The following is a 55,944-nucleotide window of genomic DNA, read 5'->3' as shown; positions in this document are numbered from 1 at the left end:
ATTCCCCAGAGGAAATCCCGATGTCCCTGTCCGCCCTCGAATCCACCATCAACAGCGCCTTCGACGCGCGTGACGGCATCTCGACCTCGACCAAGGGCGAGGTGCGCGAGGCCGTGGACCAGGTGCTGGAGACGCTGGACAAGGGCGAGGCGCGCGTCGCCGAGCGCGGCGCCGACGGCAAGTGGAAGGTCAATCAGTGGCTGAAGAAGGCCGTGCTGCTGTCCTTCCGCCTCAACGACATGGGCGTCATTGGCGGCGGTCCCGGCAAGGCGACCTGGTGGGACAAGGTGCCCTCGAAGTTCGAAGGCTGGGGCGAGAACCGTTTTCGCGACGCCGGCTTTCGCGCGGTGCCGGGCGCCGTCGTCCGCCGCTCGGCCTTCATCGCCAAGAACGTCGTGCTGATGCCGTCCTTCGTCAATCTCGGCGCCTATGTCGACGAGAGCACCATGGTCGACACCTGGGCCACGGTCGGGTCCTGCGCGCAGATCGGCAAGCGCGTGCACATTTCCGGCGGCGCCGGCATCGGCGGCGTGCTCGAGCCGCTGCAGGCCGAGCCCGTGATCATCGAGGACGATTGCTTCATCGGCGCGCGCTCCGAGGTCGCCGAAGGCGTGATCGTGCGCAAGGGCGCGGTGCTGGCGATGGGCGTGTTCCTGGGCGCCTCGACCAAGATCGTCGATCGCGACACCGGCGAGATCTTCATCGGCGAAGTGCCTGAATATTCGGTGGTGGTGCCCGGCGCACTGCCCGGCAAGCCGATGAAGAACGGCCAGATCGGCCCGAGCACCGCCTGCGCCGTGATCGTCAAGCGCGTCGACGAGCGCACGCGGTCCAAGACCAGCATCAACGAGCTGCTGCGGGACTAATCCGCAATCGCAATTCCATCACCGTCACCCTGAGGTGGCCGCCTCTTCGGCAGCCCTCGAAGGACGACGGCCCGGCTGGCGGCAACATCCCGGCCGTCCATCCTTCGAGGCTCCCGGCGCGATGCTTTGCATCGCGCCACTCGCACCTCAGGATGACGGGTTCGACAGCGTTTCGAACCCAGCCTCCCTCCAGCGCGACCAATTTCCGGGCGGTCCCCCGCCCGGAGCCGCTCGCATGGACTGGACCTGGTATCTCTTCCGCTTCAACGGCCGCATCAACCGCGCCCTGCTGTGGCAGGCGCTGCTGATCGTCGCGGTGCTCGCGGCCTTGCTCGGCGTGATCGGTCAGGTCATCCGCCTCATCGACGCCGAGGGGGCGTTGAAGCTGTCCCTGAAACTCGATTTCGACTTCGGCCTCGACGACCTGTTCAAGCTGGCCGACCCGCGGGCCTACCGCTCGCTGGAGCCGCTTGACCGCACCAACCTGATCCTCAAGGCGTTCGGCTTGTCGCTGTCCCTCTGGATCTACCTCGCGACCGCGATCAAGCGGCTGCATGATCGCGACAAGCGCGGCTGGTGGATCGTTCCGTTCGTCGTCGTGCCCGGCCTGTTCGACCAATTCTCGGACCTGCTGCCCGACTCCAACTGGGTTCTTCCGTTCATCCTGGCCGCCTCCATCCTGTGGCTATGGGGCCTCGTCGAAATGTTCTGTCTGCGCGGCAGCATGGGCGATAACCGGTTCGGCCCTGATCCGTTGGACGAGACCGCAGACGACTCGTCCCCTGCGCAAGGCTGGGACCAGAGCCGCGAGATCGAATTTGTCCCGCCCAGCGCTAGCCCACCCGGCGGCATGCATGTTAAGCGGGGCGCATGACCGATGCTCTTTCCATTGCCCGCGATCTCATCCGCTGTCCCTCGGTAACCCCGGCCGACGCCGGCGCACTGGGGGTGCTTGAAAACGCCCTGAACGCGGCAGGCTTCACCTGCCACCGCGTGACGTTCAGCGAGCCCGGCATCGCCGACGTCGACAATCTCTATGCGCGGATCGGCACCGAAGGGCCGCACATCACCTTTGCCGGCCACACGGACGTGGTGCCGCCGGGCGACGAGAGCGCCTGGAGCGTCGGCGCGTTCTCAGGCGAGGTGAAGGACGGTTTTCTGCACGGCCGCGGCGCGGTCGACATGAAGGGCGGCATCGCCTGCTCGGTCGCCGCGGTGCTGGAGCATCTCGCCGCCAATGGCGGCAAGCCGCGTGCAGACGGAAACGGCTCGATCTCGTTCCTGATCACCGGCGACGAGGAAGACGTCTCCATCAACGGCACCATCAAGCTCTTGAAATGGGCCGCCGAGCGCGGCGAGAAATTCGACCATTGCGTGCTCGGCGAGCCCTCCAATGTCGAGACGCTCGGCGACACCATCAAGGTCGGCCGCCGCGGCTCGCAATCCGGCACGCTCTATGTCGACGGCGCGCAGGGGCATGTTGCCTATCCGCACCGCGCCTCAAATCCGGTGCCGGACATTTCGCGTCTGATCGTTGCGATCTCCGACGAGCCGCTCGACCACGGCAGCGCGCAATTCCAGGCCTCCAACCTCGAATTCACTTCGGTCGACGTCGGCAACAAGGCGAGCAACGTCATCCCCGGCGAGGCCCGCGCCAAGTTCAACATCCGCTATAACGACAACCACACCCAGGCATCCCTCCGCGAGCTGGTCGAGACGCGGCTGGCAAAAGCCTGCGGCAACCGCATCAAGGCCCGCATCGTCTGGGAGCCGTCGAACTCGAATGTGTTCGTGACCAAGCCCGGCCCGTTCACCGATCTCGCGGTGTCGGCGATCGAGGAGATCACGGGCCGCAAGCCGGAGCTGTCGACCTCAGGCGGCACGTCGGATGCGCGCTTCATCTCCAGCTATTGCCCGGTGATCGAGTTCGGGCTGGTCGGCCAGACCATGCATCAGGTCAACGAGCGCGTGCCGGTGGTGGATCTGGAAAAGCTGACGAAGGTCTATCGCGGGATTCTGACGCGGTATTTTGGGTAGAGCGCTAATGCTCGCCAAACCCTCCGCCGTCATGCCCGGGCTTGTCCCGGGCATCCACGTTCTTTGCGAGCCGAGAAGAAGGTCGTGGATGGCCGGGACAAGCCCGGCCATGACGCCTGGGGGGCAGCGACGTCCCTAGCTAATAATCCACCTTCACCAGATACAGCCCGTCCGGCGGCGCGACGATGCCGCAGGCTGCGCGGTTGCGGGCTGCGAGCGCGGCGGAGAGGTCGTCCGCGGTCCAGCGGCCCTCGCCGACCCACACCAGCGATCCCACCATCGAGCGAACCTGGCTGTGCAGGAACGAGCGCGCCGAGGTGATGATGGTGATCTCGCGCCCGTCGCGCAGCACGTCGAGCTGGTCGAGCGTCTTCTCCGGCGACTTGGCCTGGCACTCGGTGTCGCGAAAGGTCGTGAAATCGTGCTTGCCGAGCAGGCGCTGCGCGGCCGCATGCATAGCGTCAGCATCGAGCCGGCGCGGCACGCGCCAGGCGTGGCCGACGTCGAGCGCGAGATTGGCGCGGGTGTTGACGATGCGATAGCGGTAGTGGCGCTTGATGGCCGAGAAGCGCGCCTCGAAGCTATCAGGCACGATCTCGGCCTCCAGCACCGCGATCGGATGTGGGCGCAGATGCGCGTTGAGCCCGTCGCGAAACCGGCCCGGCGGAAACTGCTTCTCGATGTCGACATGCGCGACCTGGCCGCGCGCATGCACGCCGGCATCGGTGCGGCCGGCGCCATGGACGCGCAGATCCGCGCCGGTCATCGCCTTCACCGCCGCTTCCAATGCGCCCTGCACCGACGGCAGCGTGTCCTGCACCTGCCAGCCGAAGAACGGCGCGCCGTCATATTCGATGGTGAGCTTGTAGCGGGGCATCAGGCCAGCCGCATCGGCGGCTTCACAGGCACGCCGCGCAGGAAGTCCAGGGCCTGCATTCGGGCCTTGCCCTCGCGCTGGAGCTCGAGGATGCGGATCGCGCCGTCGCCGCAAGCGATGGTGAGCTGGTCGTCAAGCACAGCGCCCGGTGCGCCCGAGCCTTTCGCCAGCTCGCAGCGCAGGATCTTCAGGCGCGCGTTCTCGAGCTCGGCCCAGGCGCCGGGGAACGGCGACAGGCCATGGATGTGGCGCAGCACGGCGTGCGCGGGCCTGGTCCAGTCGATCCGCGCCTCGGCCTTGTCGATCTTGGCGGCATAGGTGACGCCGTCCTCGCTCTGCTTCTTGAGCTGGAGCCCGCCGCGGTCGAGCGCGGCCATCGCGCGCACCATCAGGTCGGCGCCGAGCCGGGACAGGCGATCGTGCAGATCGACGGCGGTCATGGTGTCCGATATGGCAAGACGTTCGGCCATGGCGACATCGCCGGTGTCGAGGCCGACATCCATCTTCATCACCATCACGCCGCTCTCGGCGTCGCCCGCCATGATCGCGCGGTTGATCGGCGCGGCGCCGCGCCAGCGCGGCAAGAGCGAAGCATGCAGATTGTAGCAGCCGAGCTTCGGTGCATCGAGGATCGCCTGCGGCAGGATCATGCCGTAGGCGACGACGACGGCCGCATCGGCATCAAAGGCGCGAAACGCGTCGAGCGCTTCCTCTGTCTTCAGCGTCTTCGGCGTCAGCACGGGCACGCCGAGTCTTCGCGCGGCTTCCTCCACCGGCGTCGGCTGCAATTGCAGGCCGCGCCGCCCGCCCGGCTTCGGCGCGCGGGTGTAGACGGCCACGATCTCGTGGCCATGCGCGACGAGCTCGAGCAGCGTCGGCACGGAGAAATCGGGCGTGCCCATGAAGATCAGGCGGAGGGGCATGTGGCTGCGTTCGGTGAGAGTTCTTGTTCTCCGTCATGCCCGGGCTTGTCCCGGGCATCCACGGTCTTGGCAACAAAGCAAGCAAGGCGTGGATGGCCGGGTCAAGCCCGGCCATGACGACGTGAGAGAGAGATGAGCCCTGCTTACTCCGCGCGCTTGGCGGCTTTCTCGAACTTCTTGATCACGCGGTCGCGCTTGAGCTTCGACAGGTAGTCGACGAACAGCACGCCATTGAGATGGTCGATCTCGTGCTGGATGCAGGTGGCGTAGAGGCCTTCGGCGTCCTCCTCGTGCACCTTGCCGTCGAGATCGGTGAAGCGCACGCGCACCTTCGCGGGGCGCTCGACCTCCTCGTAATATTCGGGAATCGACAGGCAGCCTTCCTCATAGACCGACAATTCCTCGGACGAGGCGATGACTTCCGGATTGATGAAGACGCGCGGCTCCGGCTTGGTCTCGCCGTTCTCGTCGCGCTTGGCGAGGTCCATGGTGATCAGCCGCAGCGGCTGCGCGATCTGGATCGCCGCAAGCCCGATGCCGGGTGCGTCATACATGGTCTCGAACATGTCGTCGGCAAGCTTGCGGATCTCCGTCGTGACCTTCTCGATCGGCTTGGAGACCAGACGCAGCTGCTTGTCGGGCAGGATGATGATTTCTCTGAGGGCCATGGCCGCGATTTAAGCCGCATGCCGGATGCGGTCAATGCGGCCGGGAACTCCGTTAACCCTCCGCTAACCATAAAACTTCAGGTTTCGTTAACCATAAAAATTAACGGGGCATTTACCGGAAATGTTCGCTATTCGTTCGTGCGGCCAGCCGAATCGGATAGAAGGACGGGCATGAACGAGATCATTTTCGTGGCTGGCGACTGGCCGGTGCGCACGATCGATGCACTCATCGGCTTCGGCGTCCTGGTCCTCATCCTGCTGCTGGTCATCGCCGTGGTGATTGCACGCTCGGGGCGGCGCGGGGCGGAACTCGCGATGGCGAACGCCATCCGCGCCGACGAGCTCGAAGAGCGCATCAGCCAGATGCTGCACGCCCAGAGCGAGGCTTCCGGCCGGGTCGACGCCATGACCCAGGCGCTGGCCGGCCGCCAGGCGGAGATGGCACGGGCGGTCAACGAGCGGCTGGATTCGGTGACCCATCGCGTCGGCCAGTCCATGGAGCACTCGACCCGCAACACCATGGAGAGCCTGCACGCCCTGCACGAGCGGCTCGGCATCATCGACAACGCGCACAAGAATCTCACCGACCTCACGACGCAGGTCACCACCTTGCGCGACGTGCTCGCCAACAAGCAGTCGCGCGGTGCCTTCGGCCAGGCGCGGATGGAGGCGATCGTCCAGGACGGACTGCCGAAGGGCGCCTACGAGTTCCAGTTCACGCTTTCGACCGGCAAGCGGCCGGACTGCGTGGTGTTCCTGCCCGACCAGCGCCCGCTCTGCATCGACGCGAAGTTTCCGCTGGAGGCGATGACCGCGCTGCACGACGCCCGCACCGACGAGGAGAAGCGCATCGCCACGCAGCGGCTGCGCGGCGACGTGATGAAGCATGTCAGCGACATCGCCGAAAAATATCTCGTCGCCGGCGAGACCCAGGAGATGGCGCTGATGTTCGTGCCGTCGGAATCGGTCTACGCCGAGATCCATGACGGTTTCGACGACGTGATCCAGAAGGCCTATCGCGCCCGCGTCGTGCTGGTGTCGCCCTCGCTCCTGATGCTGGCGATCCAGGTGATGCAGCAGATCATGAAGGACGCGCGCATGCGCGACGCCGCCGACCAGATCCGCACCGAGGTCATCAAGCTCGGCGACGACCTCGGCCGCCTGCGCGACCGCGTGCTGAAATTGCAGAAGCATTTTGCCGACGTGAACGAGGACGTCCGCCAGGTGCTGATTTCCGCCGACAAGATCGAGAAGCGTGCGGGCCGGATCGAAGAGCTCGATTTCAGCAAGGCCGATGCGCCGGAGGGCCCGCATCTGGTGGCAACAGGTGCGCCCGAGCTGTTCCCGCGGAAGCTCCAGGCGGGGGAGTGAGATGTTCACCTCGCCCCGCTTGCGGGGAGAGGAGGACGAGGCATCACGGCCAGAATCTGCTAACAAGCCCCCATGACCGCACCCGACGCAACCTCTGGAGCCACCCCGGCAACAACCAAGACGTCCAGCCGCTCCTCCTGGAGCGACGTGCTGACCGTCTATCTACAGCGACGCGTGCTCGTCGTGCTGTTGCTCGGATTTTCGGCCGGACTCCCCTTCTCCCTGGCTGGGCAGACCTTGCAGGCCTGGATGACGGAAAGCGGCGTCGATATCAAAACTATCGGCCTGTTCGCCTTTGTCGGCACGCCCTATTGGACCAAGGTGTTCTGGTCGCCACTGGTCGATGCGCTGGACATCCCGGTTCTCACGCGCTTGCTCGGACGGCGCCGCGCCTGGCTGATCCTGACGCAACTGATGCTGATGGCCGCCATCGTCCTGCTCGCGGGCTGCGACCCTGCACACGCTCCCGGCATCGTGGCCGCGGCAGCACTGTTGGTCACGACGGCTTCCGCCACGCAGGATATCGTGATTGATGCCTTTCGCGTCGAGAGTCTCGACGAAAGCGAGCAGGCAGCCGGTATGGCCTCCTATGTTGCGGCCTATCGGATAGCGGCCCTGGTGTCCGGCGCCGGGGCGCTGCTTCTGGTTAGCGGTTTTGTCGGCTGGGGCTTTGATCAACAACGCGCCTACAGCGTGACCTACGTGGTCATGGCAATCCTTGTCGTCATCGGAATCCTCGCGACGATTTTGGCGGTGGAGCCGGAGGGCTCGCGCCTTGCTCGAGCCGCGCATGCAGACCCACGCCAGCGCGCTCCCACGCAACGCATCGTTGAGGTTGCGGTTGCGAGCCTAAAGGACTTCCTGTCGCGCGACGCGGCCATCGCCATCCTTCTGTTCGTTGTGCTATTCAAGCTCGCCGACGCGTTGGCGACCGCGATGAACACGACATTTGCGCTGAAGATCGGATTTTCGCGCGTGGAGCTTGCCGCCATCCTCAAGGGCGTCGGCTTTGCCGCTGCGTTGCTCGGGGGCTTTGCCGGCGGCTTTGTCGCCCGCTCCTTTTCCTTGAGTACAAGCCTCTGGATCGGCGGCATTCTGCAAACAGTCGCTATTCTCGCCTTCTCATGGCAGGCCATGATCGGCCACGATGTTGCATGGCTGACGTTCGCCATCATTGCGGAGCAATTCACCGCCGGTGTCGGAACCGTAACGCTCGTCGCCTATTTATCGGCGCTTTGCGCCAATCCACTTCACACGGCGACCCAATATGCACTTCTGACGGCTCTGACGGCGCTCGGGCGTACAGTGTTTGCCGGCGGCAGCGGCTATCTGCAGGATGCGACGGGTTGGGTCGGTTATTTCCTGGTCTGCACCGCATCGGCCATACCGAGCTTCATATTGCTCGCCTATCTGCAGCGGCGCGGCCATTTTGAATCGCTGGAGCGTGCGAAGACGCAAGCGCCGCAATAGCGGAAGGTCTCGTAGGGTGGGCAAAGCGAAGCGTGCCCACCACTTCAATCACGGATCGGAAATGGTGGGCACGGCGCTTTGCGCCTTTGCCCGCCCTACGACAGCTCGTCGTGAGGCGTCATCGCCCCCTACTGCTTCTTGATGATGCTCCACTTCGTGATCACGGCTTCGCTCATCTGGCCAGGATCGCTTGCGCAGGCGACTTCGTCGACCTTGACCGAGATCGCCTTGCCGACGAAGGATTTCAGCTGCGCGGCCTGTGCGTCGCTGGAGGTGACGAGCTGGAAGGTCTCCGGCCCCGTCTCGAGATTGCACAGCCCGTTCGGCGCCGGCAGTCGGCGCGGCTCGGAGGTGATCTGGTACATCGCGATCCGCTTGCCGGCGTTCTTGACGTCGCGCACCTTCATCGCGTTCAACTCGCCCGAGAGCACCTCGCCGGTGTTGATCGGCTTGCCGGGCTTGGGCGCCGGCGGCGCCTCGCTGTCCTGCTGCGCGGAGATGGCCGGCGTCACCAGCAGCATCATCGTCGCGACCAAAGCCGATCGTGTGGCGAATCGTTTCGTCATGTCGTCCGTTCCGTAGAGTCTGGATTGCTAGAACAGGGTCCGCTGCCGCATCGCAGCCGATAGCGTACCTTCATCGAGATAATCAAGCTCGCCGCCGACAGGCACGCCATGGGCGAGACGCGTTACTTTGACGTTGGCGTCCTGGAGCAGGTCGGTGATGTAATGCGCCGTGGTCTGGCCGTCCACCGTCGCGTTCAGCGCCAGGATGATCTCGTGCACCTCGGCGGCATGCGCTCGGGCGACCAGCGCGTCGATGGTGAGGTCCTGCGGGCCGACGCCGTCGAGCGGCGACAATGTCGCACCGAGCACGTGATAACGCCCTTGAGTCGCATTGGCGCGCTCCAGCGCCCAGAGATCGGCGACATCGGCGACGACGACGATGATCGACGGATCGCGCTTCGGATCGGTGCAGACGGTGCAAGGATTTTGCGTGTCGATGTTGCCGCAGGTCTTGCAGACCTGGACCTTGTCGAGCGCGACCTGCATCGCCGAGGACAGCGGCATCATCAGCGCTTCGCGCTTCTTGATCAGATGCAGCGCGGCGCGCCGCGCCGAGCGCGGGCCGAGGCCCGGCAGCCGCGCGAGAAGCTGCACCAGCCGCTCGATTTCAGGACCTGCAACGGCGCCCATGCTACTGGCCGAACAGCCCCGGCGGCAGGCTGAGACCTCCGGTGAGCGCCTGCATCTTCTCCTGCACGGCGGCCTCCGCCTTGCGGCGGGCATCACCGAGCGCGGTGACGAGCAGGTCTTCCAGCACCTCGCGTTCTTCCGCCTTCATCAGCGAAGGATCGATCTTGATGCCCTTGACGTCCATCTTGGCGGTCATGCGCACCGCGACGAGGCCGCCGCCGGAGATGCCTTCGACCTCCACATTGCCGAGCGCGTCCTGCATTTCCTGCATCTTGGATTGCAGCTGCGCCGCCTGCTTCATCATGCCGAGAAAATCAGCCATAGGTCGGGTGTCCTTGGAAAGAAGGGCCTAAGGCGCGATATGTCATCATCGCGCCTTAGCATGTTATTTACGCATGATCTTATCGGAAAACCGCTTCGCACTTTTCCGGATCATGCTCAGAGATCGTCGTCGGCGTCGGAACCGTCGGGCGGATCGTCACTGCCATAGTCGGCGTTAATATCGGATTCCGGCGTCTCGGGGGCAAGCCTGCGGACCTCGACGACCTTCGTGCCGGGAAAGCGCGACAGCACCTCCTGCACGCGCGGATCGGCCTCGGCGGAGCGCGCATGCTCCTGCTTGGCGGCCTGGTTCACCGAGCGCAGCGTCGGCTGGCCCTGCTCGTTGGAGACGATCACGGTCCAGCGGCGGCCGGTCCAGAGCTCGAACTTGCGCGCGAGCTCGGTGATCATGGTCTTGGAGGCGTTCGGCTCGAGCGCGACCTCGAGCCGCCCCTCCTCGAAACGGACGAGGCGCATGTCGGCTTCGAGCGCGCCTTTGGTCATGAGGTCCCGCTTCTGCCCCGCGAGCGCAACGAGCTGGGTGAAGCTGGTGATGCGCAGCTGGGGCGCTGCGCCTTGCGTATCCGGCGCGGGCGCGGCCATCTGCGGCCGGGCCGCGCCGCCACCGAACGCGGTCGGCGATGAGGTGGGTGCACGCATGGGCGCCGCCGAGGCGACAGGTGCAGCGGAAGCAACCGGCGCGACCGGCGCGCCGCGCGCCGCACTGCCGCCGCTCACGACCGGCGAGCCGCCGCCGTTCTGCTCCAGCATCCGGATCGCTTCGTCCGGCGTCGGCAGATCAGCGACATAGGCGATGCGCACCAGCACCATCTCGGCGGCAGCAGCCGGCCGCGTCGCGGCCTGCACCTCGGTGATGCCCTTGAGCAGCATCTGCCACATCCGCGACAGCACGCGCATCGAGATCTTCGAGGCGAACTCCCGCGCGCGCACGCGCTCGGTCTCGCCATAGGCGACGTTGTCGGCGGTCGCCGGCACGATCTTCACGCGGGTGACGAAATTGACGAACTCGGCGAGGTCCGAGAGCACGACGATCGGATCGGCGCCGACGTCGTACTGGTCGCGGAACTCCTTGAAGGCGCTCGCGATGTCGCCGCGCGCCAGCGAATCAAAGAGATCGATGACGCGGGTGCGGTCGGCGAGCCCCAGCATCTGCCTGACCGCATCGGCCTTCACGGTGCCCGCCGCATGCGCGATCGCCTGGTCGAGCAGCGACAGCGAATCGCGCACGGAGCCTTCGGCGGCGCGCGCGATGATGCCGAGCGCCTCGGGTTCGATCTCGACATTTTCCTTGGCCGCGATGCTGGCGAGGTGCTTCATCAGCACGTCGGCCTCGACGCGGCGCAGGTCGAAGCGCTGACAGCGCGACAGCACCGTGACCGGAACCTTGCGGATCTCCGTCGTCGCGAACACGAACTTGGCGTGCTCCGGCGGTTCCTCCAGCGTCTTCAGGAAGGCGTTGAACGCCGCCGTCGACAGCATGTGGACTTCGTCGATGATGTAGACCTTGTAGCGGGCGCTGGCCGGCGCGTAGCGCACGCTGTCATTGATCTGGCGGACGTCGTCGACGCCGGTATGCGAGGCCGCGTCCATCTCCAGCACGTCCATGTGCCGGCTTTCCATGATCGCCTGGCAATGCACGCCCAAGGTCGGCATGTGGATGGTCGGGCCCTTCACCGAGCCGTCCGGCATCTCGTAGTTGAGCGCACGGGCAAGGATTCGCGCCGTGGTGGTCTTGCCGACCCCGCGGACGCCGGTGAGAATCCAGGCCTGCGGAATGCGCCCGGTCTCGAAGGCATTGGAGACGGTGCGAACCACGGCCTCCTGGCCGATCAGATCGTCGAATGAGGAGGGGCGGTATTTGCGCGCCAGCACCCGGTAAGGAGTGTTGCCAGCCTGGCCGGCGCTGTCAGGATTTGGAGGGGCGCCAGCGTCAGTCATCGGTCGATCCGCAATGAAATCTCTCTCGGCCGGCTCTTGCGGAAAGGAGCGCGCTGGCGGCAGGGCCGCCGGCGCAATTCGCTCGGAAAAACAGGTAGGAGACTGACGAGCGACCCGATCCGGACCTCGTTAGGGCTGCTTCCTTCCGGACCTGACCCGGTTGGCGAGTGGCTCGTCCACCGCCAATCTCCCGATCCCTATTTGGGGCCAAAAGGTCGGGAAAGCAAGCGGGTATCGGTTCGCACGGGTTGGGTTTGCCCAGCATCCGGGCAATTTCCGGTCTGCCCAGCCGATAGGCTGTGCTTTCGCTGGTGGGACCTCCTTGCTAAGAACGCTGCCGGAACTCCATCCAACCAGAAAAGCGATTGATCCCAATGGTTACACGTCGTGATGTTGCATCGATTGTCGGACTTGGCGCGGTAGCCGCAGCTGCGCTGGCCTCCCCGGCCGTGGCCCAGACGGCCGATCCCAACGAATCGACCTTCGCCCGCATCCGCCGCACCAAGAAGATGCGAATCGGCGCAGTCGGCGGCGGCGCGCCCTATTACATGAAGGATCTCGCCAGCGGCCAGTGGAAGGGCTTCTACATCGACATCGCCAAAGGGCTCGCCGACGACATGGAGGCCGAGCTCGAGATCACCGAGACCACCTGGGGCAATTCGGTGCTCGATCTTCAGTCCAACAAGATCGACATCTTCTTCGGGCTCAACCCGACCCCGAAGCGCGCGCTGGTGGTCGATTTCTCGGTGCCGGTCTTCAACAACGCCTTCGGCATCCTCTGCAAGAAGGACTTCAAGCCGAAGAGCTGGGCCGAGCTGAACTCGCCGGACGTCAAGATCTCCGTCGACCAGGGCTCCTCGCACGACCAGGTCGTCAGCCGCCTGACGCCGAAGGCGCAGATTACGCGGCTGAAGACCGCGGACGATGCCACCGCCGCGCTCCAGACCGGCCGTGTCGATGCGCAGTGTCTGGTCACCATGCTGTCGCTGACGGTGCTGAAGAAGAACCCTTCGCTCGGCCAGCTCGTGCTGCCGACGCCGATCTTCGCGACCACGTCGAACGCCGGCTTCCGCCGCGAGGCCGACAAGACCTGGCGCGACTACGTCAACACCTGGATCGACTTCAACAAGGGCCTCGGCTTCATCCGCAACGCGATCGTCACCAACATGGAGCTGGTGGGCGTGACCGAGGCGGACATTCCGCCGGGCGTTTCGCTGTAAGTGATGATGGGATTCGGGCTGGCCCGCTCCGCGCACTCCCCTCCGCCCCCTCTCCCGCTTGCGGGAGAGGTGCACCGAGAACGACGCGACACCGTTCCAAGTTTTCCGCCGGCTGAGTAAACCGCACGCATGTATCAGTGGGACTTTGGCATCCTCTGGAGCTATCGCTGGCTCTTTCTCAACGGGCTCGGCGTCACCGTCGGCTTCACCGTGGTCATCGTCGTGCTCGGACTGGTGTTCGGCCTGTTCGGCGCGTTCGGCAGCCTGTCGCGCTTCAAGGCGGTGCGCCTCATCGCGCTCACCTTCATCGAGGCGTTCCGCTGCACGCCGATCCTGGTGCAGCTGATCTGGTTCTATTACGCGCTGCCGATTCTCGCCGGCGTCGAGATGACGCCGATCACGGCTTCGGCGCTGGCGCTGTCGCTCTATGGCGGCTCGTTCTATTCGGAGATCATCCGTGGCGGCATCATCTCGATCGACAAGGGCCAGTCGGAAGCGGGCGCCGCGCTCGGCATGACTCCTGGCCAGAGCATGCGGCGCATCGTGCTGCCGCAGGCAATCAAGCGCATGATCCCGGCGCTGATGAACCAGTCGATCATCCAGTTCAAGAACACCTCGCTGGTCTCGGTGCTGGCGGTGCCTGACCTCGTCTATCAAAGCCAGGTCGCGGCTCATGACAGCTACCGGCCGCTGGAGACCTACACGGCGGTCGCGGTCGCCTATGCGGCGATCCTGATTCCACTCACCATCATCGTCCGGCGCGGCGAGAAGCGACTGGCGGTCAGCGAATGAGCGACACGTCAAAAATCGAGATCCGCAGCCTTCGCAAGAGCTTCGGCAGCAACGAAGTCCTCAAGAACATCAGCCTCGATGTCCCCAAGGGCGGCGTCGTGGCGCTGATCGGGCCATCAGGCTCCGGCAAGTCGACGCTGCTCCGCTGCATCAATCTGCTGGTCGCGCCCGACGGCGGCAGCGTCCGCGTCGGCGACACGCGCTTTGCGTTCGGCGACGGCTCGAAGCTCCCCGATGTGAAGACGCTGGCAAAATTCCGCGCCACCACCGGCATGGTGTTCCAGCATTTCAACCTGTTCCCGCACATGACGACGCTCCAGAACGTGATGGAGGGACCGGTCACGGTACGGCGCATGGCCAAGGCGGATGCCGAGAAGCTCGCGCGGGCGCAACTCGCCAAGGTGGGCCTTGCCGAGAAGGCGGACCAATATCCGGCAACGCTGTCAGGCGGACAGAAGCAGCGTGTCGCCATCGCGCGGGCGCTGGCGATGGAGCCCGATGTCATGCTGTTCGACGAAGCAACCTCCGCGCTCGACCCCGAACTGGTCGGCGAGGTGCTGAACGTGATCCAGCAGCTGGCATCCGAGGGCATGACCATGGTGATCGTGACGCATGAGATCGCCTTCGCCCGCGAAGTCGCCGACCGCCTCATCTTCATGCGCGACGGCGTCGTCGTCGAGGAAGGCCCCGCGCGGCAGGTGATCGACCATCCGCAGGAGACGGCGACGCGCGCCTTCCTCAGCCATTTCCACCGCACCGGCGCGTTGCCGCCGGCCAACGCAGCAACCTGATGCCTGATATCGACCGCGTCTATCTCGTCACCGGTGCCGCCAGCGGCATTGGCCGCGCCACCGCAAAACTGCTCGCAGCGCCTGGCACCGCGCTGCTGCTGCACACGCGCTCGAATGCAGAAGGTCTCGACGCCACCGCGGCGGAGGCCGAAGCGAAAGGTGCGGTCATCGCAAAATGCCTCGGCGATCTTGCCGAGGAGCTCGCGGCCACCGATGCCGTCGCCGCCGCGCAAACCGCCTTCGGCCGGCTCGATGGATTGGTTCTCGTCGGCGGCCACGCCCGCCGCGGCAGCGCCATCGGCACGCCGGCGGACGAGTTCCGCAAGGCGATGGACGAATCGGCGCTGGCCTTCACGCGCATGGTCGAGGCCGCGCTGCCGCTGCTGCGCGCCAGCCAGGATGCGCGCATCGTCGCGGTGTCGTCCTTCGTAGCCCATGCGATCCGACCCGAATTCGCGCCGTTCGCCGCGACCGCCGCGAGCCGAGCCGCGCTGGAAGCGCTGGTGCGGCTGGCCGCGGTCGAACTTGCGAAAGACGCCATCACCGTCAACGCAGTCGCGCCCGGCCTCATCATCAAGGACAAGCCCGGCGAGAGCCGGCTCTCGCCGGAGCAGATCGCCGCGACCGAGGCGCTGATCCCGATGCGCCGCCGCGGGCGGCCCGAAGAGGTGGCCGAGATCATCGCCTTCCTGGCGTCGCCGAAAGCATCCTACGTCACCGGCCAGGTCTGGCACGTCAATGGAGGCCTGACATGACCGAAGCAACCGTCGCACGCATCAGGCTGTTCCTGATCGAGAGCCCGATCAAGATGGCGCGCCTCCAGGGCGTCGGCAACGTCAAGGGCACGGTGAAGCGCGTGCTGATCGAACTCACCGCGAGCGACGGCGTGATCGGCTGGGGCGAGGCGGCGCCGTGGGAGGTCTTTACCGGAACGCCGGAAGCCGCCTTCTCCGCGCTCGACATCTATTTGCGGCCGATCGTGCTCGGCAAGCCGGTGCGCCGCATCCGCGCGCTGATGGCCGAGCTCGACCGCGCGCTGGTCGGACATGCCGAGGCAAAAGTCGGAATCGAGATGGCACTGCTCGACATCGTCGGCAAGTCGTCGGGGCTCTCGGTCGCCGACCTGCTCGGCGGCCGCGTGCGCGACACCATCCCGCTGTCGTTCTCGATCGCCGATCCGGATTTCGCCGCCGATCTCGAACGCATGCGGAAAATGGTTCCCGACGGCAACGTCATCTACAAGGTCAAGACCGGCGTGAAGCCGCATCGCGAAGACCTCGATCATCTCGAAGCGATCCGCAAGGAATTCGGCGACAAGGTGGACTTGCGCGTCGACTACAACCAGGCGCTGGCGCCGTTCGGCGCGATCAAGATCCTGCGCGACGTCGAGCAGTTTGCGCCGACCTTCATCGAGCAGCCGGTGCCGCGCAAGTTTCTCGACGTGATGGCGCAGCTCTCCGCTGCGCTGGAAACGCCTGTGCTCGCCGACGAAAGCTGCTTCGACCGCCGCGACATGATGGAGGTGGTGCGCCGCGAGGCCGCCGACGCCGTCTCGATCAAGCTGATGAAGGCCGGCGGCCTGTTCGAGGCGCAGGCGATCATGGCGATCGCCGATATTGCCGGCCTGCCCGGCTATGGCGGCACGCTGTGGGAGGGCGGCATCGGCCTTGCCGCCGGCACGCAGCTGATCGCGGCGACGCCGGGCATCTCGCTCGGCTGCGAGTTCTACATGCCGCACCACGTGCTGACCGAGGACGTGCTGGAAGAGCGCGTCGCCAACCGCGCTGGCCATGTGGTGGTGCCGGACGGCCCCGGCCTCGGCATCCGCGTCAGCGAAGCCTCGGTCCGCGCCAATGCGCGGGTGCTCGCGGAGGCGTAGCCCGCTGTCGTCCTGGCGAAAGCCAGGACCCATTACCCCAGGGCGAACTTGTGACACCAAGCTGGTCACCACGAATCCTCGCCAAATTGCTCCCTGGGGTAATGGGTCCTGGATCTGCGCTACGCTTGTCCAGGACGACGATCGCGTATGCAGAAGCCGCGGAGCCCTAACCTTCCCCTGGCTAACTCCGTATCGTATGGTCGGGCCAAACAAGCCCGCCCCCATCGGGCCATCCGGAAACCTTCATGCCCGAGCCCGCCTGGTCGCTGCACTCCCGCCTGAAAGAGGACACCATCGACATCGGCGATCTGCCGCTGTCGAAGGTGCTGGTCATCAAGGACGCGCATTATCCCTGGCTGCTGCTGGTGCCGCGGCGCGCTGACACGGTCGAGATCATCGATCTCGACGAGGTGCAGCAGGCGCAGTTGATGACCGAGATCTCCCGCGTCTCGCGCGCGCTGAAGGAGATCACCAAATGCGACAAGCTCAACATCGCCGCGCTCGGCAATCTCGTGCCGCAGCTTCACGTCCATATCATCGCGCGCCGCACCAGCGACGCCGCCTGGCCGCGGCCGGTCTGGGGCGTGATGCAGCCCTTGGCGCATGACGCCACCGAGGTGCAGAATTTCATCAGCGCGCTTCGCCGAAAAATCTGGTTGGGTTGAAAGAACAAGACATGTCAGCATTCGACGCGTTTCCACTGGGGCAGCCGGCCTTCGTCACCAACGTCCTCGACCGCGCCGCGCATCTGCGCCGCGATGACGAAAAACTGTTCGCGCTGGAGCAGAAGCCGACCTCGCGCGCCTATGTCGTCCACCGCGACTCGCTGCTGGTGAAGCGCGAGGGCGAAAAGGTGCGCGCGCTGCTGGGAATCGACGAGGCGCTGAAATGCGGCGCCAATCCCGGCACGATCTTCCTGGGGCTGCGCGACGGCGCCGCGGTGTTCGGTATGGGCCTGTCGCAGGCCGCTGCCGAGAAGCTGGTCGGCCGTGAGGACTACACCGTCACCGAGCTGCGCGGCATGGCGATGCAGGGCGCGATTCCGCCTGACGAGCTCTCGGCGGTCGCGATGGCGAAGTCGATGGTGAGCTGGCACCAGCGCCACGGCTATTGCGCCAATTGCGGCACCCGCAGCGCGATGAAGGAAGGCGGCTGGAAGCGCGACTGCCCCAGCTGCAAGGCCGAGCATTTTCCGCGCACCGACCCCGTCGTGATCATGCTGGTGGCATCAGGCGAAAAATGCCTGCTCGGCCGTCAGAAGCAATTTCCGCCGGGCATGTTTTCCTGCCTCGCCGGCTTCGTCGAGGCGGCAGAAACGATCGAGGACGCAGTACGCCGCGAGATCCTCGAAGAGTCCGGCATAAGCTGCACCGACGTGCAGTATTACATGACGCAGCCGTGGCCCTACCCGTCGTCGCTGATGATCGGTTGCAGCGCGCGGGCCGTGAGCGAGGACATCGTCGTCGATCACTCCGAGCTGGAGGATGCGCGCTGGTTCACGCGCGAAGAGGCCGCCCTGATGCTGACGCGGACGCATCCCGACGGGCTCGCGGGCCCGCATCCCTTCGCGATCGCGCATCACCTGCTCGGCCGCTGGGTGCACGACAAGAGCGGCGCTTGAGCTGAGGCCGTCGATGGCCGGGATCGCGCCGCGCATCCTCTGCATCGGCATCCCCGTGCGCGATCTGACGTTTCGCGTGGAGGCCGTGCCCGCGCGCGGCAGCAAGGCCAACGCCACGCACCTCGCCGAGATCTGCGGCGGCAACGCGCTCAATGCCGCGATCGCGATGGCGCGGCTTGGCGGCCGCGTGGCGTTCGCAGGCCCCATGGGCGACGTGCGCGAGACATCGAGCGGATTCATTCTCGCGCAGATCGCGCAGGAGGGCATCGACACCAGCCCTATCGTGCGCATGGCTGATGTGACCACGCCCGTCTCCGCGATCATGATCGAGCCCTCCGGCGAACGGACACTGACGATCTATCGCGATCCCGGCCTGTGGAACGTGAAGCTGCCCGACGCCGCCGACCTGCTCGCCGATTGTCGGGCGGTTCTGGTCGAGAGCCGCTGTGGTCCGTTTTGCATCGACCTCTGCGCCGAGGCACGCCGGCGCGGCATTCCCGTCATCGTCGGCGTCGACCGCGCGATGTCGTTGCAGGATGGCCTGCTCACGACCGCCTCGCACCTGCTGTTCGCCAGCGAGCAGGTGCAGGAGACGGCCGGCATCGCCGACGACGGCGGGGCCCTGAAGCGCCTGGCGGGGCTGACGCCGGCCTTCCTCGCCGCCACCCGCGGCCCGCATGGCTCGATCTGGCTGAACGAAAGAGGCGAACTGCAGGAGACACCGGCCTACCGGGTTCGGGCAGTCGATACGCTCGGCGCCGGCGATGTCTTCCATGGCGCCTTCACGCTCCGCCTCGCCGAGGGTGCGGGGGTACAGGAGGCGCTGCGATTCGCCGCGGCCGCCGCAGCGCTGAAATGCACCCGCCATGGCGGCGGTCTCGCCGCCCCGCAACGCATTGAAGTTGAAGAGTTTTTACGAGGCGAGCCGTAGAGCGATTCCACTGTTGCGCCGAGAATATGGGCTTGCCGTGGAAGGATTTTCTCTATATCAGGAAAATCCGCCCCCGAAATGGAACAAAGTTCTTCAAATGACTGACCTCGCTGTCCAGATCCCCGAGACCAGCCGCCGCCTCGACGCCATCGACCGCAAGATCCTGATGGTGCTGCAGGACGATGCCTCCCTGTCCGTCGCTGAGATCGGCGACCGCGTCGGGCTGTCCTCGACCCCCTGCTGGAAGCGCATCCAGCGGCTGGAGGCCGACGGCGTGATCATCAAGCGGGTGGCTCTGGTCGACCAGAACAAGATCGGGCTCGGCATCTCCGTGTTCGTCTCGGTGGAGAGCGCCGACCATTCCGACGCCTGGCTGAAGAGGTTCGCTGAAGCCGTCAGCGCCATGCCCGAGGTGATGGAGTTCTACCGGATGGCCGGCGACGTCGACTACATGCTGCGCGTCGTGGTCGCGGACATGCAGGCGTATGACGTGTTCTACAAAAAGCTGATCAGCGCCGTGCCGCTGAAGAACGTCACCTCGCGCTTCGCGATGGAGAAGATCAAGTCGGTCACCGCGCTGCCGATTCCGGCAGTGGTGGCGGCCTGACGCCGGAGTCTTGTTCGACGCGTTTTCTTTGCGCGAACCGGTATACACCTCGCTCGAAAATGCTTTAAGCCGGTTGAAACACCGGCAGCGCGACATGGACCCGCGTGCCCCCGCCGGAGGCTGCGGTAATCTCGATCGTTCCACCATGCGCCTCGACCAGGCTGCGCACGACCGCGAGGCCGAGGCCAGCCCCACCCGTCGCGCGATTGCGTGACTTCTCCAGCCGGTGGAACGGCTCCAGTACGGTCTGGCGCTGATCTTCGGGAATGCCCGCTCCCTCGTCGTCGATCGACACGACGAAGGCGCCGTCCTTCAAGGCCGTCCGCACATGCGCTGCATGACCATACGCAAGCGCGTTGTCGATGATGTTGGCGAGGATACGCCGCAGCGCCAGCCGGTCGCCGAGCACGACGGCATTGCGCGCGCGCTCGTCCGTCACCAGATCGACCGGCTTGCCCTGCACGCGCCGGTCGTGCACCTCGACGGCGATCAGCGCGGCCAGCTCAACCATTTCCTGCGACAGGCCGCCGGCGCCCGCCCGCGTCGACAGCAGCGCGTCGTCGAGCAGCCGGATCATGTCGTCGATATCGGCAACCGCCCGCTGCCGCTCGGCATCGTCGGGGATGTGCTCGACGCGCAGCCGCAGCCGTGTCGCGAAGGTCCGGACGTCATGGGCGATGCCGCCGACCAGCGTCATGCGGGCGCGCAGCATCTCGGCAAGCCGCCCCTGCAGGCGGTTGAACGCGGCGATGACGGCGCGGATCTCCGGCGCGCTGCGCCGCGCGTCCGCCAGCTTCGGCGGATCGGCCGACAGGTCGACGCGATCGACCGCTGCGGCAAGCTGCGCCAATGGCCGCGTCTCGCGCTGCATGACCAGCAGCGCGAGCAGCGCCACGATCGATCCGAACAGGCCCGCGCCGAAGCCGACCGGCAGGCCGAGTGGCGTCACCGGAAGTCGCGTATAGGCATCGACGATCAGCAACTCGCCGCCGCGCAGTCCGATGCGGAATTCGATCGCATTGGCCATCAGCCGCGCGATGCGGGGAAACAGGCGCGCGACGCGGTGATCGGGCGGCGACACGATCTCGACCGGGCGACCGGCAAGACCGGCCGCATAGGTCTCGCGCAATTGTCGCTGCTGCTCCGGCGTCTCGCCGCTGACCGGCGCGCCCGACGGCACGATCCGCACCATGAACTGCGGCGAGGACACCGCATCGAGCACGGCCTGGCGTGACCCTGCGGCCGTCCGCTCGACGAGTGTTGCCAGCGCATCGAGGCGCGCCGGCGACGGCCGCGTCAGCTCGTTCTCGTGCACACTGGTCCGGTAGAAGATCGCGACGACCACGGTGAGCACCACCGTGAATCCGATCAGCCCGATCAGCGCCAGCCGGGCCGCAAGCGTCACGCGCAACATCACGACACCTGCTTGACGGCAGCGGTGAACAGGTAGCCGCCGTTGCGCACCGTCGTGATCAGGCCGGAGCCGGGGCTTGCGCCATCGAGCTTCTTGCGCAGCCGCGAGATCAGCATGTCCACGGTGCGGTCGAACGGCTCGGCCGAGCGCCCGCGGGTCCAGTCGAGGATCTGGTCGCGCGTCAGCACCCGGCGCGGGCGCTGCACGAAGCAGCCGAGCAGGTCGAACTCGGCGCTGGTCAATTGCAGCGCCGGCGTCTCGGCGTCGACCATCTCGACGCTGCGCGCATCGAGATCGATCACGAAGCGGTCGAACGCAAAGCGCCGGACCAGCGGCTTGGCCGGCGCCCCGTTGGCACGGCGCAGGATGGCGCGGACGCGCGCCAGCAGCTCGCGCGGCCCGAACGGTTTCGTCAGATAGTCGTCGGCCCCCATCTCGAGGCCGACCACCCGATCGATCTCATCGCTCTTGGCGGTCAACATCAGGATCGGGAGGGTGTCGTCGGCGCGCAGCCGGCGGCAGATCGAAAGCCCGTCCTCGCCCGGCAGCATCAGGTCGAGGATGATCAGATCGGGCCGCAGGCGCTGGAGCATCGCGTCCATCGCCTTGCCGTCGGCGACGCAGGCGACCTCGAACCCCTCGCGCCGCATGAAGTCGGCGACGAGGCGGCTGATCTCGGGATCGTCCTCCACCATGAGAATCGTGGCTGGGTGCGCATTCATCGCCGCATTTTTGGACGACGGCACGCGCCGCGCAAGGGCGCGGGCGCCGTTGTTACATAGTGTTACACGGGGCCGACAAAGCCATAACAATCGTTTCGTCCCTGCAATGCCGCGCAGACGTCTCCGCCCCAGTCTCCTCCGCATGGCTCCCGTTCACGGCAGCCCCACAAGGAGACGATCATGAACAAGTTCTTCCTCACCTCCCTCGTCATCGGCGTCCTGTCGGTTGCCGCCGCGGCCGACGCCAATGCCTGGACCCGGACGGCGACCGGCTCCGGTCCGCGCGGCACCTCCAGCGTCACCGCGACCGGCAGTTGCGCCAATGGCAGCTGCACGCGCAACGTCACGCGCACCGGCCCCGCCGGCAACACCTACACCCGCACCGGCACGATCTCGCGCTGAGAAGCGGGCAAGGCCGTCGCCGCGTTCGCCCCACGCGGCGGCGGCCTGTTTCACCAGATCAGAAAGGACGAACACCATGCCATCGGCTTTCCGTCGCCTCTCATTTCCGCGGGCCGCAATCATCGTCGCGCTCGACGTCGCGGCCTCGACATCCGCATTCGCCCAGAGCCAGTTGCAGACGCAGATCACGCCGCAAATGCGCAGCGAAGCGAGGGCGGTCATGCAGGCCTGCCGCGCCGATTACGACCGGCTTTGCAGCGACGTCGCGCCGGGAGGCGGACGTATCCTCGCCTGCCTGCAATCCCATGCCGGCCAGCTCACCGCGACCTGCGCGCAAACGCTGCCCCGCGCGCAGGCGCTGCGAGACGGTGCCGTCAGCGCTGGCGTCGCGCCGAAATAGGAGAGTGCCGTGGGCTACGCTTCATTCCTGCTCGATCCGACGCTCAGGCGCGTGATCCTGGCAACGGCGATCGGCCTGATGCTGCTGGAATACGGCATCGGCCGGCTTGCAGACCGCGAGACCCACGACTGGCGCGAAAGCGTGGCGTCGTTCGGCGTCGCATTGGGACAGAACGTGCTGCGCGCGATCGAGGCCGGCCTTCTCGCGGTGCCGTTCGCCTTTCTCTACGAGCACCGTCTGTTCGACTTCGCGCAAACGAGCCCGCTCGCGCTTGCAGGATTGTTCATCGGCAGCGAGTTCCTCTACTACTGGCAGCACCGCGCCTCGCATCGCATTCGCTGGATGTGGGCGACGCATGCGGTGCATCACTCGACGACGCGGCTGAACCTGACGGCGGCGATCCGGCTCGGCTGGACCGGCAACATCTCCGGCAACTTTCTCTTCTTCCTGCCGCTGGCGCTGATCGGCTTTCATCCCGTCGCGATCGTCGCGATGCTGGGGATCAACCTGCTCTACCAGTTCTTCATCCACAGCGACTTCGCACCGAACCTCGGCGTGCTCGAATGGCTCCTCAACACGCCGAGCCATCATCACGTGCACCACGCCTGCAACGAGCCCTGCCTCGACAAGAACTACGGCGGCATCCTGATCGTGTTCGACCGCCTGTTCGGCACCTTCGCCGAGCGGCCCTCGGACCAGCAGCTCCGGTTCGGACTCGTCGGCGGCACGCCTTCGTTCAACCCGGTCCGGATCGCGCTCGGCGAATGGATCGCGATGCTGGACGACGCCTGGAAGGCCCGGGGGCCAGGCGCGAAGCTCCGCGCCCTGTTCGGCCCGCCGGGAGGCTGACCGCGCGCAGACGCTCAGATCTTCTGATTGTACTCGCCGACTTCGGGATGGGTGCGCAGCACGCTGTTCACCATCTCGAACATGTCGTGCATGCGCTGCTCGGAGACCGGGCTCTCGACCACGACGACGAGCTCGGGCTTGTTGGAGGAGGCCCGCACCAGGCCCCAGCTGCCGTCCTCGACCGTGACGCGCACGCCATTGACGGTGACGAGATCGCGGATCGCCTGTCCCCCGATCCTGGCGCCCTTCGCCTGCAGGCCTTCGAAGTGCTTCACCACCTTGTCGATGACGCCGTATTTGACCTCGTCGGCGCAATGCGGCGACATGGTCGGCGACGACCAGGTCTTCGGCAGCGCGTTCTTCAGATCCGCCATCGACTTGCCGGGCGCGCGGTCGAGCATGTCGCAGATCGCGAGCGCCGAGACGAGGCCGTCGTCGTAGCCGCGGCCATACGGCTTGTTGAAGAAGAAGTGGCCGGACTTCTCGAAGCCCGCGAGCGCGCCGGTCTCGTTGGTGCGGCGCTTCATGTAGGAATGGCCGGTCTTCCAATAGGTGGTCTTGGCGCCCTGCTTCTGCAGAACCGGATCGGTGATGAAGAGGCCGGTCGATTTCACGTCGACGATGAAATGCGCGTCCTTGTGGATCGCCGACATGTCGCGCGCCAGCATCACGCCGACCTTGTCGGCAAAGATCTCCTCGCCCGTGTTGTCGACGACGCCGCAGCGATCGCCGTCGCCGTCGAAGCCGAGGCCGACATCGGCCTTGTGCTGCAGCACCGCGTCGCGGATCGCGTGCAGCATCTCCATGTCTTCGGGATTCGGATTGTATTTCGGGAAGGTGTGGTCGAGCTCGGTGTCGAGCGGGATCACCTCGCAGCCGATCGCCTCCAGCACCTGCGGCGCGAACGCGCCGGCGGTGCCGTTGCCGCAGGCCGCGACCACCTTGAGCTTGCGCTTCAGCTTCGGACGGCTGGTGAGATCGGCGATGTAGCGCGCCGGATAGTTCTCGTGGAACTGGTAGGAGCCGCCGGCCTTGTTCTTGAACTCGGCGCCCAGCACGATCTCCTTCAGCCGCGTCATCTCGTCGGGGCCGAAGGTCAAGGGACGGTTGGCGCCCATCTTCACGCCGGTCCAGCCATTGTCGTTGTGCGAGGCCGTGACCATGGCGCAGCAGGGCACGTCGAGGTCGAACTGGGCGAAATAGGCCATCGGCGTCACCGCAAGGCCGATGTCGTGCACCTTGCAGCCCGCCGCCATCAGGCCGGAGATCAGCGCGTATTTGATCGAGGCCGAATAGCCGCGGAAATCATGGCCGGTGACGATCTCTTGGCTGACGCCGAGCTCGGCGATCAGCGCGCCCAGCCCCATGCCGAGCGCCTGCACACCCATCAGGTTGATTTCCTTCTGAAACAGCCAGCGCGCGTCGTACTCACGAAAACCAGTCGCCTTCACCATCGGCTCGGACTCGAAGGCATATGTGTTGGGCAGCAATACGGATTTCGGCTTGGGGAACATTGAGACGGTCTCGTGAAAATGACGGGAATTGATGCAGCCTTAGCGAATGCCGGGCCGCAGCGGAAGGCGGGATTGGCGCCTTATGGATGATAATTGCGGCAGTTTGGTAACGGGGAAATCTGGCCGCGAGAACGATCGCAACGGAGACGCTTTTTGAAATATACGGTCGCAGGGGCCCTTGGGAGACCCTTACTGCTCCAGCACCATCTGGCCGTTGGCGTACTCGAAGCGCTTCAAGCGGGACAGGAAGGAGAGGCCGAGCAGGTTTTCGGACAGCGCCTCGTCCGGCAGCACCATGGCATCGACGTCGCGCACGATGAGGCCGCCGACCTCCAGCATGGCGATGCGGGTGCGGGCGGCCTTGATGGTGCCGTTGGCGGTGGAGACGGTGGCGTTGTACTCGCTGCGCGAGGGACGCAGGCCAAAGCGGGCGGCCGAGGTCTCGTTCAGCGCAACCACGGAGGCGCCGGTGTCGACCATGAAGCCGATGCGCTGGCCTTCGATGCGGCCCTCGGTCTGGAAATGACCGCGGCCGTCGCGGCCAATGGCGAGGCTGCGGCCACCGGCCGGCGCCGCCGTCGCGACTGCGACCGTCGTGCGCGGCGCTGACGTGGCGGACGCGGAGCTCATCCTGTCCGCCATCTGCGCCATGAAGGTGCCGAGACCGATCATGATGGCCGCGAAGATCATTATGTTACGCATCACACCACTTCCGAGCCGGAAAGCTCGATTTCACCACGCGACACGACCGTCCGCGAGCGCCGCCGCGGCTGAGCCATTGCCATTTTGACGAAAAGAATGAGCGGACGGTTAATACGGGTTCGTGATTTCTCAGGTGCCGCGCGGTTTGACCCGCCGGGTCGGCAGGGCATTCGCCGGATCTTCCGGCCAGGGGTGGCGCGGGTAGCGGCCACGCAGGTCGGAGCGTACCGCACTGTAGCTGCCGCGCCAGAAGCCCGGGAGATCGCGCGTCACCTGCACCGGACGCTGCGCCGGCGACAGCAGCTCCAGCACCAGCGGCACCTTGCCGGCTGCGATCGACGGATGGGTGTTGAGGCCAAACAATTCCTGGAGCCGCACCGCGATGGTCGGGCCCTGCTCGGCCTCGTAATCGATCGCGAGAACGGTGCCGGTCGGCGCTTCGAAATGCGTCGGCGCCTCGCGCTCGAGCCGCGCGCGCATCTCCCACGGCAGCAGCGCCATCAGCGCGTCGGAGAGATCGCCGGGCGAGATGTCCTTGAGCGCGATCTTGTCGTAGAGCGCGGGCACCAGCCAGTCGTCGCGCCGCGCGATCAACCCGTCGTCGGACAGATCAGGCCAACTATCGCCCTCGGCCTTACGCAAGAACATCACGCGGTCGCGCCATTGTTTGGCGGCCTTCGACCAGGGCAGCCGGTCGAGGCCCGCGGCGATCAACCCATCGGCAAAGATGCGCGCGGTCTCCTCCGAGGGCGACACAGCCAATGTCGCCTCAGACAGTGTGATCGCATGCAGGGCGCGCTTGCGCCGTGCACGCAGCGCCATGGCGCCGCGATCAAAGGTGATCTCGTCGACACTTTCGATATGCTCGGCGAAATGCCGCTCGATCTCGTCCTGCGTGATTTGCGCGGCGAGCAGAATGCGGCCGCTCGCCGCCGTGCCCGTCATCTCGCCGATCGCGATATAGGGTGCGCGGGCGAGCGAGGAGGTCTGCTCGACGGCGGCGCCGCGGCCGTTGGCGAGCACGAAACTGCCATTGCCGCGATTGCGCGCGACGCGGTCCGGGAAGGCATAGGCGAGCATCAGGCCGGTCGAGAGATCATCCGGCTCGCCCGCCTTCTCCGAGGCCGCCACCTGCGAGGCCCAGCGTCGGGCGAGGTCGCGCGCACTCGACGCGCGCGGCGAACGATCGCGGCGGAACTGGTCGCGCCGGTGTTCGAGATCGGCGCTGTCGCCCCCCAACCCGCGCTCGGTGAGGATGGCCGCGATCTCGGCGGCGGCTTCGCCGCTGCCTGCGCGATGCGAATCCACGATCATGCGCGCCAGCCGTGGCGGCAGCGCCAAAGCGCGCAGGCTCTTGCCTTCGGCGGTGATGCGGCCATCGTCGTCCAGCGCGTTGAGCTCGGACAGAAGGCTCTTGGCTTCCTTCCAGGCCGGCTGCGGCGGCGGGTCGAGGAACGACAGCGCCGCAGGGTCAGCAACGCCCCATTGCGCGAGATCGAGCACCAGCGAGGACAGGTCGGCACTTAAAATTTCCGGCTGGGTGTAGGGCGCGAGCGAAGCGGTCTGCGGCTCGTCCCAGAGCCGGTAGCAGATGCCGGGCTCGGTGCGGCCGGCGCGGCCACGGCGCTGGTCCGCCGCCGCGCGCGAGACGCGCACGGTCTCAAGCCGGGTCAGGCCGATATCGGGCTCGTAACGCGGCACACGGGCAAGGCCGGAATCGACCACGATGCGCACACCTTCGATGGTGAGCGAGGTCTCCGCGATCGAGGTCGCCAGCACCACCTTGCGCGTGCCCCTCGGCGCCGGCGCGATGGCGCGATCCTGCACGGCGGCGTCGAGCGCGCCGAACAGCGGCACGATCTCGATGCTGGCATCCTGCACGCGCTCGCTGAGAAAGTTCTGGGTGCGGCGGATTTCGGCGGCGCCGGGCAGGAACGCCAGCACCGAACCACTGTCGGCGCGAAGGGCAGACGCGATCGCTTCCGCCATCTGCCGCTCCACCGGCGCATCCACCTTGCGGCCGAGATAGCGCGTCTCGACCGGAAAGGCACGGCCCTCGCTTGCGACGACCGGCGCCTCCCCGAGCAGCTTTGCGACGCGGGCGCCGTCGAGCGTGGCCGACATCACGAGGATGCGGAGATCCTCGCGCAAACCCAGTTGCGCGTCCCGCGCCAGCGCCAGGCCCATGTCGGCGTCAAGCGAGCGCTCGTGGAATTCGTCGAACAGGACGGCGGCAATGCCGGAGAGTTCGGGATCGTCCATGATCTGGCGGGTGAAGATGCCTTCGGTCACGACCTCGATGCGGGTCGCGCGCGATATTTTCGAGCCGAACCGGACGCGATAGCCGACGGTCTCGCCGGCGCGCTCGCCGAGCGATTTGGCCATGCGATCGGCGCTGGCCCGCGCCGCGATGCGCCGCGGCTCCAGCACGATGATCTTCTTAGCCTTGGCCCAGGGCGCATCGAGCAATGCCAGCGGCACGCGCGTGGTCTTGCCGGCGCCGGGCGGGGCCACCAGCACGGCGGCATTGTGCGCCTCCAGCGTGCGCGAGAGGTCGTCGAGCACGGCATCGATCGGGAGGGGCGTGTCGAAGCTGCGGGGCAAGAAATGATCCGGTCGTCATGCCCGGGCTTGTCCCGGGCATCCACGTTCTTTCATCTGGCAGTGAACAAGACGTGGATGGCCGGGACAAGCCCGGCCATGACGGTTTTAGGTCGACAACAACGTGTGGCGATCAGCCCTGTGCCGACGGGCGGCCGATACTCTCATAGGTGAAGCCGGCCGCACGCATGTCTTCGGGGCGAAAAATGTTGCGGAGATCGACGACGACGGGCTGGGCCATGGTCGCCTTCAGCCGGTCGAGATCCAGCCCGCGGAACTGCACCCATTCGGTGACGACGACCAGCGCATCGGCACCTTGCGCGCAGGAATAGGCGTCCTCGCAATAAATGATGCTCGGCAACTCGCTCTTGGCCTGCTCCATGCCGACGGGATCGAAGGCTTTCACCTTCGCGCCCATGTCGATCAGGCCGGTGACGAGCGGAATCGACGGCGCATCGCGCATGTCGTCGGTGTCGGGCTTGAAGGTGAGGCCGAGCACGGCGATGGTCTTGCCGCGCAGCGAACCACCGAGCGCCTGGCTGACCTTTCGCGCCATCGCACGCTTGCGGTTCTCATTGACCGCCAGCACGGATTCGACGATGCGCAAGCTCACGTCATAATCCTGCGCGATCTTGATCAGCGCCTTGGTGTCCTTCGGGAAGCACGAGCCGCCGAAGCCGGGACCGGCGTGCAGGAACTTGGTGCCGATGCGGTTGTCCAGGCCAATGCCGCGCGCGACCTCCTGCACGTTGGCGCCGACCTTTTCGGAGAGGTCCGCGATCTCGTTGATGAAGGTGATCTTGGTCGCGAGGAACGCGTTGGCGGCGTACTTGATCATCTCGGCGGTGCGGCGTTCCGTGAACATCAGCGGCGCCTGGTTCAGCGACAGCGGACGATAGATGTCGCCCATCACCTTGCGGCCGCGCTCGTCGGAGGTGCCGACCACGACGCGATCGGGGAACTTGAAATCGCGGATCGCCGCGCCCTCGCGCAGGAATTCGGGATTGGAGGCGACGACGACGTCGGCCTTGGGGTTGGCCTCACGGATGATGCGCTCGACCTCGTCGCCGGTGCCGACAGGCACGGTGGACTTGGTCACCACGACGGTGAAGCCGGACAGCGACTGCGCGATCTCTTTCGCGGCGGCGTAGACGTAGGACAGATCGGCGTGACCGTCGCCGCGGCGCGACGGCGTTCCGACCGCGATGAAGACGGCGTCGGCATCCGCCACCGGCTTCGACAGGTCGGTGGTGAAGTCGAGCCGCTTGGCCTTGACGTTGCTTGCGACCAGCTCGTCGAGGCCCGGCTCATAGATCGGGATCTCGCCGCGATGAAGGGCCGCGATCTTCTTCTCGTCCTTGTCGACGCAGGTGACGTCGTGACCGAAATCCGCAAAGCAGGCCCCGGACACCAGTCCCACATAGCCCGTTCCGATCATCGCGATGCGCATGAAAAACCCTGTCTTGGCTTGGTTAACGAAACCTCAATTCGAGGCGGTTTAGCACTTTCCTGGGGCGAGGGAACAGTCCGCATGCAAAAATCCGGCACGCGACTTGAACCGGTAAAGAAATCGTAAACCGCAAGGCCCCACACTGCATCACGCCCGCACAGAGCCGGGCGGAACACGCCTCGAAACGGGACACCATGGCACCATCAGGCACCATCGCGGCACAGGGAGGCGTTAACGCCTCGGCCGCCGCGCGTGTCGACTGGGTCGATTATGCCAAGGGCATCTGCATCATCATGGTCGTGATGATGCATTCGGTGCTGGGGGTCGAGCTCGCTGCCGGCGAAACTGGTTTCATGCATGTTCTGGTGGCCTTTGCAAAGCCGTTCCGGATGCCGGATTTCTTCCTGATTTCGGGCCTGTTCCTGCCATTGGTGATCGATCGATACTGGCGAACCTATCTCGACCGCAAGGTCGTGCATTTCGCCTATTTCTATGTCCTCTGGGTGACAATCCAGTTCGGCTTCAAGGCCCCCGCCCTCGCGGCTGAATCCAGCTGGCGCGACGCGGGCCTCTTGTACCTGGAATCCTTCATCGAGCCATTCGGCACGCTGTGGTTCATCTATCTGCTGCCGATCTTCTTCGTCGTCACAAAACTGACACGGCGAATCCCGCCGCTGGCGATCTGGCTGGTGGCCGCCGCACTGGAGACCGCGCGCATCACGACCGGCTGGACCGCGATCGACGAGTTCTGCGCGCGCTTCGTCTATTTTTATTCCGGCTATCTGTTCGCGCCGTACGTGTTCATGCTGTCGGATCGCGCGCGCAATCGACCTGCGCTGGCGGTTGCGGCGCTCGGGACCTGGGCACTGGTCAATGCCGGCCTCGTTGCGGTTGGCGCGAGCGAATGGAAGATGGTGTCGCTCGTGCTCGGCTTTGCCGGTGCCTGCGCCATCATCACCATGGGCACGCTGCTTGCGAACGCGCATCGCCTCAACTTCCTGCGCTTCTGCGGCGAGCATTCGATCGTGATCTATCTCGCCTTCTTCCTGCCGATGGCGGCGACACGGACGCTGCTGCTGCGCACGGGCATCATTCCAGACATCGGTGCGGTGTCGCTGATCGTGACCGTCGCCGGCGTGCTCGGATCGCTCGCGATCTGGCAGGCCGCGTTGCGGCTCGGCGCCAATTTCCTGTTCGAGCGGCCGGATGCATTCTGGATCGCGCCGAAGAAGGCGGGGGCGGTGCTGCAGGCAGCGGAGTAGCCACGCTGTCGGTGTCGTCGCCCGGCTTGACCGGGCGACCCAGTACGCCGAGACGCCAGTGATTGAGCCGAGAAGCCGCGGCGTACTGGATTCCCCGCTTTCGCGGGGAATGACAGCGGGGGATAGCTGCGCCAGCGCCCTAAAAACTCCCCACCCCAGGCTGTCAAACCTCGCAAAAATTCATACATTGCGGCCATGCCCAAAACATCGCCGAAGACCTCCGCCAAAGCCGACACCAAGCCCGTTGCTGCGACAGCTGCTGCCAAACCCGTCGCGGCGAAAGCCGCCGGCAAGGGCGACCACATCTTCCTGGTCGATGGTTCCGGCTACATTTTCCGCGCCTATCACGCGCTGCCGCCGCTGAACCGCAAGTCGGACGGCTTGCAGGTCAATGCCGTGCTCGGCTTCTGCAACATGCTGTGGAAGCTGCTGCGCGACATGCCGGCCGACAACCGGCCGACGCATCTCGCCATCGTGTTCGACAAGTCGGAAGTGACGTTCCGCAACAAGATCTATCCCGAGTACAAGGCGCACCGGCCGCCGGCGCCTGACGATCTGATCCCGCAATTCGCGCTGATCCGCGAGGCCGTGCGCGCCTTCGACCTGCCCTGCCTGGAACAGGGCGGCTTCGAGGCCGACGATCTCATTGCGACCTATGCGCGCGAGGCCAGCGAGCGCGGCGCCACCACGACCATCGTGTCCTCAGACAAGGATTTGATGCAGCTCGTGAACGACAAGATCACGATGTACGACACCATGAAGGATCGCCGCATCGGCGTCCCCGAGGTGATCGAGAAGTTCGGCGTGCCGCCGGAGAAGGTGGTCGAGGTGCAGGCGCTGGCCGGCGATTCCACCGACAACGTGCCGGGCGTACCGGGCATCGGCATCAAGACCGCGGCGCAGCTGATCGTCGAATATGGCGACCTCGAGCAGCTCCTGTTCCGCGCGACCGAAATCAAGCAGCCGAAACGGCGCGAGGCGCTGATCGAGAACGCCGAGAAGGCGCGGATCTCGCGCCAGCTCGTGCTGCTCGACGACAAGGTGAAGCTGGAGGTGCCGCTGGACGATCTCGCGGTCCACGAGCCCGATGCACGCAAGCTGATCGCCTTCCTGAAGGCGATGGAATTTTCCACGCTGACACGCCGCGTCGCCGATTATTCGCAGATCGATCCTGCCAATGTCGATGCGGATGCGGCGAACAGCAGCGAGGCACGCGGCAAGACCGCCGACGGCGCCACGAAGGCCAAATCGTCCGATACATCAGGCGATCTCTTCGGTACCCCCGCCGCGACGGCAATGGGCGGCGACAAGGGCGACAAATCGGCCAGCATCAAGGGCGCGCCGATCTCGCTCGCAGCCGCGCGCGAAGAGGCGCTGCGCAAGCTTCCGGTCGACCGCGACAAGTACCAGGCGATCAAGGCGCTCGCCGAGTTGAACGCATTCATCGCCCGCATCCATGATAGCGGCCATGTCGCGATCGAGCTTCGGGGAAATTCGATCGATCCGATGCAGGCCGACCTCTGCGGCGTTGCGCTGGCGCTCGCGCCGAACGATGCCTGTTACGTGCCGCTGGCGCACAAGCAGTCCGGCGGCGGCGCCGGCCTGTTCGATGCCGGCCTCGCACCGGACCAGGTCAAGCACGCGGATGCGATCGAGGCGCTGCGGCCGGTGCTGGAATCATCTGGCATCCTCAAGATCGGCTTCGACGTCAAATTCACCGCCGTGATGCTGGCGCAGCACGGCATCACGCTGCGCAACATCGACGATGCCAAGCTGATCTCCTACGTGCTCGATGCCGGGCGGGGTTCGAATGAACTTGCCTCACTCGCCGAGCACTGGTTCGGCCACGCCATGCTGAAGGAGGGTGAGCTGCTCGGCAGCGGCAAGGGCAAGATCACATTTGACCAGGTGCCAATCGACAAGGCCGCGCCGCTGTCGGCAGAAGGCGCCGACGTGGCCCTGCGGGTCTGGCGCGTGCTGAAGCCGCGCCTCGTCGCCGAGCACATGACCACGGTCTACGAGACGCTGGAGCGGCCGCTGGTCTCTGTGCTCGCGCGCATGGAGCGACGCGGCATCTCGATCGACCGCCAGGTGCTGTCGCGTCTGTCCGGCGACTTCGCCCAGACCGCGGCCCGCGTCGAGGCCGAGATCCAGGAGATCGCGGGCGAGCCGGTCAATGTCGGCAGCCCCAAGCAGATCGGCGACATCCTGTTCGGCAAGATGGGACTCTCCGGCGGCACCAAGACCAAGACCGGCGCGTGGTCCACCACCGCGCAGGTGCTCGACGAGCTCGCCGAGCAGGGCCACGATCTTCCGAAGAAGATTCTGGAATGGCGCCAGGTCTCGAAGCTGAAATCGACTTACACCGACGCGCTGCCTGAATACGTCAATCCGCAGACCCATCGCGTCCACACCACCTACGCGCTGGCCGCGACCACCACGGGCCGGCTGTCGTCGAACGAGCCGAACCTTCAGAACATCCCTGTTCGTACCGAGGACGGCCGGAAAATCCGCCGCGCCTTCATCGCGACATCAGGGCACAAGCTGGTCTCCGCCGACTATTCGCAGATCGAGCTGCGATTGCTGGCGGAGATCGCCGACATTCCGGTGCTGAAGCAGGCGTTCAAGGACGGGCTCGACATTCACGCCATGACGGCGTCCGAAATGTTCGGCGTGCCGATCAAGGGCATGCCGAGCGAAATCCGCCGCCGCGCCAAGGCGATCAATTTCGGCATCATCTACGGCATCTCGGCGTTCGGCCTCGCCAACCAGCTCGGCATCGCGCGCGAGGAAGCATCGGCCTACATCAAGAAATACTTCGAGCGCTTCCCCGGCATCCGCGCCTACATGGACGAGACGCGCGACTTCTGCCGGCAACATGGCTATGTCACCACGCTGTTCGGCCGCAAGTGCCACTACCCCGACATCAAGGCCTCGAACGCCTCGGTGCGTGCCTTCAACGAGCGCGCCGCGATCAACGCGCGGCTCCAGGGCACCGCCGCCGACATCATCCGCCGCGCCATGACGCGCGTGGAGGACGCACTCGCCGAGAAGAAGCTCTCCGCGCAGATGCTGCTCCAGGTGCACGACGAGCTGATCTTCGAGGTGCCGGACGCCGAGGTCGAGAAGACGCTGCCCGTCGTGCAGCACGTCATGCAGGACGCGCCGTTCCCGGCGGTGAGCCTGTCGGTGCCGCTGCATGTGGACGCGCGCGCGGCGAACAACTGGGACGAGGCGCATTGATGCTTTCGTCGTCCCGGCGAAGGCCGGGACCCATAACCACAGGACCGCGTTAGGCGAAGATTGCCCACTACGATCTCGCGTCCCCACTTCTCCCTGGGGGTATGGGTCCCGGCCTTCGCCGGGACGACACTGAGGTGGGACGCGGGCATCGAATTGTCCTCCGAGCAATTGTGCGATGGCCCGGCGGCGGGGCGCATATTAGAACCGGGTCATCCTCCGCACCGGTTCACCCATGCCCCACACATCCGCCCTGCTCGGCTTCGCCCTCGTCTCTCTCGGCCTCGTGCTTACGCCCGGGCCGAACATGATCTACCTGATCTCGCGCTCGATCACGCAGGGGCCGGCGGCGGGCATCGTTTCGCTCGGCGGCGTGGCGCTGGGCTTCGTGTTCTACATGCTGTGCGCGGCGTTCGGCATCACCGCGCTGTTGCTCGCCATTCCCTTTGCCTATGACGCGCTGCGCTTTGCCGGCGCCGGCTATCTGCTGTGGCTGGCCTGGCAGGCGGTGAAGCCGGGCGGACGCTCGCCGTTCCAGGTGAAGCAGCTTGCGATCGACAGCCCGCGCAAATTGTTCGCGATGGGCTTCGTCACCAACCTGCTCAATCCGAAGATCGCGATGCTGTACCTCGCGCTGCTGCCGCAGTTCATCGATCCCGCCGCCGGCAGCGTGCTGACGCAGTCGGTGGTGCTGGGCGCGATCCAGATCGCGATCAGCGTCAGCGTCAACGCCATGATCGCGCTCGCCGCCGGATCGATCGCGCTGTTCCTGGCGAACCGGCCGAGCTGGATGCTGATACAGCGCTGGCTGATGGGCACGGTGCTGGCCGGGCTTGCGGTCAGGATGGCGGTGGAAGCGAAGAAGGTGTGAGTTTTTCTCTTACCCTCCCCTGGAGGGGGAGGGTCGCTGGGCATGCAGCAACGCGGAATGCACAGCGGGGTGGGGTGATCTCTCCCCACGGGCACTGTTCGACGCGGAAAGACCTTCACCCCACCCCGCTCGCGCTTCGCGCGATCGACCCTCCCCCTCCAGGGGAGGGTAAGAGCGCCCCTCAATCCAGCTTCGCCTCCATCCCCCGCTTCACGGCCGGGCGCGCCATCAGGGCCTCGTACCAGCGCTTGACGTTGGGGAAATCAGCCAGATCAACCTTGTGGCGAGGGTGGCGCCAGGCCCAGCCCAGGATGGCAAAATCGGCAACCGAGAGGTCCCCGGCGACGAAGTCGTGGTCCGCCAGCCGGCGGTCCAGCACGCCGTAGAGCCGGCGGGTCTCGGCCATGTAGCGCTTCAGGCCGTAGGCGCGGTCCTGCTCGTTCTCGAGCGCGATGAAATGGTGCACCTGGCCGGGCATCGGGCCGAAGCCGCCCATCTGCCACATCAGCCATTCGTAGACGGGAATGCGCGCCGAAAGCGATTTCGGCAGGAATTTGCCGGTCTTTTCACCGAGATAGAGCAGGATCGCGCCGGACTCGAAGATGCTGACCGGCTTGCCGTCGGGGCCCTCGGGGTCGACGATCGCAGGGATCTTGTTGTTGGGCGAGAGCTTGAGGAACTCCGGCGCCATCTGCTCGCCCTTGGTGATGTTCACCGGGATCACCTTGTAGGGCAGCCCCATTTCCTCCAGCGCGACCGAGATCTTGCGGCCATTCGGCGTATTCCAGGTGTGCAGCTCGATGGTCATGCGTCGTTTCCTTCCCCAAGAGGCTCGAGCCCTCACCTACTCCAGAAGGTTGCGACCCCACAACCGGCGGTCCGGGATGGCCGATCCCTGTTGACGGGGGACGCTCCCTCTGGAATGTCGCGGCCGTCGCGGATAAATTCCGCCACTTCCAAAAACGCTCCCGAGGGACCGCCGTGTCGAAATCAGCCTCCCGCGCCCGCCTGTTCGAAATCATCCGCCGGCGCTCCTTCGGCCGCGGCGAGGTGACGCTCGCGTCGGGCCGCAAGAGCGATTTCTACTTCAACCTCAAGCCGACCATGCTCGACCCCGAGGGCGCGACCCTGCTCGCCGAGCTGACCTACGAGGCGCTGAAGGACGACAATCTCGATTTCATCGGCGGGCTCGAGATGGGGGCGGTGCCGCTCGCCGGTGCGCTGGCGCAGATCTCCTGGATCAAGGGCCATCCGATCGCGGCCTTCTTCGTGCGCAAGAAGCCGAAGGAGCATGGTGCCAAGCTCGCGATCGAAGGCCTGCCCAAAGGCGAGACGCTTGCCGGCAAGCGCGTCGTGATCGTCGAGGACGTCACCACGACGGGCGGCTCGGCGATGAAAGCGGTGGAATCCGTGCGCGAGACCGGCGCCGAGGTGGTGCTGGTGCTGACCATGGTCGACCGCGAGGAAGGCGCGACCGACACCTTCGGTGCGGCCGGCCTGCCGTTCCGCGCGCTGTACAAGGCGTCGGAATTCTTGAAGGCGTGAGACAGCTCTCGTGTCCCGGACGCGGCGCGGCACGAAGTGACGCGACGCTGAACCGGGACCCAGACTGTCGCGAGCATGGGCCCCGGCTCTGCAGCGCATCACGCCGCGAAGGGCGGCGCGCTGCGCAGCGTCCGGGGCACGAGAGTTCGCCAGGAACTGCTCCCTCAACCGCTCATTTACCATCCCGCTCTATGGTGAATCATGTGCCAAGACCTCGCTGGTCGCGGCCCGGTTCAGTAGCGTCGGGTGGAGTAAGCGTTGCGTACAGTCATGTCCCATGCGCGCCAGCGGCGTCGCGCGATGCTTGTGGCCGCCACCCTGGCAGCACCGCTGCTTGCAGCGCCCGCCCCGGTTTCCGCCGAAGGCCTGTTCGACTTCTTCTTCGGCGGCATGCAGCAGCAGCGGCCGCAGCGCGAAGTGCCGCAGCAGGCGAACTCCTACGCCGATCCCTTCACCGGCCAGCAGAATGCCGCAACCCCGCAATATGTGCCGCCGACACGCCCGGCGGCGGCCGGCGGCTCGGGCCCGGCGTTCTGCGTGCGCAGCTGCGACGGCAAATATTTTCCGCTGATGCGCGGCCTCGCCTCGCCCGCCCAGATGTGTCAGGCGTTCTGTCCTGCCAGCACGACAAAGGTCTATTTCGGCTCCTCGATCGACGGCGCCGCGTCGCAGACCGGCGAGCGCTACGCCGACAGCGAGAACGCGTTCGCCTATCGCAAGGCGCTGCGTTCGGACTGCACCTGCAACGGCCGCGAGCCGGTCGGCCTCGCCCCGGTCGATCTCGCGCTGGATTCGTCGCTGAAAGCCGGTGACGTGATCGCCACCACCGACGGCCTCGTCGCCTATACCGGCGTGCGCCTCGGCATGGACCAGACCGCGGAGTTCACGCCGGTCGCCTCCTATCCCGGCCTCACCGCGCAGGTTCGCGCCCGCCTCGGCGAGATGAAGGTGGCCCCGGTGCGCGCGGAGACGGTGTCGGCGGATGCTCCGGCGGCCGAGATCGTGCGTGAGGCGCTGCCTGACGTGACGGTGCCCAAGACGCAGGGGAAGTCCGCGAAGCGGGCTGGGCTGGATTAGTTCAGTCTCGTGTCCCGGACGCGGCGCGGCATGCAATGACGCGACGCTGAGCCAGGACCCAGAATGCCTCGCCAGTGGGCCCCGGCTCTGCAGCGCACCTCTGACTGGACGATGCTTCGCATCGCCAGGGAAGCGCTGCGCTGCGTCCGGGGCACGAGACTACCTCCCGATAATCACCCCGATCACATTCGGCGCCGCCAGATATTTCTCCTCGATCGCCGCGCGGGCGGCGGCACGATTTTCTGCCGTGAGCAAGCCGCGCTTCTCGGCTAAAATCATCCAGCAAAAACCCCACCAGTCGGTCAGCATGCCCTGATCGCCAACGAGGTCATAACCCTGCTCGGCCGCGAAGATGCGCGCATGCGCTTCGTCCAGCGTGTCGAGAAACAGGTGATCCTCGACCGAGAACAGGTCGTCGCTGATGTCGTCGATGGTGTAGCCCCAGATCGACTGGCACACCGCGTTGAACTCGCGGTCGAACTGGTCGTCATCAACCGCGTGGCGCCGCGCCGCCTGATGCAGCCGCGACAGCGAGCGCGCGAAATCGGCGATCCGGGTGAGGGCAAACTGGTCAAAGGCAATGGTGGACATGTAGTCCTCGTGAAGTCGGACAGACCCTAGATATTGTGTCGGCAACGCGCCGAATCACAATGATATATCAAAGACTTGCTAAAGTGTTCTTAATTTGTTCTGATGCTTCTGCAGTGTCGTCCCGGCGAAGGCCGGGACCCATAACCACCGCCGTCGGACATCATCGGAAATGGGTGCCCAGCAATGAATGCACCAGCCGTGTATTACGTCTACATCCTCGCGAGCCGGCGCTACGGCACGCTATACATCGGCGTCTGCAACGACATCAGTAACCGACTTACATTGCACCGCTCGGGTCGCGGTTCGAAGTTTGTCAAAAAGTATGGTGTTACGCGGCTCGTCTATGCCGAAACCTACGCCTCGCCATCCGAAGCCATTACGCGCGAGAAGGCGCTGAAGGAGTGGCAACGTGATTGGAAGATTCGTTTGATCGAGCAAGAAAATCCTGATTGGCGCTATCTCTCGCATCTGCTCTGACAGCGGTGGTTATGGGTCCCGGCCTTCGCCGGGACGACACTGTTTTTGTGGCAGGCGATCGTCCTCACACCGCCGACATCAACCTGTCCCCGCACGCATTCGCGTAAAACTTGCCGCCGCATTGGCGCTTGATCGCGGCGCAGCGGGCGGCTGGCGTTGCGTTTTGCGGGACGGTGAAGCCGCAGCTCAAGCCGTCGGCGCTGCGGCCGGATTTGCCAGCGGCAAACGCAGCGCTCGAGGCGGTGATGCAGACGACGAGCAGCGCCGCAGCGGCAATTTCGATCAGCAGTCGCATCAGCAGTCCCATGGGGTGTCTCCTCCACACTGATGGCTGAATTGGCCGCCATTCTAGCACCAAATCCGCGTTTCTCCGTGCTCGTCCGGGTTCCCAAATCGGCCCGTTCCTTGCATAAATTTGCGCCAGCGCAGTGCACGGCCGCACCGGCGACAGTTCCGGTGCAGGGGCAAGGCGCGTAGAGTTAGTGGTGTTTCTGTCGACCAGGAAGTGACGGCTTTGCAAGATCAATCGTTCCAGCCCAGTTTGCCCGCGTCCGGTCAGCCCATCGACGAACTCGCGCTGGCTGAGATCAAAGGCGCGATCCTGGCGAAGCTGCGCCTTGCCATCGGCAAGGACGCGGGCATGGCGACCAGGCACGACTGGTACCAGGCCGCGGCGCTGGCGCTGCGCGACCGCATCGTGCATCGCTGGCTCACGGCCGAGAAGCACAGCTACGATGCGGGACGCAAGCGCGTCTATTATCTCTCGCTCGAATTCCTGATCGGCCGTCTCTTCACCGACGCGCTGAACAATATGGGGCTCTTGAAGATCTTCGAGGTCGCACTCGGCGATCTCGGGGTTTCACTTCCCGAGTTGCGCAAATGCGAGCCGGATGCGGCGCTCGGCAATGGCGGCCTGGGGCGGCTCGCCGCCTGCTTCATGGAGAGCATGGCGACGCTGTCGATCCCCGCGATCGGCTACGGCATCCGCTACGATTACGGCCTGTTCCGCCAGATCATCAATCAGGGCTGGCAGCAGGAATATCCGGACGAATGGCTCGGCTTCGGCAATCCCTGGGAATTGCAGCGGCCCGAGGTGATCTACGACATCAATTTCGGCGGCGGTGTCGAGCATGTCGACGACAAGGGCCGCGACCGCGCGATCTGGCATCCGTCCGAGACCGTGCAGGCGCTCGCCTATGACACGCCGATCGTCGGCTGGCGCGGCCAGCACGTCAATGCGCTGCGGCTGTGGTCGGCGCGCTCGCCCGATCCGCTGAAGCTCGACGCCTTCAACAAAGGCGACTACGTCAGCGCCAGCGCCGAGCAGTCGCGCGCGGAGGCGATCTGCAAATTCCTCTATCCGAACGACGAAAGCCCGGCGGGCCGCGAGCTGCGCCTGCGCCAGGAATATTTCTTCGTCTCGGCCTCGCTCCAGGATCTCATCAAGCGGCACCTGTCGTCCGACGGCCAGCTGCGCAGCCTGTCGTCGAAGGTCGCGGTCCAGCTCAACGACACCCATCCGAGCCTCGCCGTCACCGAGCTGATGCGGATTCTGATCGACCTGCACAATTTCCGCTGGGACGAGGCCTGGAAAATCACGGTCGCCACCCTCTCCTACACCAATCACACGCTGCTGCCAGAGGCGCTGGAGACCTGGCCGGTCGAGCTGTTCGAACGGCTGCTGCCGCGGCATCTCGAGATCATCTACCGAATCAACGTCCAGCATCTCGCGCTCGCCGAGGCACGCGCGCCCGGTGACATCGATTTCCGCGCCTCGGTCTCGCTGATCGACGAGAGGAGCGGCCGCCGCGTTCGCATGGGCCAGCTCGCCTTCGTCGGCTCGCATCGCATCAACGGCGTCTCGGCAATGCATTCCGACCTGATGCGCGAGACGGTGTTCCACGATCTCAACCATCTCTATCCCGGCCGCATCACCAACAAGACCAACGGCATCACCTTCCGTCGCTGGCTGATGCTGGCGAACCCGAAGCTCACCGACCTGTTGCGCGAGACCTGCGGCGACGCCGTGCTCGACGATCCCACCCAGCTCTCGCTGATCGAGGCGCGCGCCAGCGACGTCGAATTCCAGAAGAAATTCCGCGCCGTCAAGCACCACAACAAGACGGCGCTGGCGCGGCTGATCGGCGAACGGCTCGGCATCAAGGTCGATCCCGGCGCGCTGTTCGACGTACAGATCAAGCGTATCCACGAATACAAGCGCCAATTGCTCAACGTCATCGAGACGGTCGCGCTGTACCAGTCGATCAAGGACGATCCCAACGGCAACTGGGTGCCGCGGGTGAAGATCTTCGCCGGCAAGGCGGCAGCGAGCTACCGCTACGCCAAACTGATCATCAAGCTGATCAACGACGTCGCGGAGGCCGTCAACAACGATCCCGCGATCGGCGGCAAGCTCAAGGTCGTCTTCCTGCCCGACTACAATGTCAGCCTTGCGGAAGTGATCATTCCCGCCGCCGATTTGTCCGAGCAGATCTCGACCGCCGGCATGGAGGCTTCCGGCACCGGCAACATGAAGCTGTCACTCAACGGCGCCCTCACCATCGGCACGCTCGACGGTGCCAATATCGAGATCCGCGACCATGTCGGCGCGGAGAACATCGCGATCTTCGGCATGGAGGCCGGCGACGTCATGATCCGTCGCAAGCAGGGGCTGGATGCCTCCGACGTGATCCGCAATTCGCCAAAGCTCCAGCGCGCCATCAACGCGATCGGCGCCGGCGAGTTCTCGCCCGGCGATCCCGGCCGCTTCGAATCCATCGCGCACGCGCTGCGCTATCTCGACCATTACATGGTCAGCGCCGATTTCGATTCCTATTACGAGGCACAGCGCAGCGTCGATGCCCGTTGGCAGGTGGCGCCGGCCTGGACGCGCGCCTCGATCCTCAACGTCGCCCGCATGGCGTGGTTCTCGTCCGACCGCACCATCCGCGAATACGCCGAGGAGATCTGGAACGTGCCGGTGAACCCGACCACGCCGCTGCTGCCGAATTTGCGCGACGCCGCGGGCTGATTTTCCGCGGCGCGGAAGCGGCGTTACCTGCGAGGTTATTGCACCTCGCCGCGGGGATAATGATATGATCGTCATCATCCCTGGGAACGGTGCCGGTGAAGGCAGACATCGTCATCCCAAGCACCGTCATTGCGAGCGCAGCGAAGCAATCCAGACTGTCTCCGCGGAAAGACTCTGGATTGCTTCGCTGCGCTCGCAATGACGGCCGGGGAGACATCGAGGGCCAATAATGCACGCCAAGCTCCCGCACCCGTTCGACGACGCCACCCGCATCACCGCCGGTGATTCCAGCTGGCAGGGGCACACCAGCGACGATTACTGGGCCTTTGTCGGGCCGTTCGGCGGCGTCACGGCCGCAACCATCCTCCGCGCGCTGATCGAGCATCCGCAACGCGCCGGCGAACCGCTGGCGCTCACGGTCAATTACTGCGCGCCGATCGCCAAGGGCGCGTTTGACCTGGACGTGCGGCTGGTGAAGGCCAACCGCTCCAGCCAGCACTGGAGCGCCGAACTGTCGCAGGGCGGCGGCGAGGTCGCAACGCTCGCCACCGCCGTGTTCGCCGAGCGCCGGCCGTCCTGGGAGCACAGGGTGGCGCAATATCCGGATGCCAAGCCGTTCGAACAGACGTTGCCATTCCCAAAGATCTCGGCGTCCTGGGCCAACCAGTATGAATTCCGCTTCGTCGAAGGCGAGATGCGGATCGGCCCGCCGCAGACCGAGCTTGCCAGCACTTACTCAAAGATCTGGATCAGCGACCGCACGCCGCGCAAGCTCGACATGCTGTCGCTGATGTCGATGTCGGACGCCTTCTTCGGCCGCATCTTCCACGCCCGGCGCGAGCTGGTGCCGTTCGGCACGGTGTCGCTGACGACGTATTTCCACACCGACAGCGAAGAGCTCGCCACCGAGGACATCACGTGCGTGCTGGCGACCGTGGATTCGAAGGTCATGCACAAGAGCTACGCCGACCAGAACGCCGAGCTGTGGTCGCCGAACGGAAGGCTGCTCGCGACGACGACGCAGATCGCGTATTTCAAGGCGTGAGCGTTCTCCCCAGCGTCGTCCCGGCGAAGGCCGGGACCCATAATCACAGGGCGGGGTTTGGCGAAGACTTGTAGTGACGTCTTCTTCGCCGGTACTTGCACCGCACTCCCTCGATAAATCACGCCGTGGGTCCCGGCCTACGCCGGGACGACACCGAGTGTGTGGCTTGTGCCCGTACTCACAAGCGCCACAAAACAAAAAGGGCGGCCTTGCGGCCGCCCTTTTCAATCTAAAGCGCTGCGATCTCACTCCGCCGCGAGCTTCACGTCCGGAGCGGCCGCCCGCACCTCGGCGTCGACCTGGGCTTCGAACTTGGCGAAGTTCTTCTGGAACATGCCGACCAGTGCACGCGCGGTCTTGTCGAACTCGTCCTTGTCCTTCCAGGTGTTGACCGGATTGAGGATCTCGCTCGGCACGCCGGGCAGCGCGGTCGGGACCGCGAAGCCGAAATACTTGTCGGTGCGGAATTCGACGTTGCGAAGCGAGCCGTCGAGCGCGGCGGTGAGCAGCGCGCGCGTCACCTTGATCGGCATGCGCGAGCCGACGCCGTACTTGCCGCCGGTCCACCCCGTGTTGACCAGCCAGCAATCGACATTGTGCTGGGCGATCAGGTCGCGCAGCATGTTGCCGTAAACGCTGGGGTCGAGCGGCAGGAAGGGCGAGCCGAAGCAGGTCGAGAATTCCGGCTGCGGCTCGTTGCCGAGACCGCGCTCGGTGCCCGCGACCTTGGCGGTGTAGCCGGACAGGAAGTGGTACATCGCCTGTGCCGGCGAGAGTTTTGCGATCGGCGGCAGCACGCCGAAGGCATCGGCGGCGAGCATCACCACGTTCTTCGGCTGTGGCGCGCGGCCGGTCCGCGAGGCGTTCGGGATGAAGTCGAGCGGGTAGGCCGAACGCGTGTTCTCGGTCTTGGAGCCGTCGTCGAAATCGACGACGCGGGTGTCCTCGTCGAGCACGCAGTTCTCGAGTACCGCGCCGAAGCGGGTCGAGGCCGCGTAGATCTCCGGCTCGGCTTCCTTCGACAGCTTGATGCACTTGGCGTAGCAGCCGCCTTCGAAATTGAAGACGCCGTTCGGGCCCCAGCCGTGCTCGTCGTCACCGATCAGCGTGCGGTTCGGATCGGCCGACAGCGTGGTCTTGCCGGTGCCCGAGAGGCCGAAGAAGATCGCGGCATCGCCCTTGGCGCCGACATTGGCCGAGCAATGCATCGGCATCACGCCGCGCTCGGGCAGATAGTAGTTCAGCGTGGTGAAGACCGACTTCTTCATCTCGCCGGCATAGTAGGAGCCGCCGATCAGCACGATCTTGCGGGCGAAGTCGATCGCGACGACGTTCTCCGACTTGCAGCCATGGCGCTTCGGATCGGCGCGGAAGCTCGGCATGTCGATGATCGTGAGCTCGGGCGTGAAAGTCGACAGCTCGATCGCCTCGGGGCGGATCAGCAGCGTGCGGATGAACAGCGAGTGCCAGGCGAGCTCGGTGAAGACGCGGGTCTTGATCCGGTAGGCCGGATCGGCGCCGCCGTAGAGATCCTGCGCGAACAGGCTCTTGCCTTCGGCGTGCTTGAGGAAGTCCTGATAAAGCGTCTCGAACTGCTCCGCGGTGATCGACTGGTTGCCGGCCCACCACATCTTCTTGTCGGTGGCGGCGTCACGCACCGTGAACTTGTCCTTGGGGCTGCGGCCGGTGAACTCGCCGGTGTCGGCGCACAGCGCGCCGTCGGCAGACAGCACCGCCTCGCCCGCGGAGAGCGAGTATTGATAGAGTTGCGGCGCACCCAGGTTCCAGTGAACCCGCTTGAGATTCTTTAAGCCGAACTTGTCAGCGCCGAAGGCACCGTTGCGCACGCCCGTCTCTTGCACGAAAAATCCTCCTAGAACCCGCGACACATAGCGCGACCAAGCTTTGGCGCCATCGCAGTCACCGTGAATAACAGGCCGTCCGGCCTCGGGTGGACGACCTAATACTGATGAACGCTGGCGTTGCCAAGCCGATCCCGTAGGATTTGGTTTATTCAAGGACCGCGCCAAACGTCGCGCATGTCAGCTCTGAGCACGCGCATCAAGAAATCACGAATGATCGCGCAACCAAATGGGCATTTCGACGTTATCGCGGGTTATTGCGACGCACAATTCCCCGATGCGGCCTATCGTACCTCACCCTCGCCGATCAGTGCGAACGGTCCCCACATCGCGGGATAGGCATTGCGCGGCGACGAGGCATCGTCGAGATACGTTAACATGGCGCGGCGCAATGCCTCGGCACGGCCGATTTCTGGTTCGTTTTTGAGCAGAGCGAAAGTCGACGTGGTCAAGCGGGTGGCAGCTTCCGAATCCACTGCCCAATGCGAGACCAGAAGCGCGCGGGCACCCGCATAGAAGAACGAGCGCGCCAGCCCCGACAGGGCCTCGGCGCCGGGCTTGTCGCCGGCAATGGTATTGCAGGCCGACAGCACCACCCAATCCGCATTGAGCTTGAGCTGGGCGACTTCGCTCGCAGTGAGAAGTCCGTCGTCGAGCTCGGAGGGCTGATCGGGAATGGAGAGCGCAAGTGAGGGCTCGCCCACGCCCTTGACGTCGCCGGCAACGAGACCGTGGGTGGCAAAGTAGATGATGCTGTATTGAGCAAGGGCTGCACGCTTGAGCGTCGTTTCGCTGGCATCGCGGCCGAGATGGATGTCGACCTCGCCTGCGCCGACATCCCTGGCCACCGCGTTCAACTCGTCGGCGGTGTCAGGCAGCTGTGGCAGCGCCTGCGCAAGCCGCGCGCGATCGACGCCCGCGCCGCGCCAGAAGTCGGTATAGGCAGTCGTCGCGATGCTGCGCGCGGCAACCTTGCCGCTCGCGGCGCGACGATCGGCCGGCCCTTCGGCTGCAGGGTTGAACACGGGATCGCCGAAACCGGTCATCGGCTTCACGCCCTGATCCTTGCGCGCAAAGGCCCGCAGCGATTTCAGGCTGATCACCGACGGCAGCACCGAGACCGCCTGACGTCGCAACAGCCAGGCGGCGCTGCGATAGCCTTCGAGCTTGTCCGGGATCGCGGCCTGCGGCGTCTCGGTGACCAGCAGATGAAACGGCAGTGCGGTCAGTGCGGCCGACGGCACCACCAGCAGGCCGCGCTTGTCCTTCGTCAACGCTTCGACCGGGCCGAGCAGCGCGACATAGAACTCGTTGGCGAGCGCGAGGTCGAACAGGCCTGATTTGCCGGACGCATCGTGTGCCTTGCCAACGTCGAGCCCCTTGCGGAACGCCGACACTTTCCGCGCCAGCGCGTCCGCGCCGAGCGGAATCTCCTTCCAGTCGGTGCCCTCGCGCGTGATCGCGATGACATAGCTCTGCTTGTCGACGACGGAATAGATCGTCATCGCCTCATCGGCCGACAGCAGAGCCTGGATGTCCTTCACCGCGAGCGGCAGCGGATTGGAGAGCAAGGCGTAGTCGGGAAATTCGACGGCCAGCGTCTTCTGCAAGCCGGCGCGCTCGCCCGCGATCGCCGCGATCCGCGCGCGGCTGCGCTGTTCGGCCGCGACGTCGCGTTGCGCCGATTGCTTCGATACCGCCGTGATGATCGCCTTGTCGAGCGCCTCGGCCTCGGCCGAAAGATCCTGGTCCTTGCGCACGAGCTCGGCGAGCCGGTCGCTGCCGGCGGCAAGCCGCACCGCGAGCTTGTTCACGGCAGACGCTGCGGACGATTGCGTACCGCGCTGGATCGCGGCCAGCGCTTCGTCGAGTGCCTTGTCGTCCGGCATCAGATGCTGCTGCCGCGCGGAAAACAGGATCGGCAGCACCACACGCAACTGAGCGCGAGTGCTGCGGAGCGTCCGTTCCGCCAGCGGCAGCGCCTCGGCGGTACGCCCGGAGAGATAAAGGAAGTAAGCGAGATTGCTGGTCGAGGTCACGACGTCAGGATGATCCGGCCCGAGCGCACGTTCGCGGATGGCAAGAGCGCGGCGGTAGAGCGGCTCGGCATCGGCATAGCGCTGCTGGTGCTCGTAGAGCCCGGCGAGATTGTTCAGCGAGCGCGCGACATCGGGATGATCCGGCCCCAGCACTTTTTCGCGGATGGAGAGCGATCGCTTGATCGGCGCCTCGGCATCCGCATCGCGGTTGAGATCGCGATCGACCTGGCCGATGTTGTTCAGGACCGTGGCAACCGCGGGATGCTCGGGCCCGGCGGCCTTCTGATAGATCGCAAGCGCCCGCTGGAACAGCGGCTCGGCCTCGGCGAAATGCTCCTGCTTCACGTAGAGCGTGGCGAGATTGTTGAGGGCCTGACCGACATCGGGATGCTCGCGCGACAGCGCCTTTTCGCGAATGGAGAGAGCGCGCTTGAACAGCGGCTCGGCTTCGGTGAAGCGGCCCTGCCGCTGATACAGCGCGGCGAGATTGCTGAGCTCGGGCCCGATCAAGGCGGTGTCGAGGCCGAGCGACTTTTCCATCAGCGCGATGGCGCGCTTGTAGATCGGCTCGGCGAGATCGTCGCGGCCCTGGCCGGCATGGACCTGGCCGAGATTGTTGAGCGCGGCGGAGAGTTCGCGACCGTCACTGCCCTTCTCCAGGCTTGCCACCATGGCCTGCGCCAGGGGCAGCGCTTCCGCATATTTGCCGGCCTGGTTGAGCGCATTGATCCGCGCGCCCTGCGCGGCGAGATCGCCCTTCTGGGCGAGACCGGGCGTGGCAAGCGACGTGGTGATCGCGAGCGCCAGACCCGCGGCCAATGTCAAACGACGACGCGTCATGAACCCTCTCGCTGCGTGCCCGAGACCATCACGGACTTGGGTCGCAGCGACGGGCGGCGACGTTCAAATGGTTGCGCCCTGGTCCATCTTCGTGCGCGCTTCGCCAGCGAGGCGAACCAGCATCTTGCGCAGCGCCGTGCCGTCGGTCACCCGCTCCGGAAACTCGAGCCGCAGCGCGGTCTGCCCGTCCTGCATGTCGAAGCCCTCGGGGTCACAGCCGGTGCAGCGCCAGTCGCCGGCGGCCGCACCGAGAAGCTTCGTCGCGTAGAGGCCCATGGCGTCGCGGTGGTCGGCGTTCATGTGCTCCACGGCTCCCTCCTCCGCTGCCAGCAGATCGTCTGCACCAGACAGGTCCGTGAGGAACTGCTCGGGCTTGAGGTCGACGATCCGGCCAAAGCCGGCGACCAGATGGGTTCCGGTGGGTCGGATTTTGAAGAACGAGAAGTCCTTAAACGAAACAAAGGCTTCCGCCGACGGATGAGCACTCAGATACCTCCGCCGGAGCAGATCCGTCTCGGCGCCGGCCTGCTCCGCCCGGCCGGACAGCATGATCCTGGCGCCTTCCAGCGGATCGCCGGCGGCTCGCTCGTCCAGCATCAGGGAAACCCTGGAATCGGCCAGGATGTTCCTGGTGTGCACGGCCAATCCGGAGATCAGCAGGATGGGCGAGCCATCCGGGTGGCTCGCCAGATTGACCAGGGAACAATAGGGATCGCCGGAGCCCGCCATCAACGTTGCGAGAGCGCCCTGCCGCGATCGCCTGAGCAGCGATTTGGCGAGCGTTTGGGGAGCGAAATCGGGGGTCGGTTGCATCGGCTTTCTCGGGTCAGGTGGTTGCAAGGAGGGTCTTTTTTCGGCTAAACGGGGGTCCGGTTATGGGTCGAGATGCGGCGAATCTGCCGTGTTTCGTGGAACTTGGTCACACTTCAGCCCAGCTTGCATTGCTCGGTGACAAGGTTCGAACGCCAATTCGGCACCCATCTATGCGGCGCATCACTGGTTTGCTCGCCGTTTCAAGCCACGACCCAAACGGAAAGCAGAAAGCAGAGGCTCATGCCCACAATCGCTTTGGTCGACGACGACCGCAACATTCTCACATCCGTCTCGATCGCGCTGGAAGCCGAAGGCTACCGCATCATGACCTACACCGACGGCGCCTCCGCGCTTGACGGTTTCCGCACCACCCAACCCGACCTCGCCATCCTCGACATCAAGATGCCGCGCATGGACGGCATGGAGACGCTGCGCCGTCTCAGGCAGAAATCCGACCTGCCGGTGATCTTCCTGACCTCCAAGGACGAAGAGATCGACGAGCTGTTCGGCCTCAAGATGGGCGCCGACGACTTCATCCGCAAACCGTTCTCGCAGCGGCTGCTGGTCGAGCGCGTCAAGGCGGTGCTGCGCCGCTCGGCGCCGAAGGACCCGACCGTCGCACCGAAGGAGAACGACGCCAAGGCGCTCGACCGCGGCCTTCTGCGCATGGATCCGGAACGCCATACCTGCACCTGGAAGAATGAGCCGGTGACGCTGACCGTCACCGAATTCCTGATCCTCCAGGCGCTCGCGACCCGGCCCGGCGTGGTGAAGAGCCGCAACGCGCTGATGGACGCCGCCTATGACGACCAGGTCTATGTCGACGACCGCACCATCGACAGCCACATCAAGCGGCTGCGCAAGAAGTTCAAGGTGGTCGACAACGAGTTCGAGATGATCGAGACGCTCTACGGCGTCGGCTACCGTTTCAAGGAAGCCTGAGGCGGCAGGGCGCCTCCACGAAAGTCAGGAGCATCGCCGGTTCTCGTTCCATCGGGACCGGGATCGCTCTAGGATGCGGGGACCTTCGCACGAGCTGTCCTAACGCGGGCGTGAGCATTGCTTGACCGAACGCAGCCTGACGAGAACCAGAGCGCCGAGGATATCGCATCCGACGGCGTTCCGGAGCACGTCGCCGAGGACAAGCCGGCCGCACAGGGCTGGCGGCCGCTGAACTGGCTGAAGCGCGCCGGGCAGTTCTTCTTTGCGCTGTCCTTCTCGAGCCTGACCCGCCGCATCGTCTCGCTCAACCTCGCCGGCCTCGTCGCGCTGGTCGCCAGCATCCTCTATCTGTCGCAATTCCGCGCCGGCCTGATCGACGCGCGCGCGCAGAGCCTGCTGGTACAGGCCGAGATCATCGCCGGTGCGATCGCGGCCTCCGCGACGGTGCAGACCAACGCCATCACCATCGACCCCGACCGGCTGCTCGACCTCAAGCCGGGCGAGACCTATGGCGGGTCGGACGACTATTCGCCGCTGGATTTTCCGATCAATCCGGAGCGCGTCGCGCCGGTGCTGCGCACGCTGATCTCGCCGACCAAGACGCGCGCCCGCATCTATGATCCGAACGGCAGCCTGCTGCTCGACAGCCGCAACCTCGAGAACGTGCTGCGCTTCCCCCTGCCGCCGCTGTCCGCCGAGAAGCCAGGCATGGTCGAGCGCGGCATGGTCGCGGTGCGTACCTGGCTGAACCGCGGCGACCTGCCGCTCTATCGCGAGCTCGGGCCCGAGAACGGCAACGGCTATGCGGAAGTGGGCGATGCGCTCCAGGGCCAGAAGCGCTCGATGGTGCGGGTCAATGCCCGCGGCGAGGTGATCGTCTCGGTCGCGGTCCCTGTGCTGCGCTCGCGCGCCATCCATGGCGCGCTGATGCTGTCCACCCAGGGCGACGACATCGACCAGATGGTCACCGCCGAGCGCCTCGCCATCCTGAAAGTCGGCGGCGTCGCCGCGGCGGTCATGATCATGCTGTCGCTGCTGCTCGCCAGCACCATCGCCGGTCCCGTGCGCCGGCTCGCCGACAGCGCCGAGCGCGTCCGCCGCCGCATCAAGACCCGCGTCGAGATCCCCGACTTCACCCGCCGCCGCGACGAGATCGGGCATCTGTCCGGCGCGCTGCGCGACATGACCAATGCGCTCTACAGCCGCATCGAGGCGATCGAGATGTTCGCCGCCGACGTCGCCCACGAGCTGAAGAACCCGCTGACCTCGCTGCGCTCCGCGGTCGAGACGTTGCCGCTGGCGCGCAACGAGAACAGCCGCGCCCGCCTGCTCGAGGTGATCGAGCACGACGTCAAGCGGCTCGACCGGCTGATCTCTGACATCTCCGACGCCAGCCGGCTCGATGCCGAGCTGCAACGGCAGGACGCGATCCCGGTCGATCTGCGCCGCCTGCTGGGCACGCTGGTCTCCGTCGCCAACGAAACCAAGCTCGGCCACGACGTCGCCGTCGAGGCGCGCTTCGAGGGGCGCGGGCCGACCGACAATTTCGCCGTGACCGGCCACGATTCACGGCTCGGGCAGGTGGTCTCCAACCTGCTCTCCAACGCGCAATCCTTTTCCGAGCCCGGCAGCAAGGTGCGCCTCGTCTGCCGCCGCGTGCGCCGAGAGATCGAGATCGTGGTCGACGACGACGGCCCCGGCATTCGCGATGACGCGCTGGATCGCATCTTCGAGCGCTTCTACACCGACCGTCCGCATCAGGGCTTTGGCCAGAACTCCGGCCTCGGCCTGTCGATCTCCAAGCAGATCGTCGATGCCCATGGCGGGCGCATCTGGGCCGAGAACCGCGCGGGGCCGCCTGATGACGAGGGCATCCCGACGGTATCAGGCGCGCGCTTCGTGGTGAGGCTGCCGGCGCTATGAGCCAAGCCAGTTTGAACGACGGCGGACCCAGCGTGCACGCTTCCGCAGTCAAGGTCGGGAATCTGGCAGTGCTGATCCGCGGGCCGTCGGGCGCCGGCAAGTCGCGCCTTGCCTTCGATTTGATCATGGCGGGCCGCGCCGGCGTGGTCCAAAGGGCCGTTCTGGTCGGTGACGACCGTGTCCATCTGGCGACAGTCGGCGATGAAATTGAGGTCCGTCCCGCTCCGAGACTGGCCGGCCTGATCGAGATCCGGGGCCTCGGAATCCGCCGCTGCGACTTCGTGGAGCATGCGACCGTCGGTCTCGTGGTCGATCTGGACGCCGCGGACGCCGAACGGTTGCCGCCGGCCGAATCCCTGAAAACAAGCGTTTTAGGTGTCGAAATACCGCGAATCCCTGTCAGCCGCGACTATTCGCCCCTCCCACTGGTTGTCGCGGCCTTGACCTCTACCAAGAGTTCATCTTCCGTTAACCCTCCAGGCGATTGTTTGAAGGGAAATGGTAACCATATGAACCCCACTATCGCGACCGAATAGACCGGCGCAGCTCCCCTCATCCATCCGTCTAAGTTCAGGGAGATACGCAACATCCCCTCTTGCGCAGGGGCTCTGGATGGTCAAAGTGGCGCGTTCGTGCGGTGCACCAAAAGCGCCCGCGAGGAGTTTTCCGATGATTGGTCTAGTACTTGTGACCCACGGGCGCCTTGCCGACGAATTCAAGGCAGCGCTTGAACATGTCATGGGCCCACAAAAGCAAATCGAAGCGATTACGATCGGCGCTGAAGACGATTCCGATCTGTGCCGAAGCGACATCATCGAGGCGGTTAACCGCGTCGATTCCGGCGACGGGGTTGCGATCCTCACCGACATGTTCGGCGGCACGCCGTCCAACCTGGCAATATCCTGCATGAGCCGGCCGAAGGTCGAAGTGCTCGCGGGCATCAACCTGCCCATGCTGGTGAAGCTTGCGAAGGTGCGCGAGGAACGCGCGCTGCCCGACGCGATCGCGATGGCCCAGGAAGCGGGCCGCAAATACGTCACCATCGCCAGCCGCGTGCTCGCCGGCAAATGAGCGACGACGCGCCGCAAGCCGGGACGGGCGTGCCCGCGGGCGCGATCTCCAAGGAGCTCCTGATCATCAACAAGCGCGGCCTGCACGCGCGTGCCTCGGCGAAGTTCGTCCAGGCCGTCGAGCGCTTCAACGCGCAAGTGTGGGTGACGCGCGGCGGCGAGACGGTCGGCGGCACCTCGATCATGGGCCTGATGATGCTGGCTGCGGGCCCCGGCACGACGATCACCGTCGCGGCTGCCGGCGCCGAAGCGGAAGCCGCGCTCGCGGCGATCACCGAGCTCGTCGAGAGCAAGTTCAACGAGGAAGGGATCTGAGCCACGCGCTCGGTGCCGTAGGGTGGGCAAAGGCGCATCGCGCCGTGCCCACCATCTCGACAATCACAACGGATGCGGTGGGCACGCTTCGCTTTGCCCACCCTACGAGACCTGCGACGCCGCTATCACTTCGCCGGCGGCGCGATGTAGATGTTCCAGCTCATCGACGGGCCGGCCTTGCCGTGGGTGAAGCGGCGCGTCGTCATCACGATGCGCTCGGCATTCGGTGCGGCCTCCGATATCCATTTCTCGAACGCCGGCAGGCGGCCGTCGGTCGGATCGAACACGCCGATGAAGCCATACTTCTTCGCGTCCTCGCGCGAGGTCAGGCCGGAATCCCAGGCTTCAATCGGCACGAGCGCGGCCGGATGATCCGGGCTGTAGAACACCATCGGCTGGATCGATTCCATGGTGCCGGCGACGACGGCCCAGCGCGAGGCAAAGCGCGCGTGCCAGGCCTGCGTCAGCTCGCGCGCGAGGTCCGAGCGCGCGCCATAGGTGGCGGTGTTGCCGGCATTGGCGTCCATCTCGCGCGCCGCGATCCAGGGCGAGGCCATGAGCGTGGCAACGCTGAGCACGAGCCAGATCGCGGTGATGTTGAACAGCGCCGCGCTCTGCACCCGCAGCACGGGGATCGCAACCAGCGCGAGCGGCACCAGGAAGAACAGCGAGATGCCCCAATCGGTCTTCATGTAGATGCTGAAGACCAGGGCGCCGAGCGGCGGGCCGACCGCGACGATGGCCTGGACGAGCCAGACATTCAGCGCCTGCGAGACATTGACGCCGGAATTGGCACCGCGCGCCCAGGCGCGCGTGACGATGCGCGAAGGCGCGCGCAGAAGCAGCGTGGCCCACGGCGGCACCAGCGCCATGGCGAGCGCCGCAAGCGCGACCGGAAGAGCCAGCAGCGCGAAATTATGCAGGGCATAGCCGGCCACCAGCTGATGCACGAGGCCGGAATCCTCGAGGCTGTAGGTGTCGCCGGCATAGGTCAGTGGCACGAAATGCACGCCCGCAAGCCAGACGATGTGCGGGATCATCGCCACCACCATCGTCACGATGGCAACCCACGGCGCCGGCGACAGCAGGAATTTCAAGCGGTCCGGATGGATCAGCGCGGCAAGGCCGATGGCGCCGATCATGGTCAGCACCCAATATTTGGTCATCAGCGCCAGCGCGCCGGCGAGCCCGAACCAGATGCCGGACTGCCAGCTTCGTTTCTCGAAGGCGTTGAGATAGGCGAGCACGAGCAGCGGCAGGGTCACGAGCTGCAGAAGGTCCGGGTTGTACTTGAAGCCCTTGAAATTGAAGATCGGGTAGAGCGCGATCATCACCACGACCAAGAACGCGCGCCGCGCGTCCACCACCCGCAAGCTCAGCAGCCAGCAGATCACCATACCGACGCTGACCGTCGCCATCGCCAGCGCATAGGTGGCCCAGTCCGTCGCCGGAAACGCCTTGAACCAGACGCCGGCGACCCAGCCCGACAACGGCGGATGCTTGCCGTAGCCCCACAGGAACTTCTGGCCCCAGCCATAGGCTTCCGCGACGTCCATGTGAACGTCCTGCGCTGCCTTGAGATTGATCAGGATGAAGGTCCAGAGCACCGCATGCAGGACGGCGAGCTGGATCACCAGCCATGGCCGCGCCTCCGGCCGAATCGCGCTGGCCACCAGCCAGGCCCGGAAGCGGCTGAAGCTCACCCGGGCTTTTTCGCGTGGTCGGGCGGTGGGAAGAGAGGTGGTCGACATGGGCCGTTGCGTAGCGCGTTTTGGCCCCGCTTGGAATCAGCTTGGCGTGAAGAAAGGCCCTGAAAATACAGCAATATGGTTGCCGCACGGGGATGTGAGTGGTATCCCGCGCCCATGACGACCGTCCCCATTTCCAACATCCGCAATTTCTCCATCGTCGCCCATATCGACCATGGCAAATCGACGCTGGCCGACCGCCTGATCCAGATGACCGGCGGGCTCACCGACCGCGAAATGGCCGGCAAGGAGCAGGTGCTCGATTCCATGGACATCGAGCGCGAGCGCGGCATCACCATCAAGGCGCAGACGGTGCGCCTCGCCTACCGCGCCAAGGACGGCAAGGATTACATCTTCAACCTGATGGACACGCCCGGCCATGTCGACTTCGCCTACGAAGTCTCGCGGTCGCTGGCGGCCTGCGAGGGTTCCCTGCTGGTGGTCGACGCCAGCCAGGGCGTCGAGGCGCAGACGCTCGCCAACGTCTACCAGGCGCTCGACAACAATCACGAGATCGTCCCGGTCCTGAACAAGGTCGACCTTCCCGCCGCCGAACCCGAGAAGGTCAAGCAGCAGATCGAGGACGTCATCGGCATCGACGCCTCGGACGCGGTGATGATCTCGGCCAAGACCGGCCTCGGCGTGCCCGACGTGCTCGAAGCCATCGTCACCCGCCTGCCGCCGCCGAAGGGCGACCGCGACGCGACGTTGAAGGCGCTGCTGGTCGACAGCTGGTACGACGTCTATCTCGGCGTCGTCGTGCTGATCCGCGTCGTCGACGGCGTGATGAAGAAGGGAAGCCGCGTGCGCATGATGGGCACGGGCGCCGCCTACGACGTCGAGCGCGTCGGCTTCTTCACGCCGAAGATGCAGCAGGTCGACGAGCTCGGCCCCGGCGAGATCGGCTTCATCACCGCCGCGATCAAGGAAGTCGCCGACACCCGCGTCGGCGACACCATCACCGACGACAGGAAGCCTGTCACCGAGATGCTGCCGGGCTTCAAGCCGGCCATCCCCGTGGTGTTCTGCGGCCTGTTCCCGGTCGATGCCGACGACTTCGAAACGCTGCGCGCCGCGATGGGCAAGCTGCGCCTCAACGACGCCAGCTTCTCCTTCGAGATGGAGACCTCCGCGGCGCTCGGCTTCGGCTTCCGCTGCGGCTTCCTCGGGCTGTTGCACCTGGAGATCATCCAGGAGCGGCTGTCGCGCGAGTTCGATCTCAACCTGATCGCGACCGCGCCGAGCGTCATCTACAAGATGAAGCTCACCGACGGCAGCGAGCTCGAGATCCACAATCCCGTCGACATGCCCGACGTGGTCAAGATCGCGGAGATCCAGGAGCCCTGGATCGAGGCCACGATCCTCACCCCCGACGAATATCTCGGCAGCGTGCTGAAGCTGTGCCAGGACCGCCGCGGCGCCCAGAAGGAGCTGACTTACGTCGGCGCCCGCGCCATGGTGAAATACGATCTGCCGCTCAACGAGGTGGTATTCGACTTCTACGACCGCCTCAAGTCGGTCTCCAAGGGCTACGCCTCGTTCGACTATCATCTCACCGACTACAAGCCGGCCGACCTCGTGAAGATGCAGATCCTGGTCAATGCCGAGCCGGTCGACGCGCTCTCGATGCTGGTCCACCGCACCCGCGCCGAGGGGCGCGGCCGCGCCAT

The 55,944-nt window shown here is 65.5% G+C and carries 52 protein-coding genes and 1 other RNA gene (1 of these 53 only partly in view); 32 read left to right on the top strand and 21 right to left on the bottom strand.

Features of this window, described 5'->3' with window-relative positions; genetic code table 11:
* Positions 1-20: 20 nt before the first annotated feature.
* The 3 genes from dapD to dapE all read left to right on the top strand — a co-directional run bounded on the left by dapD (position 21) and on the right by dapE (position 2,903).
* Positions 21-866, top strand: coding sequence for a 2,3,4,5-tetrahydropyridine-2,6-dicarboxylate N-succinyltransferase (gene dapD, locus AC1RUR_RS30790; RefSeq protein WP_492851046.1), 846 nt, complete (start codon positions 21-23; stop codon positions 864-866).
* Positions 867-1,101: 235 nt separating this feature from the next.
* Entirely contained in the window at positions 1,102-1,740 is a 639-nt protein-coding gene (locus AC1RUR_RS30785) for a DUF805 domain-containing protein (RefSeq protein ID WP_492851044.1), read from the top strand.
* A complete protein-coding gene (gene dapE, locus AC1RUR_RS30780; RefSeq protein WP_492851042.1) occupies positions 1,737-2,903 on the top strand; it encodes a succinyl-diaminopimelate desuccinylase in 1,167 nt (388 codons plus the stop codon). Before AC1RUR_RS30785 ends, dapE begins: the two co-directional genes overlap by 4 nt.
* Positions 2,904-3,042: 139 nt before the next feature.
* On the opposite strand, the gene truA is transcribed toward dapE, so the two are convergent.
* From truA to def, 3 genes are all read right to left on the bottom strand, one after another.
* Positions 3,043-3,780 carry a tRNA pseudouridine(38-40) synthase TruA gene (gene truA / locus AC1RUR_RS30775; RefSeq protein WP_492851040.1) on the bottom strand — a complete coding sequence of 246 codons (738 nt, stop codon included), beginning with the start codon at positions 3,778-3,780 and terminating at the stop codon, positions 3,043-3,045.
* Positions 3,780-4,703 carry a methionyl-tRNA formyltransferase gene (gene fmt / locus AC1RUR_RS30770; RefSeq protein ID WP_492851038.1) on the bottom strand — a complete coding sequence of 308 codons (924 nt, stop codon included), beginning with the start codon at positions 4,701-4,703 and terminating at the stop codon, positions 3,780-3,782. Before fmt ends, truA begins: the two co-directional genes overlap by 1 nt.
* Positions 4,704-4,846: 143 nt before the next feature.
* Positions 4,847-5,371, bottom strand: a complete 525-nt coding sequence (gene def / locus AC1RUR_RS30765) for a peptide deformylase (RefSeq protein WP_027547474.1) — start codon at positions 5,369-5,371, stop codon at positions 4,847-4,849.
* 171 nt (positions 5,372-5,542) lie between these two features.
* Here def and AC1RUR_RS30760 point away from each other — a divergent pair, with 171 nt between their 5' ends.
* Positions 5,543-6,742 carry a DNA recombination protein RmuC gene (locus AC1RUR_RS30760; RefSeq protein WP_492851036.1) on the top strand — a complete coding sequence of 400 codons (1,200 nt, stop codon included), beginning with the start codon at positions 5,543-5,545 and terminating at the stop codon, positions 6,740-6,742.
* Between the two features lie 72 nt (positions 6,743-6,814).
* A complete protein-coding gene (locus AC1RUR_RS30755) occupies positions 6,815-8,212 on the top strand; it encodes an AmpG family muropeptide MFS transporter (RefSeq protein WP_492851034.1) in 1,398 nt (465 codons plus the stop codon).
* Positions 8,213-8,340: 128 nt separating this feature from the next.
* On the opposite strand, the gene AC1RUR_RS30750 is transcribed toward AC1RUR_RS30755, so the two are convergent.
* The 5 genes from AC1RUR_RS30750 to ffs form a co-directional block, all read right to left on the bottom strand.
* Entirely contained in the window at positions 8,341-8,778 is a 438-nt protein-coding gene (locus AC1RUR_RS30750) for a hypothetical protein (RefSeq protein ID WP_492851032.1), read from the bottom strand.
* A gap of 27 nt (positions 8,779-8,805) precedes the next feature.
* Positions 8,806-9,408, bottom strand: a complete 603-nt coding sequence (recR, locus tag AC1RUR_RS30745; RefSeq protein ID WP_492851031.1) for a recombination mediator RecR — start codon at positions 9,406-9,408, stop codon at positions 8,806-8,808.
* 1 nt (position 9,409) lies between these two features.
* Positions 9,410-9,730: a YbaB/EbfC family nucleoid-associated protein gene (locus AC1RUR_RS30740; protein WP_492851029.1), complete on the bottom strand. Its 321-nt coding sequence runs from the start codon at positions 9,728-9,730 to the stop codon at positions 9,410-9,412.
* 116 nt (positions 9,731-9,846) lie between these two features.
* Positions 9,847-11,688, bottom strand: coding sequence for a DNA polymerase III subunit gamma/tau (locus AC1RUR_RS30735; RefSeq protein WP_492851027.1), 1,842 nt, complete (start codon positions 11,686-11,688; stop codon positions 9,847-9,849).
* A 94-nt stretch (positions 11,689-11,782) separates the two neighbouring features.
* An RNA gene (gene ffs, locus AC1RUR_RS30730) (signal recognition particle sRNA small type) lies at positions 11,783-11,879 on the bottom strand.
* 183 nt (positions 11,880-12,062) lie between these two features.
* Here ffs and AC1RUR_RS30725 point away from each other — a divergent pair.
* The 9 genes from AC1RUR_RS30725 to AC1RUR_RS30685 all read left to right on the top strand — a co-directional run bounded on the left by AC1RUR_RS30725 (position 12,063) and on the right by AC1RUR_RS30685 (position 19,529).
* Positions 12,063-12,908: a transporter substrate-binding domain-containing protein gene (locus tag AC1RUR_RS30725; RefSeq protein WP_492851025.1), complete on the top strand. Its 846-nt coding sequence runs from the start codon at positions 12,063-12,065 to the stop codon at positions 12,906-12,908.
* 129 nt (positions 12,909-13,037) lie between these two features.
* A complete protein-coding gene (locus AC1RUR_RS30720; protein ID WP_063979828.1) occupies positions 13,038-13,700 on the top strand; it encodes an amino acid ABC transporter permease in 663 nt (220 codons plus the stop codon).
* The gene (locus tag AC1RUR_RS30715) at positions 13,697-14,491 is read left to right on the top strand and encodes an amino acid ABC transporter ATP-binding protein (protein WP_492851023.1); all 795 of its coding nucleotides are present in this window, start codon (positions 13,697-13,699) and stop codon (positions 14,489-14,491) included. The genes AC1RUR_RS30720 and AC1RUR_RS30715 overlap by 4 nt, the downstream gene beginning before the upstream one ends.
* Positions 14,491-15,246 carry an SDR family NAD(P)-dependent oxidoreductase gene (locus tag AC1RUR_RS30710; protein WP_492851021.1) on the top strand — a complete coding sequence of 252 codons (756 nt, stop codon included), beginning with the start codon at positions 14,491-14,493 and terminating at the stop codon, positions 15,244-15,246. Before AC1RUR_RS30715 ends, AC1RUR_RS30710 begins: the two co-directional genes overlap by 1 nt.
* A complete protein-coding gene (locus tag AC1RUR_RS30705; RefSeq protein WP_492851019.1) occupies positions 15,243-16,370 on the top strand; it encodes a muconate cycloisomerase family protein in 1,128 nt (375 codons plus the stop codon). Before AC1RUR_RS30710 ends, AC1RUR_RS30705 begins: the two co-directional genes overlap by 4 nt.
* A gap of 245 nt (positions 16,371-16,615) precedes the next feature.
* Positions 16,616-17,035, top strand: coding sequence for an HIT domain-containing protein (locus tag AC1RUR_RS30700; RefSeq protein WP_492851017.1), 420 nt, complete (start codon positions 16,616-16,618; stop codon positions 17,033-17,035).
* A gap of 11 nt (positions 17,036-17,046) precedes the next feature.
* On the top strand, positions 17,047-17,991 hold the full coding sequence (nudC, locus tag AC1RUR_RS30695) for an NAD(+) diphosphatase (RefSeq protein ID WP_492851015.1): 945 nt from the start codon (positions 17,047-17,049) through the stop codon (positions 17,989-17,991).
* Positions 17,992-18,004: 13 nt separating this feature from the next.
* The gene (locus AC1RUR_RS30690; protein WP_492851013.1) at positions 18,005-18,922 is read left to right on the top strand and encodes a sugar kinase; all 918 of its coding nucleotides are present in this window, start codon (positions 18,005-18,007) and stop codon (positions 18,920-18,922) included.
* A gap of 97 nt (positions 18,923-19,019) precedes the next feature.
* On the top strand, positions 19,020-19,529 hold the full coding sequence (locus tag AC1RUR_RS30685) for an Lrp/AsnC family transcriptional regulator (RefSeq protein ID WP_492851011.1): 510 nt from the start codon (positions 19,020-19,022) through the stop codon (positions 19,527-19,529).
* A gap of 64 nt (positions 19,530-19,593) precedes the next feature.
* On the opposite strand, the gene AC1RUR_RS30680 is transcribed toward AC1RUR_RS30685, so the two are convergent.
* Complete coding sequence (locus AC1RUR_RS30680) at positions 19,594-20,943, bottom strand: sensor histidine kinase (RefSeq protein WP_492851009.1); 1,350 nt, start codon at positions 20,941-20,943, stop codon at positions 19,594-19,596.
* The gene (locus tag AC1RUR_RS30675; RefSeq protein WP_492851007.1) at positions 20,943-21,665 is read right to left on the bottom strand and encodes a response regulator; all 723 of its coding nucleotides are present in this window, start codon (positions 21,663-21,665) and stop codon (positions 20,943-20,945) included. Before AC1RUR_RS30675 ends, AC1RUR_RS30680 begins: the two co-directional genes overlap by 1 nt.
* Positions 21,666-21,845: 180 nt before the next feature.
* On the opposite strand from AC1RUR_RS30675, the gene AC1RUR_RS30670 reads away from it, so the two are divergent.
* The 3 genes from AC1RUR_RS30670 to AC1RUR_RS30660 all read left to right on the top strand — a co-directional run bounded on the left by AC1RUR_RS30670 (position 21,846) and on the right by AC1RUR_RS30660 (position 23,316).
* Positions 21,846-22,067, top strand: a complete 222-nt coding sequence (locus AC1RUR_RS30670; RefSeq protein WP_492851005.1) for a hypothetical protein — start codon at positions 21,846-21,848, stop codon at positions 22,065-22,067.
* Positions 22,068-22,143: 76 nt separating this feature from the next.
* Positions 22,144-22,467 carry a cysteine rich repeat-containing protein gene (locus AC1RUR_RS30665; protein ID WP_492851003.1) on the top strand — a complete coding sequence of 108 codons (324 nt, stop codon included), beginning with the start codon at positions 22,144-22,146 and terminating at the stop codon, positions 22,465-22,467.
* Between the two features lie 9 nt (positions 22,468-22,476).
* Positions 22,477-23,316 carry a sterol desaturase family protein gene (locus AC1RUR_RS30660; RefSeq protein WP_492851001.1) on the top strand — a complete coding sequence of 280 codons (840 nt, stop codon included), beginning with the start codon at positions 22,477-22,479 and terminating at the stop codon, positions 23,314-23,316.
* Positions 23,317-23,330: 14 nt separating this feature from the next.
* On the opposite strand, the gene AC1RUR_RS30655 is transcribed toward AC1RUR_RS30660, so the two are convergent.
* From AC1RUR_RS30655 to AC1RUR_RS30640, 4 genes are all read right to left on the bottom strand, one after another.
* A complete protein-coding gene (locus AC1RUR_RS30655) occupies positions 23,331-24,830 on the bottom strand; it encodes a phosphomannomutase/phosphoglucomutase (RefSeq protein WP_492850999.1) in 1,500 nt (499 codons plus the stop codon).
* 189 nt (positions 24,831-25,019) lie between these two features.
* Positions 25,020-25,532, bottom strand: coding sequence for a TIGR02281 family clan AA aspartic protease (locus AC1RUR_RS30650; protein WP_492850997.1), 513 nt, complete (start codon positions 25,530-25,532; stop codon positions 25,020-25,022).
* A gap of 129 nt (positions 25,533-25,661) precedes the next feature.
* Positions 25,662-28,136 carry an ATP-dependent helicase HrpB gene (gene hrpB, locus AC1RUR_RS30645; protein ID WP_492850995.1) on the bottom strand — a complete coding sequence of 825 codons (2,475 nt, stop codon included), beginning with the start codon at positions 28,134-28,136 and terminating at the stop codon, positions 25,662-25,664.
* Between the two features lie 130 nt (positions 28,137-28,266).
* Positions 28,267-29,583, bottom strand: coding sequence for a UDP-glucose dehydrogenase family protein (locus tag AC1RUR_RS30640; RefSeq protein ID WP_492850993.1), 1,317 nt, complete (start codon positions 29,581-29,583; stop codon positions 28,267-28,269).
* A 194-nt stretch (positions 29,584-29,777) separates the two neighbouring features.
* On the opposite strand from AC1RUR_RS30640, the gene AC1RUR_RS30635 reads away from it, so the two are divergent.
* From AC1RUR_RS30635 to AC1RUR_RS30625, 3 genes are all read left to right on the top strand, one after another.
* Positions 29,778-30,845, top strand: coding sequence for an acyltransferase family protein (locus tag AC1RUR_RS30635; protein ID WP_492850991.1), 1,068 nt, complete (start codon positions 29,778-29,780; stop codon positions 30,843-30,845).
* Positions 30,846-31,040: 195 nt separating this feature from the next.
* Entirely contained in the window at positions 31,041-34,088 is a 3,048-nt protein-coding gene (polA, locus tag AC1RUR_RS30630) for a DNA polymerase I (protein ID WP_492850989.1), read from the top strand.
* A 232-nt stretch (positions 34,089-34,320) separates the two neighbouring features.
* Positions 34,321-34,956, top strand: a complete 636-nt coding sequence (locus AC1RUR_RS30625) for a LysE family translocator (protein ID WP_492850987.1) — start codon at positions 34,321-34,323, stop codon at positions 34,954-34,956.
* 181 nt (positions 34,957-35,137) lie between these two features.
* Here the strand turns inward: AC1RUR_RS30625 and AC1RUR_RS30620 are convergent, their stop codons facing one another.
* Complete coding sequence (locus tag AC1RUR_RS30620; protein ID WP_492850985.1) at positions 35,138-35,764, bottom strand: glutathione S-transferase family protein; 627 nt, start codon at positions 35,762-35,764, stop codon at positions 35,138-35,140.
* 173 nt (positions 35,765-35,937) lie between these two features.
* On the opposite strand from AC1RUR_RS30620, the gene pyrE reads away from it, so the two are divergent.
* Together pyrE and AC1RUR_RS30610 are read left to right on the top strand one after the other, a co-directional pair.
* Positions 35,938-36,501, top strand: a complete 564-nt coding sequence (gene pyrE / locus AC1RUR_RS30615) for an orotate phosphoribosyltransferase (RefSeq protein ID WP_492850983.1) — start codon at positions 35,938-35,940, stop codon at positions 36,499-36,501.
* A gap of 300 nt (positions 36,502-36,801) precedes the next feature.
* Positions 36,802-37,578, top strand: a complete 777-nt coding sequence (locus tag AC1RUR_RS30610; protein ID WP_492850981.1) for a DUF2865 domain-containing protein — start codon at positions 36,802-36,804, stop codon at positions 37,576-37,578.
* A 159-nt stretch (positions 37,579-37,737) separates the two neighbouring features.
* On the opposite strand, the gene AC1RUR_RS30605 is transcribed toward AC1RUR_RS30610, so the two are convergent.
* Positions 37,738-38,169 carry a hypothetical protein gene (locus AC1RUR_RS30605; RefSeq protein WP_492850979.1) on the bottom strand — a complete coding sequence of 144 codons (432 nt, stop codon included), beginning with the start codon at positions 38,167-38,169 and terminating at the stop codon, positions 37,738-37,740.
* A gap of 183 nt (positions 38,170-38,352) precedes the next feature.
* On the opposite strand from AC1RUR_RS30605, the gene AC1RUR_RS30600 reads away from it, so the two are divergent.
* Positions 38,353-38,646: a GIY-YIG nuclease family protein gene (locus AC1RUR_RS30600; RefSeq protein ID WP_492850977.1), complete on the top strand. Its 294-nt coding sequence runs from the start codon at positions 38,353-38,355 to the stop codon at positions 38,644-38,646.
* 64 nt (positions 38,647-38,710) lie between these two features.
* Here AC1RUR_RS30600 and AC1RUR_RS30595 read toward each other — a convergent pair whose 3' ends face one another.
* A complete protein-coding gene (locus AC1RUR_RS30595) occupies positions 38,711-38,953 on the bottom strand; it encodes a hypothetical protein (protein ID WP_492850975.1) in 243 nt (80 codons plus the stop codon).
* Between the two features lie 207 nt (positions 38,954-39,160).
* Between AC1RUR_RS30595 and AC1RUR_RS30590 the strand changes: the two genes are divergently transcribed.
* The 3 genes from AC1RUR_RS30590 (at position 39,161) to AC1RUR_RS30580 (ending at position 42,722) form a co-directional block, all read left to right on the top strand.
* Positions 39,161-41,677, top strand: coding sequence for a glycogen/starch/alpha-glucan phosphorylase (locus AC1RUR_RS30590; protein WP_492850973.1), 2,517 nt, complete (start codon positions 39,161-39,163; stop codon positions 41,675-41,677).
* Between the two features lie 64 nt (positions 41,678-41,741).
* Positions 41,742-41,879: a hypothetical protein gene (locus tag AC1RUR_RS30585; RefSeq protein ID WP_492850971.1), complete on the top strand. Its 138-nt coding sequence runs from the start codon at positions 41,742-41,744 to the stop codon at positions 41,877-41,879.
* 27 nt (positions 41,880-41,906) lie between these two features.
* Entirely contained in the window at positions 41,907-42,722 is an 816-nt protein-coding gene (locus AC1RUR_RS30580; protein WP_492850969.1) for an acyl-CoA thioesterase, read from the top strand.
* Between the two features lie 245 nt (positions 42,723-42,967).
* On the opposite strand, the gene AC1RUR_RS30575 is transcribed toward AC1RUR_RS30580, so the two are convergent.
* The 3 genes from AC1RUR_RS30575 to AC1RUR_RS30565 all read right to left on the bottom strand — a co-directional run bounded on the left by AC1RUR_RS30575 (position 42,968) and on the right by AC1RUR_RS30565 (position 48,276).
* Entirely contained in the window at positions 42,968-44,584 is a 1,617-nt protein-coding gene (locus tag AC1RUR_RS30575) for a phosphoenolpyruvate carboxykinase (protein ID WP_492850967.1), read from the bottom strand.
* Between the two features lie 284 nt (positions 44,585-44,868).
* Positions 44,869-47,463: a CHAT domain-containing tetratricopeptide repeat protein gene (locus tag AC1RUR_RS30570; RefSeq protein WP_492850965.1), complete on the bottom strand. Its 2,595-nt coding sequence runs from the start codon at positions 47,461-47,463 to the stop codon at positions 44,869-44,871.
* A gap of 63 nt (positions 47,464-47,526) precedes the next feature.
* Complete coding sequence (locus AC1RUR_RS30565; RefSeq protein ID WP_492850963.1) at positions 47,527-48,276, bottom strand: HugZ family pyridoxamine 5'-phosphate oxidase; 750 nt, start codon at positions 48,274-48,276, stop codon at positions 47,527-47,529.
* Positions 48,277-48,516: 240 nt separating this feature from the next.
* Between AC1RUR_RS30565 and AC1RUR_RS30560 the strand changes: the two genes are divergently transcribed.
* The 5 genes from AC1RUR_RS30560 to AC1RUR_RS30540 all read left to right on the top strand — a co-directional run bounded on the left by AC1RUR_RS30560 (position 48,517) and on the right by AC1RUR_RS30540 (position 52,526).
* The gene (locus tag AC1RUR_RS30560; protein WP_008542552.1) at positions 48,517-49,218 is read left to right on the top strand and encodes a response regulator transcription factor; all 702 of its coding nucleotides are present in this window, start codon (positions 48,517-48,519) and stop codon (positions 49,216-49,218) included.
* A 117-nt stretch (positions 49,219-49,335) separates the two neighbouring features.
* Positions 49,336-51,141: a stimulus-sensing domain-containing protein gene (locus tag AC1RUR_RS30555; protein ID WP_492850961.1), complete on the top strand. Its 1,806-nt coding sequence runs from the start codon at positions 49,336-49,338 to the stop codon at positions 51,139-51,141.
* Positions 51,142-51,152: 11 nt separating this feature from the next.
* Positions 51,153-51,677 (top strand): HPr kinase/phosphorylase, encoded by a 525-nt coding sequence (locus AC1RUR_RS30550; protein ID WP_492851077.1) that lies wholly within the window; start codon positions 51,153-51,155, stop codon positions 51,675-51,677.
* A gap of 133 nt (positions 51,678-51,810) precedes the next feature.
* Entirely contained in the window at positions 51,811-52,212 is a 402-nt protein-coding gene (locus AC1RUR_RS30545; RefSeq protein WP_011090868.1) for a PTS sugar transporter subunit IIA, read from the top strand.
* Positions 52,209-52,526, top strand: coding sequence for an HPr family phosphocarrier protein (locus AC1RUR_RS30540; protein ID WP_008139838.1), 318 nt, complete (start codon positions 52,209-52,211; stop codon positions 52,524-52,526). Before AC1RUR_RS30545 ends, AC1RUR_RS30540 begins: the two co-directional genes overlap by 4 nt.
* Positions 52,527-52,651: 125 nt before the next feature.
* Here the strand turns inward: AC1RUR_RS30540 and AC1RUR_RS30535 are convergent, their stop codons facing one another.
* Entirely contained in the window at positions 52,652-54,277 is a 1,626-nt protein-coding gene (locus AC1RUR_RS30535; RefSeq protein ID WP_492850958.1) for a glycosyltransferase family 39 protein, read from the bottom strand.
* A 114-nt stretch (positions 54,278-54,391) separates the two neighbouring features.
* Here AC1RUR_RS30535 and lepA point away from each other — a divergent pair, with 114 nt between their 5' ends.
* A protein-coding gene (gene lepA / locus AC1RUR_RS30530; RefSeq protein WP_492850956.1) for a translation elongation factor 4 crosses the window boundary here: on the top strand, positions 54,392-55,944 show its 5' portion. The gene runs 259 nt beyond the window's last position; only the first 1,553 of its 1,812 coding nucleotides appear in the window; its start codon is at positions 54,392-54,394; its stop codon lies off the right edge, out of view.

The organism is Bradyrhizobium sp. GW821-FHT12B03 (assembly GCF_058807535.1).
This window is presented reverse-complemented; position numbering and strand designations above follow the sequence as displayed.

What these genes read in the sequence shown, in the direction of transcription:
- dapD (WP_492851046.1), top strand. Translation starts at nt 21, where the DNA reads ATGTCCCTGTCCGCCCTCGAATCCACCATCAACAGCGCCTTCGACGCG.
- AC1RUR_RS30785 (WP_492851044.1), top strand. Translation starts at nt 1,102, where the DNA reads ATGGACTGGACCTGGTATCTCTTCCGCTTCAACGGCCGCATCAACCGC.
- dapE (WP_492851042.1), top strand. Translation starts at nt 1,737, where the DNA reads ATGACCGATGCTCTTTCCATTGCCCGCGATCTCATCCGCTGTCCCTCG.
- truA (WP_492851040.1), bottom strand. Translation starts at nt 3,780, where the DNA reads ATGCCCCGCTACAAGCTCACCATCGAATATGACGGCGCGCCGTTCTTC.
- fmt (WP_492851038.1), bottom strand. Translation starts at nt 4,703, where the DNA reads ATGCCCCTCCGCCTGATCTTCATGGGCACGCCCGATTTCTCCGTGCCG.
- def (WP_027547474.1), bottom strand. Translation starts at nt 5,371, where the DNA reads ATGGCCCTCAGAGAAATCATCATCCTGCCCGACAAGCAGCTGCGTCTG.
- AC1RUR_RS30760 (WP_492851036.1), top strand. Translation starts at nt 5,543, where the DNA reads ATGAACGAGATCATTTTCGTGGCTGGCGACTGGCCGGTGCGCACGATC.
- AC1RUR_RS30755 (WP_492851034.1), top strand. Translation starts at nt 6,815, where the DNA reads ATGACCGCACCCGACGCAACCTCTGGAGCCACCCCGGCAACAACCAAG.
- AC1RUR_RS30750 (WP_492851032.1), bottom strand. Translation starts at nt 8,778, where the DNA reads ATGACGAAACGATTCGCCACACGATCGGCTTTGGTCGCGACGATGATG.
- recR (WP_492851031.1), bottom strand. Translation starts at nt 9,408, where the DNA reads ATGGGCGCCGTTGCAGGTCCTGAAATCGAGCGGCTGGTGCAGCTTCTC.
- AC1RUR_RS30740 (WP_492851029.1), bottom strand. Translation starts at nt 9,730, where the DNA reads ATGGCTGATTTTCTCGGCATGATGAAGCAGGCGGCGCAGCTGCAATCC.
- AC1RUR_RS30735 (WP_492851027.1), bottom strand. Translation starts at nt 11,688, where the DNA reads ATGACTGACGCTGGCGCCCCTCCAAATCCTGACAGCGCCGGCCAGGCT.
- AC1RUR_RS30725 (WP_492851025.1), top strand. Translation starts at nt 12,063, where the DNA reads ATGGTTACACGTCGTGATGTTGCATCGATTGTCGGACTTGGCGCGGTA.
- AC1RUR_RS30720 (WP_063979828.1), top strand. Translation starts at nt 13,038, where the DNA reads ATGTATCAGTGGGACTTTGGCATCCTCTGGAGCTATCGCTGGCTCTTT.
- AC1RUR_RS30715 (WP_492851023.1), top strand. Translation starts at nt 13,697, where the DNA reads ATGAGCGACACGTCAAAAATCGAGATCCGCAGCCTTCGCAAGAGCTTC.
- AC1RUR_RS30710 (WP_492851021.1), top strand. Translation starts at nt 14,491, where the DNA reads ATGCCTGATATCGACCGCGTCTATCTCGTCACCGGTGCCGCCAGCGGC.
- AC1RUR_RS30705 (WP_492851019.1), top strand. Translation starts at nt 15,243, where the DNA reads ATGACCGAAGCAACCGTCGCACGCATCAGGCTGTTCCTGATCGAGAGC.
- AC1RUR_RS30700 (WP_492851017.1), top strand. Translation starts at nt 16,616, where the DNA reads ATGCCCGAGCCCGCCTGGTCGCTGCACTCCCGCCTGAAAGAGGACACC.
- nudC (WP_492851015.1), top strand. Translation starts at nt 17,047, where the DNA reads ATGTCAGCATTCGACGCGTTTCCACTGGGGCAGCCGGCCTTCGTCACC.
- AC1RUR_RS30690 (WP_492851013.1), top strand. Translation starts at nt 18,005, where the DNA reads ATGGCCGGGATCGCGCCGCGCATCCTCTGCATCGGCATCCCCGTGCGC.
- AC1RUR_RS30685 (WP_492851011.1), top strand. Translation starts at nt 19,020, where the DNA reads ATGACTGACCTCGCTGTCCAGATCCCCGAGACCAGCCGCCGCCTCGAC.
- AC1RUR_RS30680 (WP_492851009.1), bottom strand. Translation starts at nt 20,943, where the DNA reads ATGTTGCGCGTGACGCTTGCGGCCCGGCTGGCGCTGATCGGGCTGATC.
- AC1RUR_RS30675 (WP_492851007.1), bottom strand. Translation starts at nt 21,665, where the DNA reads ATGAATGCGCACCCAGCCACGATTCTCATGGTGGAGGACGATCCCGAG.
- AC1RUR_RS30670 (WP_492851005.1), top strand. Translation starts at nt 21,846, where the DNA reads ATGAACAAGTTCTTCCTCACCTCCCTCGTCATCGGCGTCCTGTCGGTT.
- AC1RUR_RS30665 (WP_492851003.1), top strand. Translation starts at nt 22,144, where the DNA reads ATGCCATCGGCTTTCCGTCGCCTCTCATTTCCGCGGGCCGCAATCATC.
- AC1RUR_RS30655 (WP_492850999.1), bottom strand. Translation starts at nt 24,830, where the DNA reads ATGTTCCCCAAGCCGAAATCCGTATTGCTGCCCAACACATATGCCTTC.
- AC1RUR_RS30650 (WP_492850997.1), bottom strand. Translation starts at nt 25,532, where the DNA reads ATGCGTAACATAATGATCTTCGCGGCCATCATGATCGGTCTCGGCACC.
- AC1RUR_RS30640 (WP_492850993.1), bottom strand. Translation starts at nt 29,583, where the DNA reads ATGCGCATCGCGATGATCGGAACGGGCTATGTGGGACTGGTGTCCGGG.
- AC1RUR_RS30635 (WP_492850991.1), top strand. Translation starts at nt 29,778, where the DNA reads ATGGCACCATCAGGCACCATCGCGGCACAGGGAGGCGTTAACGCCTCG.
- polA (WP_492850989.1), top strand. Translation starts at nt 31,041, where the DNA reads ATGCCCAAAACATCGCCGAAGACCTCCGCCAAAGCCGACACCAAGCCC.
- AC1RUR_RS30625 (WP_492850987.1), top strand. Translation starts at nt 34,321, where the DNA reads ATGCCCCACACATCCGCCCTGCTCGGCTTCGCCCTCGTCTCTCTCGGC.
- AC1RUR_RS30620 (WP_492850985.1), bottom strand. Translation starts at nt 35,764, where the DNA reads ATGACCATCGAGCTGCACACCTGGAATACGCCGAATGGCCGCAAGATC.
- AC1RUR_RS30610 (WP_492850981.1), top strand. Translation starts at nt 36,802, where the DNA reads ATGCTTGTGGCCGCCACCCTGGCAGCACCGCTGCTTGCAGCGCCCGCC.
- AC1RUR_RS30605 (WP_492850979.1), bottom strand. Translation starts at nt 38,169, where the DNA reads ATGTCCACCATTGCCTTTGACCAGTTTGCCCTCACCCGGATCGCCGAT.
- AC1RUR_RS30600 (WP_492850977.1), top strand. Translation starts at nt 38,353, where the DNA reads ATGAATGCACCAGCCGTGTATTACGTCTACATCCTCGCGAGCCGGCGC.
- AC1RUR_RS30595 (WP_492850975.1), bottom strand. Translation starts at nt 38,953, where the DNA reads ATGGGACTGCTGATGCGACTGCTGATCGAAATTGCCGCTGCGGCGCTG.
- AC1RUR_RS30585 (WP_492850971.1), top strand. Translation starts at nt 41,742, where the DNA reads ATGATCGTCATCATCCCTGGGAACGGTGCCGGTGAAGGCAGACATCGT.
- AC1RUR_RS30580 (WP_492850969.1), top strand. Translation starts at nt 41,907, where the DNA reads ATGCACGCCAAGCTCCCGCACCCGTTCGACGACGCCACCCGCATCACC.
- AC1RUR_RS30570 (WP_492850965.1), bottom strand. Translation starts at nt 47,463, where the DNA reads ATGACGCGTCGTCGTTTGACATTGGCCGCGGGTCTGGCGCTCGCGATC.
- AC1RUR_RS30565 (WP_492850963.1), bottom strand. Translation starts at nt 48,276, where the DNA reads ATGCAACCGACCCCCGATTTCGCTCCCCAAACGCTCGCCAAATCGCTG.
- AC1RUR_RS30560 (WP_008542552.1), top strand. Translation starts at nt 48,517, where the DNA reads ATGCCCACAATCGCTTTGGTCGACGACGACCGCAACATTCTCACATCC.
- AC1RUR_RS30545 (WP_011090868.1), top strand. Translation starts at nt 51,811, where the DNA reads ATGATTGGTCTAGTACTTGTGACCCACGGGCGCCTTGCCGACGAATTC.
- AC1RUR_RS30540 (WP_008139838.1), top strand. Translation starts at nt 52,209, where the DNA reads ATGAGCGACGACGCGCCGCAAGCCGGGACGGGCGTGCCCGCGGGCGCG.
- AC1RUR_RS30535 (WP_492850958.1), bottom strand. Translation starts at nt 54,277, where the DNA reads ATGTCGACCACCTCTCTTCCCACCGCCCGACCACGCGAAAAAGCCCGG.